This is a genomic window from Comamonas endophytica (assembly GCF_023634805.2).
GTDB lineage: Bacteria > Pseudomonadota > Gammaproteobacteria > Burkholderiales > Burkholderiaceae_C > Comamonas > Comamonas endophytica.
This window is the reverse complement of record NZ_CP106882.1, coordinates 450057-507727: the sequence shown is the minus strand read 5'-3', so window position 1 is coordinate 507727 and position 57671 is coordinate 450057. Positions and strand designations below refer to the sequence as shown.

General features: G+C 65.8%; 49 protein-coding genes (2 of these 49 cut by a window edge). 18 read left to right on the top strand and 31 right to left on the bottom strand.

Annotated elements, in window-relative coordinates; translation table 11 throughout:
* The 4 genes from M9799_RS19280 to M9799_RS19265 all read left to right on the top strand — a co-directional run.
* Positions 1-158, top strand: partial view of a Bug family tripartite tricarboxylate transporter substrate binding protein gene (locus M9799_RS19280; protein ID WP_231043623.1) — the 3' end only. 832 nt of this gene lie to the left of the window's left edge; only the last 158 of its 990 coding nucleotides appear in the window; its start codon lies off the left edge, out of view; it ends in the stop codon at positions 156-158.
* A gap of 23 nt (positions 159-181) precedes the next feature.
* Positions 182-1807: a gamma-glutamyltransferase family protein gene (locus M9799_RS19275; RefSeq protein ID WP_231043624.1), complete on the top strand. Its 1626-nt coding sequence runs from the start codon at positions 182-184 to the stop codon at positions 1805-1807.
* A gap of 451 nt (positions 1808-2258) precedes the next feature.
* Complete coding sequence (locus M9799_RS19270; RefSeq protein WP_422692692.1) at positions 2259-5345, top strand: hybrid sensor histidine kinase/response regulator; 3087 nt, start codon at positions 2259-2261, stop codon at positions 5343-5345.
* Positions 5346-5426: 81 nt separating this feature from the next.
* Positions 5427-6353, top strand: a complete 927-nt coding sequence (locus M9799_RS19265; protein WP_231043625.1) for a LysR family transcriptional regulator — start codon at positions 5427-5429, stop codon at positions 6351-6353.
* Positions 6354-6362: 9 nt separating this feature from the next.
* On the opposite strand, the gene M9799_RS19260 is transcribed toward M9799_RS19265, so the two are convergent.
* The 3 genes from M9799_RS19260 to M9799_RS19250 are packed head-to-tail and all read right to left on the bottom strand — an operon-like array spanning position 6363 to position 9207.
* Positions 6363-7349, bottom strand: coding sequence for a D-2-hydroxyacid dehydrogenase (locus tag M9799_RS19260; protein WP_231043626.1), 987 nt, complete (start codon positions 7347-7349; stop codon positions 6363-6365).
* 15 nt (positions 7350-7364) lie between these two features.
* Positions 7365-8375 (bottom strand): Bug family tripartite tricarboxylate transporter substrate binding protein, encoded by a 1011-nt coding sequence (locus tag M9799_RS19255; protein ID WP_231043627.1) that lies wholly within the window; start codon positions 8373-8375, stop codon positions 7365-7367.
* A gap of 37 nt (positions 8376-8412) precedes the next feature.
* Positions 8413-9207 carry a class II aldolase/adducin family protein gene (locus M9799_RS19250; RefSeq protein WP_231043628.1) on the bottom strand — a complete coding sequence of 265 codons (795 nt, stop codon included), beginning with the start codon at positions 9205-9207 and terminating at the stop codon, positions 8413-8415.
* Between the two features lie 595 nt (positions 9208-9802).
* On the opposite strand from M9799_RS19250, the gene M9799_RS19245 reads away from it, so the two are divergent.
* From M9799_RS19245 to M9799_RS19235, 3 genes are all read left to right on the top strand, one after another.
* Positions 9803-12232 (top strand): phosphatidylinositol 4-kinase, encoded by a 2430-nt coding sequence (locus tag M9799_RS19245; RefSeq protein ID WP_231043629.1) that lies wholly within the window; start codon positions 9803-9805, stop codon positions 12230-12232.
* Positions 12233-12319: 87 nt separating this feature from the next.
* A complete protein-coding gene (locus M9799_RS19240; RefSeq protein WP_231043630.1) occupies positions 12320-12895 on the top strand; it encodes a hypothetical protein in 576 nt (191 codons plus the stop codon).
* The gene (locus M9799_RS19235; RefSeq protein ID WP_231043631.1) at positions 12892-13386 is read left to right on the top strand and encodes a type III secretion system chaperone; all 495 of its coding nucleotides are present in this window, start codon (positions 12892-12894) and stop codon (positions 13384-13386) included. The genes M9799_RS19240 and M9799_RS19235 overlap by 4 nt, the downstream gene beginning before the upstream one ends.
* A gap of 9 nt (positions 13387-13395) precedes the next feature.
* Here the strand turns inward: M9799_RS19235 and M9799_RS19230 are convergent, their stop codons facing one another.
* The 4 genes from M9799_RS19230 to M9799_RS19215 form a co-directional block, all read right to left on the bottom strand.
* Positions 13396-14064, bottom strand: a complete 669-nt coding sequence (locus tag M9799_RS19230) for a L,D-transpeptidase (protein ID WP_318530293.1) — start codon at positions 14062-14064, stop codon at positions 13396-13398.
* 162 nt (positions 14065-14226) lie between these two features.
* Entirely contained in the window at positions 14227-14787 is a 561-nt protein-coding gene (locus M9799_RS19225; RefSeq protein WP_231043633.1) for a hypothetical protein, read from the bottom strand.
* Positions 14788-14838: 51 nt separating this feature from the next.
* Positions 14839-15219 (bottom strand): hypothetical protein, encoded by a 381-nt coding sequence (locus tag M9799_RS19220; protein WP_231043634.1) that lies wholly within the window; start codon positions 15217-15219, stop codon positions 14839-14841.
* A 215-nt stretch (positions 15220-15434) separates the two neighbouring features.
* Positions 15435-16730, bottom strand: a complete 1296-nt coding sequence (locus M9799_RS19215; protein ID WP_231043635.1) for a D-amino acid dehydrogenase — start codon at positions 16728-16730, stop codon at positions 15435-15437.
* Positions 16731-16857: 127 nt separating this feature from the next.
* On the opposite strand from M9799_RS19215, the gene M9799_RS19210 reads away from it, so the two are divergent.
* Positions 16858-17325 carry a winged helix-turn-helix transcriptional regulator gene (locus tag M9799_RS19210; protein WP_231043636.1) on the top strand — a complete coding sequence of 156 codons (468 nt, stop codon included), beginning with the start codon at positions 16858-16860 and terminating at the stop codon, positions 17323-17325.
* 67 nt (positions 17326-17392) lie between these two features.
* Here M9799_RS19210 and M9799_RS19205 read toward each other — a convergent pair whose 3' ends face one another.
* The 4 genes from M9799_RS19205 to ydiJ form a co-directional block, all read right to left on the bottom strand.
* Positions 17393-19393 carry a hybrid sensor histidine kinase/response regulator gene (locus M9799_RS19205; RefSeq protein WP_231043637.1) on the bottom strand — a complete coding sequence of 667 codons (2001 nt, stop codon included), beginning with the start codon at positions 19391-19393 and terminating at the stop codon, positions 17393-17395.
* Positions 19394-19587: 194 nt separating this feature from the next.
* The gene (locus tag M9799_RS19200) at positions 19588-20904 is read right to left on the bottom strand and encodes a sulfatase family protein (RefSeq protein WP_231043638.1); all 1317 of its coding nucleotides are present in this window, start codon (positions 20902-20904) and stop codon (positions 19588-19590) included.
* 20 nt (positions 20905-20924) lie between these two features.
* Entirely contained in the window at positions 20925-21935 is a 1011-nt protein-coding gene (locus tag M9799_RS19195; protein ID WP_231043639.1) for a tripartite tricarboxylate transporter substrate-binding protein, read from the bottom strand.
* A 124-nt stretch (positions 21936-22059) separates the two neighbouring features.
* Positions 22060-25140: a D-2-hydroxyglutarate dehydrogenase YdiJ gene (gene ydiJ / locus M9799_RS19190; RefSeq protein WP_231043640.1), complete on the bottom strand. Its 3081-nt coding sequence runs from the start codon at positions 25138-25140 to the stop codon at positions 22060-22062.
* A 119-nt stretch (positions 25141-25259) separates the two neighbouring features.
* Here ydiJ and M9799_RS19185 point away from each other — a divergent pair, with 119 nt between their 5' ends.
* Positions 25260-26150, top strand: a complete 891-nt coding sequence (locus tag M9799_RS19185) for a LysR substrate-binding domain-containing protein (protein ID WP_231043641.1) — start codon at positions 25260-25262, stop codon at positions 26148-26150.
* Positions 26151-26161: 11 nt separating this feature from the next.
* Here M9799_RS19185 and M9799_RS19180 read toward each other — a convergent pair whose 3' ends face one another.
* From M9799_RS19180 to M9799_RS19155, 6 genes are all read right to left on the bottom strand, one after another.
* Entirely contained in the window at positions 26162-27028 is an 867-nt protein-coding gene (locus M9799_RS19180) for an SMP-30/gluconolactonase/LRE family protein (protein WP_231043642.1), read from the bottom strand.
* A 56-nt stretch (positions 27029-27084) separates the two neighbouring features.
* A complete protein-coding gene (locus tag M9799_RS19175) occupies positions 27085-28056 on the bottom strand; it encodes a tripartite tricarboxylate transporter substrate-binding protein (RefSeq protein WP_231043643.1) in 972 nt (323 codons plus the stop codon).
* Between the two features lie 105 nt (positions 28057-28161).
* Positions 28162-29151, bottom strand: a complete 990-nt coding sequence (locus M9799_RS19170; protein WP_231043644.1) for a Bug family tripartite tricarboxylate transporter substrate binding protein — start codon at positions 29149-29151, stop codon at positions 28162-28164.
* Complete coding sequence (locus tag M9799_RS19165; protein WP_231043645.1) at positions 29148-29846, bottom strand: cysteine hydrolase family protein; 699 nt, start codon at positions 29844-29846, stop codon at positions 29148-29150. The genes M9799_RS19170 and M9799_RS19165 overlap by 4 nt, the downstream gene beginning before the upstream one ends.
* A complete protein-coding gene (locus tag M9799_RS19160; RefSeq protein ID WP_231043646.1) occupies positions 29843-30532 on the bottom strand; it encodes an isochorismatase family protein in 690 nt (229 codons plus the stop codon). The genes M9799_RS19165 and M9799_RS19160 overlap by 4 nt, the downstream gene beginning before the upstream one ends.
* A gap of 19 nt (positions 30533-30551) precedes the next feature.
* A complete protein-coding gene (locus M9799_RS19155) occupies positions 30552-31511 on the bottom strand; it encodes a tripartite tricarboxylate transporter substrate binding protein (RefSeq protein WP_231043647.1) in 960 nt (319 codons plus the stop codon).
* Positions 31512-31738: 227 nt separating this feature from the next.
* Between M9799_RS19155 and M9799_RS19150 the strand changes: the two genes are divergently transcribed.
* Positions 31739-32635 (top strand): isocitrate lyase/PEP mutase family protein, encoded by an 897-nt coding sequence (locus M9799_RS19150; RefSeq protein WP_231043648.1) that lies wholly within the window; start codon positions 31739-31741, stop codon positions 32633-32635.
* A 23-nt stretch (positions 32636-32658) separates the two neighbouring features.
* On the opposite strand, the gene M9799_RS19145 is transcribed toward M9799_RS19150, so the two are convergent.
* From M9799_RS19145 to M9799_RS19125, 5 genes are all read right to left on the bottom strand, one after another.
* Positions 32659-33546: a LysR family transcriptional regulator gene (locus tag M9799_RS19145; protein WP_231043649.1), complete on the bottom strand. Its 888-nt coding sequence runs from the start codon at positions 33544-33546 to the stop codon at positions 32659-32661.
* Between the two features lie 13 nt (positions 33547-33559).
* Complete coding sequence (gene bla / locus M9799_RS19140) at positions 33560-34420, bottom strand: class A beta-lactamase (RefSeq protein WP_231043650.1); 861 nt, start codon at positions 34418-34420, stop codon at positions 33560-33562.
* 51 nt (positions 34421-34471) lie between these two features.
* On the bottom strand, positions 34472-35428 hold the full coding sequence (locus tag M9799_RS19135) for a Bug family tripartite tricarboxylate transporter substrate binding protein (protein ID WP_377009148.1): 957 nt from the start codon (positions 35426-35428) through the stop codon (positions 34472-34474).
* A 113-nt stretch (positions 35429-35541) separates the two neighbouring features.
* Positions 35542-37200: an FMN-binding glutamate synthase family protein gene (locus M9799_RS19130; protein WP_231043651.1), complete on the bottom strand. Its 1659-nt coding sequence runs from the start codon at positions 37198-37200 to the stop codon at positions 35542-35544.
* Positions 37201-37288: 88 nt separating this feature from the next.
* Positions 37289-38671: an aminotransferase-like domain-containing protein gene (locus M9799_RS19125; RefSeq protein ID WP_231043931.1), complete on the bottom strand. Its 1383-nt coding sequence runs from the start codon at positions 38669-38671 to the stop codon at positions 37289-37291.
* Between the two features lie 174 nt (positions 38672-38845).
* On the opposite strand from M9799_RS19125, the gene M9799_RS19120 reads away from it, so the two are divergent.
* The 4 genes from M9799_RS19120 to M9799_RS19105 all read left to right on the top strand — a co-directional run bounded on the left by M9799_RS19120 (position 38846) and on the right by M9799_RS19105 (position 41017).
* On the top strand, positions 38846-39079 hold the full coding sequence (locus tag M9799_RS19120) for a hypothetical protein (RefSeq protein WP_231043932.1): 234 nt from the start codon (positions 38846-38848) through the stop codon (positions 39077-39079).
* 61 nt (positions 39080-39140) lie between these two features.
* Complete coding sequence (locus M9799_RS19115; protein WP_231043652.1) at positions 39141-39968, top strand: 2-keto-4-pentenoate hydratase; 828 nt, start codon at positions 39141-39143, stop codon at positions 39966-39968.
* A gap of 116 nt (positions 39969-40084) precedes the next feature.
* Positions 40085-40711 carry a class I SAM-dependent methyltransferase gene (locus M9799_RS19110; RefSeq protein ID WP_231043653.1) on the top strand — a complete coding sequence of 209 codons (627 nt, stop codon included), beginning with the start codon at positions 40085-40087 and terminating at the stop codon, positions 40709-40711.
* A gap of 141 nt (positions 40712-40852) precedes the next feature.
* Positions 40853-41017: a hypothetical protein gene (locus tag M9799_RS19105; protein WP_231043654.1), complete on the top strand. Its 165-nt coding sequence runs from the start codon at positions 40853-40855 to the stop codon at positions 41015-41017.
* Between the two features lie 170 nt (positions 41018-41187).
* Here the strand turns inward: M9799_RS19105 and M9799_RS19100 are convergent, their stop codons facing one another.
* From M9799_RS19100 to M9799_RS19090, 3 genes are all read right to left on the bottom strand, one after another.
* Positions 41188-42477, bottom strand: a complete 1290-nt coding sequence (locus M9799_RS19100; RefSeq protein ID WP_231043655.1) for an arsenic transporter — start codon at positions 42475-42477, stop codon at positions 41188-41190.
* 161 nt (positions 42478-42638) lie between these two features.
* Complete coding sequence (locus M9799_RS19095) at positions 42639-43283, bottom strand: DUF2141 domain-containing protein (RefSeq protein ID WP_231043656.1); 645 nt, start codon at positions 43281-43283, stop codon at positions 42639-42641.
* Positions 43284-43384: 101 nt separating this feature from the next.
* On the bottom strand, positions 43385-43876 hold the full coding sequence (locus tag M9799_RS19090) for a hypothetical protein (protein ID WP_231043657.1): 492 nt from the start codon (positions 43874-43876) through the stop codon (positions 43385-43387).
* A gap of 242 nt (positions 43877-44118) precedes the next feature.
* Between M9799_RS19090 and M9799_RS19085 the strand changes: the two genes are divergently transcribed.
* On the top strand, positions 44119-45654 hold the full coding sequence (locus M9799_RS19085; protein WP_231043658.1) for a methyl-accepting chemotaxis protein: 1536 nt from the start codon (positions 44119-44121) through the stop codon (positions 45652-45654).
* 59 nt (positions 45655-45713) lie between these two features.
* Here M9799_RS19085 and M9799_RS19080 read toward each other — a convergent pair whose 3' ends face one another.
* Positions 45714-46655 (bottom strand): MerR family transcriptional regulator, encoded by a 942-nt coding sequence (locus tag M9799_RS19080; RefSeq protein WP_231043659.1) that lies wholly within the window; start codon positions 46653-46655, stop codon positions 45714-45716.
* Positions 46656-46958: 303 nt separating this feature from the next.
* Here M9799_RS19080 and M9799_RS19075 point away from each other — a divergent pair, with 303 nt between their 5' ends.
* The 3 genes from M9799_RS19075 (at position 46959) to M9799_RS19060 (ending at position 50254) form a co-directional block, all read left to right on the top strand.
* Positions 46959-48611 carry a methyl-accepting chemotaxis protein gene (locus M9799_RS19075; RefSeq protein WP_422689075.1) on the top strand — a complete coding sequence of 551 codons (1653 nt, stop codon included), beginning with the start codon at positions 46959-46961 and terminating at the stop codon, positions 48609-48611.
* A 272-nt stretch (positions 48612-48883) separates the two neighbouring features.
* Positions 48884-49360, top strand: a complete 477-nt coding sequence (locus M9799_RS19070) for a hypothetical protein (protein ID WP_231043661.1) — start codon at positions 48884-48886, stop codon at positions 49358-49360.
* A 495-nt stretch (positions 49361-49855) separates the two neighbouring features.
* Positions 49856-50254: a BLUF domain-containing protein gene (locus tag M9799_RS19060; protein ID WP_231043662.1), complete on the top strand. Its 399-nt coding sequence runs from the start codon at positions 49856-49858 to the stop codon at positions 50252-50254.
* 455 nt (positions 50255-50709) lie between these two features.
* Here the strand turns inward: M9799_RS19060 and M9799_RS19055 are convergent, their stop codons facing one another.
* From M9799_RS19055 to M9799_RS19035, 5 genes are all read right to left on the bottom strand, one after another.
* Positions 50710-51930, bottom strand: coding sequence for an acetyltransferase domain-containing protein (locus tag M9799_RS19055; RefSeq protein ID WP_255662626.1), 1221 nt, complete (start codon positions 51928-51930; stop codon positions 50710-50712).
* A gap of 111 nt (positions 51931-52041) precedes the next feature.
* Positions 52042-54180: a TonB-dependent siderophore receptor gene (locus M9799_RS19050; protein WP_231043663.1), complete on the bottom strand. Its 2139-nt coding sequence runs from the start codon at positions 54178-54180 to the stop codon at positions 52042-52044.
* Between the two features lie 182 nt (positions 54181-54362).
* On the bottom strand, positions 54363-54776 hold the full coding sequence (locus tag M9799_RS19045; protein ID WP_231043664.1) for a Fur family transcriptional regulator: 414 nt from the start codon (positions 54774-54776) through the stop codon (positions 54363-54365).
* Between the two features lie 217 nt (positions 54777-54993).
* Entirely contained in the window at positions 54994-55941 is a 948-nt protein-coding gene (locus M9799_RS19040) for an AEC family transporter (RefSeq protein ID WP_377009026.1), read from the bottom strand.
* Between the two features lie 479 nt (positions 55942-56420).
* Positions 56421-57671, bottom strand: the 3' portion of a protein-coding gene (locus tag M9799_RS19035; RefSeq protein ID WP_231043666.1) for a S9 family peptidase. The gene runs 804 nt beyond the window's last position; 1251 of the gene's 2055 nt are visible here — the last part of the coding sequence; the start codon falls outside the window, past its right edge; its stop codon occupies positions 56421-56423.

The following is a 57671-nucleotide window of genomic DNA, read 5'->3' as shown; positions in this document are numbered from 1 at the left end:
TGCGCAAGATCATTGCCCGCCCCGATGTGCAGGCGCAGTTCGAGGTCCAGGGGCTGACCCCGGTCAGCAGCGACCCCAAGGCGTTCAAGGCGCAGATCGACCGTGAGCTCACGCGCTGGACCCGTGACGTGAAGACCCTGGGCATCACCGCCGACTGAAGCCCCGAGGGTCAGGAATTTCCATGAACAACGCAGCTTTCACCCCCGGCAATCCGTACAGCTCCGTGCGCGTTCCGGTCTTCGCACGCAATGGCGTGTCGACCTCCCACCCCCTGGGCGCGCAAGCCGGCTTGCGCATGCTTTGGGCCGGCGGCAATGCCGTCGACGCGGCCATCGCCGCGGCCGCCGTCATGACCATCGTCGAGCCCGTCAGCAACGGCCTGGGCTCGGACGCCTTCTGCATCCTGTGGGATGGCGCGCAGCTGCACGGCCTCAATGCCTCGGGCCGCGCGCCCCAGGGCTGGACGCCGGAGTATTTCGAAAAGCGCTACGGCCGCCAGTCCAAGCCGCCACGCCGCGGCGTGGACTCCATCACCGTGCCCGGCGCCGTCAGCGCCTGGGTGGCATTGCACGAGCGCTTCGGCAAGCTGCCCTTTGCCAGCCTGATGGAGCCCGCGGCCGAGATCGCCGAGCGCGGCTATCTGGTGCCGCCCGTGGTGCAGCAGAAATGGGCCGCGGGCGCGCCCGAGCTGCAGGCGCAGCCCGGATTCGCCCAGAGCTTCCTGCCCGCGGGCCGGCCGCCGGCCGTCGGCGAGCTGTTCCGCTTTCCCGCCGCCGCGCGCGCGCTGCGCGCCATCGGCGCCACCAAAGGCAAGGCTTTCTACGAGGGCGAGATCGCCGCGGCCGTCACTTCCTTCGTGCAGCAGCATGGCGGCTGCCTGAGCATGCAAGACATGGCGCAGCACAAAGCCGAGTGGGTCACGCCCATCGCCAAGGACTACCGCGGCTACACCCTGCACGAGATTCCGCCCGGCGGCCAGGGCATCGCGGCGCAGATCGCGCTGGGCATCCTGTCGAATTTCGACCTGGCCAGCCTTCCCGTGGACGGTGTGGAGTCCCAGCATCTGCAGATCGAGGCCATGAAGCTGGCCTTTGCCGATGTCGACCGCTATGTGGCCGATGCCGGCATGGAAGTGACGGCCGAGCAGATGCTCGACGATGCCTACCTGGCATCGCGCGCCAAGCTCATCGATCCGCAGCGCGCGCAGGACTTCAAGGCCGGCAATCCGGTGCAGGGCGGCACCATCTACCTCACGGCCGTCGATGAAAGCGGCATGATGGTCAGCTTCATCCAGAGCAACTTCGCCGGCTTCGGCTCGGGCGTGGTGGAGCCTACATTCGGCATCAGCCTGCAGAACCGCGGCTACGGCTTCGGCGCCGACCCGGACGCCCCCAACCGCGCGAACCTGGTGGGCCCGGGCAAGCGGCCGTTCCACACCATCATCCCTGCCTTCCTGACCAAGGACGGCCAGCCGGTGATGAGCTTCGGCGTGATGGGCGGCAACATGCAGCCCCAGGGCCACATGCAGACGCTGGTGCGCATGCTGGACTACAAGCAGTCGCCCCAGGCCGCCTGCGATGCGCCGCGCTGGCGCTACAACGCGGGGCTGGCGCTGAATGTCGAATCCGGCATGGATCCGGCCACCGTCGCCGGCCTGCAGGCGCTGGGCCACCAGCTCGAGGTCATCGACGATCCCTACCAGGACTTCGGCGCCGGCCAGTTCATCTGGCGCATGGGCGATCCCGCCGCCGAGGGCTACCAGTTCGCCAGCGACCCGCGCCGCGACGGCCTGGCCGCGGGCTTCTAGCCGCGGGTTTGCGCTCCGCCCCGGGCATTTCAACCTGGTCGCAACGACCTGCGCCGGGGTGGAGCGCAAGACAGCCAGGCCCGCACGGGCAAGGAGTGTTTCCTGTAGCGCGCAGGAATGCCCCTCGGACATGGCAAGCGCCAGGATGATCGCCGCGCCAACCCGGCAGGCGGCTCCCAGATCAGTTGCCAAAAGCTATCAGCAGGACCGTTCCTACAGCCCCCAACCTCCTAGATTGACTAAACTAGGCGGCTCGACGGATCCTCGCGGCCAAAGATGGCCGGCTCTTCGGGCGTTCCGATAATTCAACTTTCAACAGTATTGTTGCGATCATTTTTTGCTCCGGTACGGGCAAGAGTTGCGCGACCCCAATAACTTGTGCATAAGCACTGAAGGCATCACCGTGGACGATCAGGGAGCACTCGAGCGTATCTTCGTAGGTGACAGCGATATGGCCCGGCATATGCGCGCCCACGACTGGACATCCACCAGCCTGGGCGACCCGCTGCAATGGCCTCAGCCGCTCAAGCTGGCGGTCCGCATCCTGTTGACCTCGAAGTTCGAAATGTGGATCGGGTGGGGCCCGGACATTGCCTTCCTCTACAACGACGCCTACCGGCCAACGCTGGGCAGCAAGCACGAATACGCGCTGGGAATGCCGATCCGCGAGCTGTACGCGGAGATCTGGCCGGACATCGAGCCGCGTCTTCGCCGGGTGTATGAGGATGGTGAAGCCACATGGGATCGTGCCCTGATGCTCATCCTGCACCGGCATGGTTATCCCGAAGAGACCTATCACACCTTTTCGTACAGTCCGTTGGTCGGAGACATGGATGCAGTGGAGGGCATCTTCTGTGCCGTCAGCGAAGAGACGGAGCGGGTCATCAGTGTCCGAAGGCTGGAGACACTGGAGTCTCTTGCCAGCGCGCTGGCGACCACGGACAGTTTCGACGTCTTCTATCAAGCCATTGCCAATGAAGCCAGGAAGGCCAACAAGAGCATTCCGTTCAGTGCCTTGTACAAATTCGACGCGGATGGAAAAGCACTGCCCATCTATGAAGATCTGGGCGGCATCGCGGACATCGAGCGATGGAAGCTGGACGCGGCCTGTAAATCCCCGCAACCTCTGATAGTCGATATCGATCCCAGTGAAAATCTGCCCAAAGGCGGATGGGACATCGGGCCCAAGCAAGCCGCGGTGCTCTGCATGAATGCCGCCGGCAGTGAATATCCCGTTGGCGCCTTCGTCGTGGGCCTGAATCCCTATAGACCCTTCGATGACGACTATCAAAGTTTCCTGAAATTGTTTGTCGGGCAGATTGCCGCACGCTGGACCACCATCGAAGGCTTCGAGACCGCCAGGCTGCGGACACAGGCCTTGAACGAAGCCTTGGCTCTGAGGCAGGAAGCTGCCGACAACCTGGCGAAGGTGAATGAAAGCCTGTCGAGGGAAGTGCTGCTGCGCACGGCGCAGCGCGACAGGTTGCATGCCATGTTCAAGCAGGCGCCCAGCTTCATGGCCCTGTTGTCCGGGCCAGAGCATGTCTTCGAGCTTGCCAACGATGCCTATCAGAGTCTCATCGGCACCCGGGACATCATCGGGCGCTCGGTGCGTGAAGTGCTGCCCGATGTCACGGGACAGGGATATTTCGAGATTCTGGACAACGTCTACAAGACGGGCGAGGCTTTCAAGGGCGAGGCGATGTCCATTCGCCTCAACAGAGGCGATAAGACGGAGCAGAGGTTCCTGCATCTGATCTACCAGCCGATCTTCATCGATGGAAAGGTCGAAGGCATTTTTGTCGATGGCTACGACGTGACGCATCAAAAGAATGCCGAGGACGCGCTGCGCCAGATCAATGTCACCCTCGAGGCCCATGTCAAGGAGAGAACGGCCGAGCTGGAGCTGGCCCTCGAGCGCCTGCGGCAGGAGGCTGAGGAACGCTCCCTCGCGGAACGTGCGCTGCAGCGCGCGCAGAAGATGGAGGCGCTCGGCGCGCTGACGGGCGGGGTGGCGCATGACTTCAACAACTCGCTGCAGGTCATCAGCGCCAATCTGCAGATTCTCGGGCTGATGCTCAAGGCCAATCCCGAAGCCCTCAAGCGCGTGAACGGCGCCATGGGCGGCGTCACGCGTGGCGCCAAGCTCGCATCCCAACTGCTGTCGTTCGGCCGGCGCCAGCCGCTCGAGCCCAAGGTGGTCAATGTCGGCAAGTTCATCCGCGGCCTGGAAGACATGCTGAACCGCGCCCTGGGGGAGAGCATCGAGCTCGAGATCGTCATCTCGGCGGGGCTCTGGAACACCATGGCGGATCCCAGCCAGGTGGAGAACGCGGTGCTCAATCTCGCCATCAACGCCCGCGACGCGATGGACGGCAGAGGCAAGTTGACGATCGAGGCCGGCAACGCCCTGCTGGACTTCCAGTATTGCGAGCAGCATGAAGATCTGAAGCCGGGCCAATATGTGGTCATCGCCGTGACCGATACCGGCACTGGCATGGCGCCCGAAGTGCTGGAGCGGGCCTTCGAGCCGTTCTTCAGCACCAAACCCGAGGGCAAGGGCACCGGGCTGGGGCTTTCCATGGTCTACGGCTTCGTCAAGCAGTCGGGCGGCCATGCCGCCGTCTACAGCGAAGTGGGCGAGGGCACCACGGTCAAGCTGTACCTTCCGCGCTCGAATCAGGAGGAGGATCCCGCCCCCATCAACTGGTCGAGCGGCCCGGTCCAGGGCGGCACCGAGACCGTGCTGGTCGTCGAAGACGACGAGGACGTGCGCGAGACGGCAGTGGCCACCCTGGTGGGCCTGGGCTACCGCGTGCTGCGTGCCAAGGACGCAGACAGCGCCCTCACCGTGGTGGACAGCGGGGTCCATATCGATGTGCTGTTCACCGACGTGATGATGCCGGGCAAGCTCAGAAGCCGCGAGCTGGCGCGCAGGGCCAAGCAGCGCCTGCCTTCGCTTGCCGTGCTGTTCACCTCGGGCTATACCGAGAACTCCATCGTGCATGGCGGCCGGCTGGACGAGGGCGTGGAACTGCTGTCCAAGCCCTACACCCGCGAAGCGCTGGCACGCAGGATCCGCCATGTCATCGGCAACGAGGCGCAGCGCCGCCAGGCCATCGAGGACATCGTTCAGAGCGCGGACGATGCCGCGCCCGCCCGCCTCAAGCTGCTGGTGGTGGAAAACGACGAGCTCATCCGGACTGCGACCGCCGAACAATTGCGCCTGTCGGGGCATGAGGTGAGCGAGGCGGCCGATGCCAAGGAAGCCTTCACTGCGCTGGGAATGCAGGCCGGTTTCGACGCGCTGGTGCTGGACATCGGCCTGCCCGACATGAACGGCGTCGAGCTGGCGCACCGGGCCCTGGCGCTGCATCCGCATCTGGGCATCGTGTTCGCCAGCGGGGCTTCGCCCTCACCGGAGCTGGGCGTGCCAAGCACCGCGCGCTATGTGGTCAAGCCCTACTCCACGGCGCAATTGCTGGCCGAATGCGCCATGGCCATCAGGCTGCGCCAGGCCACGAGAAGCGCGCTTTGAGGTGAAAGCTGCGGCATCGGCCACCATTGCGTGGATGGGCGGCCGGCACCTGCTGCCCGCTGCAACACCAGGAGCTCCGCCGTGGAAATCAGGCAATTGCGCTACTTCATCAAGATCTGCGAGCTCGGCAGCATGGGCCGTGCCGCGAGCGAGCTCGACGTCGTCACCTCGGCGCTGAGCCAGCAGATAAGCCGTCTTGAAAGCGAGCTGTCGACGCGGCTGCTGCAGCGCTCGCCCGCGGGGGTCATCCCCACCGAGGCTGGCATGGCGTTCATGCACCATGCACTGCTGGCGCTGCGCAACCTGGACAACGCCGCGCAGGCGGCCAAGCAGGCGCGGCTTTCGGGGCAGGTGAGCGTGGGATTCGCTCCGACCACGGCCTCGGTGCTCGGGCTGCCCTTCCAGAAAGTCATGCGCGAGCGCTACCCCGACATCCGCCTGCACCTGGTCGAAGCGCTGTCGGGCAATCTTGCCGGCATGCTCAATGCGCGGCGCATCGACCTGGGCATCATCTTCAAGGCCGATGCGCACCGGCACTGGCACACCTCGCCGCTGCTCGAGGAAAAGCTGTTTCTCGTGGCCTCTCCCGCCATGAAGGGATTGGTCGGCAGAAACCGGGTATTCCTGTCCGAGCTGGCCGATGTGCCGCTGGTGCTACCCAGCGCCACGCATGGCCTGCGCGCGCTGGTGGATGCGGGCTTCATGCGCGCGGGCGTTATTCCCCACATCGCGCTGGAAGTCGACGGCCTGGCGCTGTTGATGGACACCGTCATGGAGGGGCAGGCGGCTTCGATACAGCCCGGCGCGGCAACCACGCGCCATGCCGATGCCGGGCTGCTGCATATGGAGATCGCCGATGACGGCATGGGCCGCCAGAACCTGCTGGCCAGCCTGTCCGACGAGGACCTGTCGCCGGCCGCGCTGGCCGCGCGCGTGGTCATCGCCGAAGTCGTGCGCGCGACGGTGTGCGAAGGCCGCTGGAAGGGCGCGCTGCTGGCCGAGGCCTGAGCGCGCGCTTCAGGCGGCGCGGGCCAATCGCGCCAGCGTCTGGCCCTGCGCGTAGCGGCGCAGATTGTCGAGGAAGATCTTCACCACGCGCTCGGCGTTGCCCGCGGAAAAGCCCGCGCTGTGCGGCGTTGCCAGCACCTGCGGCATGGCCCACAGCGCCGACTCGGGGGCCAGCGGCTCGTGCGTGAAAACGTCGAGGTAGGCACCGCTCAGATGCCCGCTCTCGAGGGCAGCGATGAGCGCATCTTCATCGAGCACCGCGCCACGCGCGACATTGATCACGCCAGCGCCCCGTGGCAGGGCACGCAGTGCCGCGCCGTCGATCAGCTGCTCGGTACGGGACGTCAGCGGGCAGGCCAGCACCAGCCAGTCGGTGCGCGGCAGCATGCGGGCGATATCCTCGTAGGCACAGGAGGCAAAACCCTGGTCGGTGGGCGCGTCGCTGCTGCGGACCACCTGGATGTGCAGGCCGACGGCCGTCAGGATGCGGCCTATGGCCTGGCCGATCTCGCCCCAGCCGACGATGGTGGCGGTCTGGCCGTCGATGTCGGGCGGCAGGGGCCTGCGGATCAGCGGCGACCATTCGCCGCGGCGCTGGGCGGCGATCAGCTCCGGAAACCGGCGCCCGAGCGCCAGCAGGCCCGCGACCGCGGTCTGCGCCACGACCTCGGCGTTGCTGCCCGCCGACGTGCTCAGCATGACGCCCCTTTGCTGGAGCTGGACATAGATCGCGCGGTCGATACCCGCCGAGTGCACCTGCACCCACCTGAGGCGGCGCGACGCCGCCATGGCGTCGTAGAAGCGCTGGGTCTCGGGAAAGACTTCATGCTTGGTCGACAAGCCGGTGACGTCACGCGAGACAAAGGCGATTTCCGCGTCCAGCGCCGCGTCTTCATCGGGAGTGACGAGCGTGTGCGGGCACCCGGCCAGTGCGTGGGCGATCGCGCCGCCATGGGAGGCGCGCGCTGCCTCGGAGACCAGAATGCAAAGAGGCATCATGCGCAGCCTTTCTCAATCGACGGAAGCGCCCGAGTCCTTGACGATCTTCTGCCACTTGACGAACTCGCGCTGGGTCATGCGGGCGAATTGCTCCGGCGAGCCGCCGACGGGGTCGGCACCTTCGCGCACCATCTGGTCGTTGAGCTGGGGCAGGATGGCGTTGACCTCCTTATTGAGCAACTGCACGATTTCAGGGGAGATGCCCTTGGGCGCGAAGAAGCCGAACCAGGAGCCGGCCTCGAAGCCCGGGATGCGGCTGGCCACCGCCGGCACCTTGGGCAGGGCGCGCGAGGGCTGCGAGCTCGACACGGCAAGCGCCTTGAGCTTGCCCGCGTGGATCTGCGAGACCACCGAGGGAATGGTCGCGAACATGAACTGCAGCCGGCCCGCGAGCAGGTCGTTGAGCGCGTTCGCGCCCTTGTACGGGATGTGCAGTGCGTCGACGCCCAGGTTCTGCATCAGCATGAAGCTCGACAGATGCGACGAGGTTCCCACACCCGTGGAGCCGTAGTTGAAGTTGGCCGGGCGCGTTTTCGCATAGGCAAGGAACTCGTCGAAGCTGTTGGCCGGCACCGAAGGGTGCACCACGAGCACGTTCGGCACATCGGCAATCTGCACAATGGGCACCAGATCCTTCAGCGGGTCGTAGGCCAGCTTCTTGTAGAGCGACTGGTTGACCGAGATCGGCCCCACCGAGTTCACGATCAGTGTGTAGCCGTCGGGCGCGGCGCGCACCACGGATTCGGTGCCGATATTGCCGCCGCCGCCCGGGCGGTTCTCGATCACGAACGGCTGGCCCAGCTTCTCCGAGAGCTTTTGCGACACGCTGCGGGCCAGCAGGTCGGTGGTTCCGCCCGCGGTGAACGCCACGATGACCTTGACCGGCTTGGCGGGATAGGCCGCGGTCTGCGCCTGCGCCGCGAGCGGCAGGGCCAGCGCCAGCGCCAGGCCGGTGCAAAGGACGCGGCGCAGTTCACGCCGGGGAGGGCAGGCACCAAGCGTGCGGCTGGATGTGAAATTCATGCTTTTGTCTCCTGGTTGTAATTCTTTGCGCCGCGCGTCAGAGGCGGTAGCTGGGGTCCATGCGGTCGAGCTTGCGCAGCAGCGCGGGCCATTCCATCAGCCCGTAGGGACGGCGCGTTCCGGGCTGGTAGTTGTTCCAGGTCTCCTCGAGAACGGCGGGCGCGACGGCGGCAAACGGCGTATTGCAGGCCATGGCCGCGAGCTGCGCGCGGCAGGCCAGCTCGAGCCGGTGCATCCAGTTGAAGGCTTCGCCCACCGAGCGGCCCACGGTCATCGCGCCGTGGTTGCGCAGGATCAGGGCCTCGCCCTGGCCCAGGTCGCGGATGATCGACTCCTGCTCGTCGAGATTGAGCACCACGCCCTGGTAGTCGTGGTAGCCGATCTTCAGGAAGCGCATCGCGGTCTGCGTGAGCGGCAGCAGGCCGCAGGCCAGCGAGGAGACCGCCATCGAGGCCCAGCTGTGGGTGTGGATCACGCAGTCGACTTCGGGACGCGCGCCATGCACGGCGCTGTGGATCACATAGCCGGCCTTGTTGACGCCGTAGTTCAGCGCGCCGAAATCGGGCTTGGACAGCACGTTGCCGTCGTGGTCCACCTTGATCAGGCTCGAGGCCGTGATCTCCTCGTACATCATCCCGTAGGCGTTGATCAGGAAGGCACCGTCCTCACCGGGAACGCGTGCCGAGATATGGTTGGCCATCATGTCGGCCATGCCGTAGTGCTCTATCAGCCGGTAGCAGGCTGCAAGGTCGACACGCGCCTGCCATTCGGCAGCGGAGCATTGGTCGCGCATCGAGGGGATGTGCAAGGGGCTGGCTTCGGGGGATGTCATGGGGTCTCCTGTCGTTTTCGTCGCCTCGCGGAGGCTGTACGGGCTCACGTGGGGACGATTGTCGGCAGGGGGCGGGTGCGCTGAAAGGCGGTCGGCTACACCCCCTCTTCACATTGCGTGAAGAGCTTTGCCTGTTCTCTTGGGAGGAGTGACCGCCTGGTGGATTCTGTAGCCGCGACGCTGGGCCTGGACCGACAGTCCAGGCGCAGTGCACGAACCTTGCCAAGCTTCTCTTATTGCCTTGGCCAATAAGTTGTAACAACTACGAACTTTTCATCCTATTTTGTTGCATAACCCAGGCGGCCGGAAAGCATCGGCCTTGGAGTTGTCATATCGCCGATCAGCATGGCCCAGCCCGGCGCGAGTTCCATGGCGAGCACGATGATTGCTCGCATTACAAAAGGCTGAGAGTCTCTTGCGGGAAAACTTGCAGTGAGCCCCGATGCGGGAACGTGAACATTTCATTCCTTGATTGCCAACACGAAGGCCACATCGGTTGGGCGATTTGCAACGTCAAGAGCGATATCCGTGAACCTCGGAAGCATCTTGGTCACAAAGTGAAGAACATTGGACAAGCGCTGAGCAAGGAATTGTTATGACAGCAATCGATATGCGCCCATCCGGTGGAAGCGCTCTTGCAAGCTCATTAATTGCTCACACGACAAAAGGTTCCGAGTCTTCCGAGGAAGGATCTTCGGAGAATTCCGGAACAATGGTGATGAACTCCGGAACAGTTGTAGCGAGATCTGTCGAGGGATCATCTGTAGCAAGCTTTGCCCCGGGGACGGCTATCATGGGCTCTGCTTTGGGTACAGCCATGCAAGGGTCGGGAGCGCCCCGCGCGCAATTCGATTTCATGCAGGCGATCAATTTCACGGAGTTCCGTTCCGTCCCGGCACCCACATTGGAGCAGCGCGAGGCTTGGCCTGCGGATCCATCTCCCGTGCTGGTGCGGCAAGCCCGCTACGGTGCCCTTCCCTCCGCCGCCGCTCTCCCTTCGCCCAACAAACTGACCACCCCTGAAGCAACCTTCCGCGAGGTCATTCGAGGCCTTCCCACGGTCGATCAGTTCACCCGCGTCGTTCCACTCAAAACCCCCACCTTTCTTGAGTCTGTCAAGCGTCTTTTCGGTCTCGACAAAGCAGCGACCGAATACGGAAAAGTTCTCACAGCGCTTGGGAGGTACCACGACTCCTGCAACCAGACCACCGGTGGGAATGGCGTCGCGACGAAGTTCTGGCTGGATGAATTGGCCAAGACGGTGGACGACTATGGCAAGAGCGGCGCCCAGGGTTCTCTTGACGGAAAAATGATTAACGAGCTGCGCCAGCAGATTGATGGCGAAAGCAATACGTTGAAAAGTCTGCAGGCTCAGCTGAAAGATGGCCCCGGACTGCCCAAAGGAGCCAACTTCTCGCATGCGCTGGCCTTCATCCGTGACGGGATATCCCTGCAAGACATGGTGCGTCTGATAGACAAGGGCCTGGAGCTGGATCAAATACCCGAAGCGCAGGCCCTATTGGAGAGTGAAGAGCGTTCCATTCCCCAGCGCAACTACATAAATATTCTCGTGGAGCTGGATCACTATCAGGACGCCTTTGCCGCCCACACCCTCCAGGAAAGCGAACGAACCCCTACTGCCCAGACGATTGAGGATGCAGCGAAATTGCTGGAGAAGCTGCAGACCACCACGGAAAAATATTTACAGGTAGGCACTTCCGGCGATCCACACACCCAGGCCATCAAGGACCTGCGCGATCAACTTTCCCTCGAGCACCGGGTGCTGTCAGACCTGGTTTCCGAACTGAAAATGGGCACTGCCCTGCCTGAAGGGGCTGATCTGTCCCGTGCAGTGGCCTTCGCACGTGAGGGCATCAGCCTCAAGGACATGGATCGCTTCATGGCCAGCGGCATGTCGCCCGCAGAGGCACGAAAGCAGCTGGACACCGAAAAGAGCGATCGCGTGAGGAGCCAATTATCCAATCTGGCTCCTGAGCAAAAACAAGCCCTTCTTGATAGCTTCAGCACAGATGAAATCGTCTTGCTGGAAACGAGCGGGTTGGGGATTGAGGGCGGCCATGCATACCGGGTGCTGGATCTCCCCATCACCTCCCAGACCATCGTGCATGCCGATGAACAGGAGGTGGGCTCCATGCTGCCTTTGGGTGCAGGCGCTTGCAACGAAGTTTATTCAGCGCGATACAGCACGCCTGCGGGTATCGTCCAAGGTGTTTTCAAGCCCCTGAGAAACAAAGAATCAGCTGGGTTGACCATGAAGTTAGGTATCGATAGTCAGCTCGCGAAGATCGGCAACCGCAATCTGTGCACACAGGATGTGGCGCGCGCGTTGGATTTCGATGTGGTGGGGCACTGCCAGATCGGCTACCGCCAGGAGCCAGGAAAGCCGTTGGAGCTGGGGCTGATCATGGCACGCGCTGCAGGCAAACCTGCAGCTGATACTCCCCTCGAAGTTTTCCATCTGCCCCAAGTGCGGCGCAATATCACGCAGTTGAACCTGCTCGATGCCGTGTGCGGGCAAGGAGACAGGCATTACAACAACTATTTCATCGATGAGTCCACAGGCAAGGTTACAGGCATCGACAATGACCTGTGCTTCGGCCAGGCCACCATGGACGGCAATCACATCGCCCAAGGCGCAAACGCAAAAAGGGATACTGGTTTCCGTGGCACGAAGATGCCCGAACTGATCGATACCAACATGGCGAAGGCTATTCGCAGCCTCACGCCTGAAAGGCTGGCCGCAATATTGGGCGACAAGCTGAGCTCGGCAGAAATGGAAGCGGCCAAAAAGCGTTTGCTTTCTGTGCAAAAACACGTGGATGGTCTGCAGGAGAGGGGGCAAATCGTCACGCCCGAGGAGTTTGATGCCCGTGATGAAATAGGCAAGCTTCAGAATGCTGACAACAGCTACGTGGGCCGCGATGCGGAGAACGCAAGCTGGCTGTTGAAGGTGAGAGAGAGGTCAAGCCTGCTGCCTACCAGTGAAATGTCCGTGGAGACATGAGCCAGCTTCACCAGGCCGAGAACAGCGATCTGGTCCGCGACGCGGCGCCCGCAGCCTGGCTTTTTTCCTCTAATACATACATATTCCATGAACATCGAGCTGCTTCAAGCCGAAGCGTTCCTACGTACCGTAGGCCTCAGTCTTCCGGCACTGCCTGCGGAGTTGGCCGACAGGATACGCGAGCGCGCTCCCGGCATCTATTGCACCCGTGAAATCGCCGCCTCTCCCTATGAGGTGGAGGCGTATCTGGCAGAACTGCTGAGCCCCGCGAATTCGGGCGATTACGCCCTGTTGGCCATAGATGGCCATGGCATCCAGAGCTGGGCATTCCACTATTACCTGGTGAGCGGGCCGCTGGCACTGTTCGTGCAGTTGCCTTGGGGCGGCCTCTATACCGACGTGGACACGGCCCGCCCCGAGATCGACAGCGTGCTGGCCTGGACCCGGACATTGCTGCCGCGTCTGGCAGAGTTGAAACAACAGGGCCGCCTGACGCCAGAGCAGAGGCTGCTGGTGGTATACACCCGCTTCTCCAGGTCCGGCTGGGCCTGGATCGAGCGGCCCGAAGCCGCAATGGAAGATATCCGTTGGCAACCGCCTGCGCAGATGTTTGGCCGCATCGACGCGGAATTGTCCCACTTGAGCGAGAAACAGCACACATGAACAACATACCCGAACAGGTGCAGGCACTGGTACGTGCATTGGGTCAACGGATGGGGTTGCGCCAATTTCAATTGGATGCAGAAGGGAGCTGCGCACTGGAACTGGACCGGCGCATCGTCGTCAATCTGCAATACCGGGAAACCGAAAACGAACTCTGGCTGTACTCGGACCTGGGGCCGGTGCCGCAGCGCAGCCTGGCTTTTTACGAGAAGCTGCTGCGAGCCAATCTCTTCTGGCAGCAAACTTCAGGCGCAACCCTGAGCCTCTCCGGAGATCAGCTCCCGCGTGCAGTGCTGGCCCGTCCCTTGCCCTGGACGCTTCTGGAGGACACCAGCTTTGGCGCGGCTGTGGAAGCCTTTGTACACACCACGGAGGAGTGGCAGAAACAGCTCGAACAAGCTGCCCTGACCAATGCAGACGTCGGCACAGCGGCTGAAGGCAGCGCATTCACGGCCGGCAGCCTGGAACTGCTGCTGCAAGCGCGGGCCTGATACTGTTTGTCAACGTGCACGGGCAGTGCCAAAGCCGAAGAACGACGCAGCCGGCTGCGTTTCAGGCAGCACGTAGATCACCCCCGGTTTCTTTCCCCACACCGGCGCGATGTTGCGGTTGTAGAACTGCTCCGGCACGTTCACGCAGCCATAGGAAATGCGGTTGTCGGCCGCCGTGGCGCTGGCCAGGCGCTGCAGCCTGCGGTCGGCGGCGTTGGCCGTACGGACGCGGTGCATCGAAACGGCTGCGTCATAGTCGATCCAGACGATGTCTTCGCCCTTGAGATTGTTCCCTGGCTCGGACAGGAAGCGCCCGGCCGGGGTGGTGCGCTCGTGCGCCGCGATGGCGGACATCGGGCGCTCGCCGATGCCCGGCACCGAGTGGTCGCCGCGCGCCAGGCCCAGCAGTACGGGCGAAGACGCCTGTAGCGTGCCCGCCGCGTCGAACACATGCACCCGCGCGGCGCGCTTGTCGACCAGCAGATAGGGCAGACGCCGGTTGTCTTGCGTGGCGTGGATCCATTGCGCCACCTGCAGTGCTTCGCCACTCAGCCCGGCGGGTGCCGCGGCGCTGTTTGTCCCGCCTGCGTTGGCATGTGCCGGCGTGCCAAGGCACAGCGACAAGGCCAGGGCGGCGCAGGCCCCCAGGTGCGCAAGAAGTTGCAGGCAAGCGGGCACTGCGGCTACGCCAGGCATCCGCGGCGTCGACGGATACGACAATGAAAACGGCATTGCGAAAGGACTTGAAGGACAAATGGGACGGCCAAACGCCGAACGGCCATTTCCGCGGAAATGGCCGTTCGGGATGGTCCGAGGCGATCGGCGCCGGACTAGGCAAGCTTAGCGGTAGACATGCTCACCGCGGTTTTGCTTCCACTCGTTTTCCAGGTAGGTGGCATCTTCGTCGTTCTTGGCGCGCATGCCCATCAGGATGCCGCCTTCGTTGATACCCTGTTCGTAGTGCTTCACGCGCTCTTCCGGAATGTTCCAGCCGATCAGCGCGCCGATCAGGCCGCCGCCGGCAGCGCCGGCACCGGCGCCGGCCAGGGCTGCAGCCAGCGGGCCGGCAACCACCAGGCCCACGCCAGGCAGTGCCAGCGAGGTGCCGACAGCCGCGACGGCCGCCACGATCGCGCCCAGCGTGCCGCCAATGGCGCCGCCGATACCGGCGCCTTCGGCTGCCTTGTTGCCCAGTTCGGTCTGGGTGCCGGCGGCCGCGTCGTTGGCGAAGTGGCGGTTGCGGGTTTCGTCCGACATCACCAGGTTCACGTCATCGCGCGAGTAACCGCGGGCCGAGGCCGCGTTGTAGGCCGCTTCTGCGCTTTCGCGGTCGCGGAACAGGCCCGTGACAAGGGTGCCGTTGTTGGTGGTGGTAGTGCCGGTCGTCGCGTTGTAGTTCATGAAATTTCCTTTTCAATCAATGGTGGGAGGGTCGGATGAAAGCGCTCAGGCTCAGTTGCGGTCCGCGCGGGGAGCGCGGCGCTGGCCAGTGGTGCCCGTGGACATGGCGTTGGTGTTGTTGTCCATGGTGGTGCCGGTGCCGGTCGAGCCCGTGGTGGCAGTGCCGGAGGTGTTGGCGTTGTTCTGCACCCGGTTGGCGGCGTCGCGGGCCCGGTCGGCAGCCGAGGGCTCGGTGCGCACCAGCGTGCCGGTGTCGGAGCGCTGGACGGCCTTCTGGTTGGCTTCGTTCGCCGTCTGGGGCGTCACGCCGACGGAAGCCGGCGTCTGGTTGGAGTTGACGGTGCTGTTGTTGGTGGTCTGCGCAAAAGCACCCGTGGCAGCCAATGCCAAAGCCGCGCCCAGTGAAAGTGTCTTGATGGAATTCTTAAGCATGGTTTTCTCCTATGCCGGGTTGGGAAACGGAGGAAAGCTATCTGCGTATCCGGCAGATGCCTGAATCTTGGAATACCGTGAGGTACTACAGACTGCCCTTCGATGGGATCCTCAGTGTGGACCCGGCTTGAACCCGGGGGGAAGAAACAACCGCCCGTGTGCTTGTAGGCGATTGCCCCATGCAATGGTCCCGGTGTGCATCCGGCCGGGCCGGGTCATGCCGCCATGGGGGCGGGTGCAAACGGCAGGCGGCGGCCCGAAGCGGCATAGCGGTCCATGCCCAGGCCTGCGGTATCGATTTCGGGCCGCTGCCCGGTGACCAGGTCGGCCACGATGCGGCCGCAGCCGCAGGCCATGGTCCAGCCCAGCGTTCCATGGCCGGTATTCAGGAACAGGTTGGCATAGCGGGTCGCGCCGACGATCGGCGTGCCGTCGGGCGTCATCGGGCGCAGGCCCGCCCAGAACGTGGCCCGCTGCAGGTCGCCGCCCGGGAACAGATCGCCGACCACCATCTCGAGCGTGGCCCGGCGCCGCGGATCGAGCCGCATGTCGAAGCCCGCCAGCTCGGCCATTCCGCCCACGCGGATGCGGTCATCGAAGCGCGTGATCGCGATCTTGTAGGTTTCATCCAGCACCGTGGATTCGGGCGCCCGCGCGGCGTCCACCAGCGGGAGGGTGAGCGAGTAGCCCTTGACCGGATAGACCGGAAGCTCGAGCGCAAGCGGCAGCAGCAGGCCGCGCGAGAAGCTGCCGAGCGCCATGACGTAGGCGTGCGCCCGCAGGAGCTGGCCGCCGGCAAGGATGCCCTGGACACGGCCGGCGTGCGCCTCGATGCCTTCGATGTCCTGGCCGAACAGGAACTTCACCCCCAGGCCGCGTGCCAGGCGGGCCAGCTCCGTCGCGAACCGCTGGCAGTCGCCGGTTTCGTCCCCAGGCAGGTGCAGGCCGCCGCTGAGCCGGTCCTGTGCGAAAGCCAGCGCGGGCTCCACACGCGGCAGTGACTGCCGGTCCAGCAATTCGTATGCGACGCCGCACTCCTCGAGAACCGCGATGTCCCGTTGCGCCGCATCGATCTGCGCCTGGCTGCGAAACAGCTGCAGCGTGCCTCCCGTGCGCTGCTCGTATTGGATGCCGGTCTCGCCGCGCAGGGCGCGCAGGCAGTCGCGGCTGTAGCCGGCGATGCGCATCATGCGCTCCTTGTTCACCGCGTAGCGCTGCGGGGTGCAGTTGCGCAGCATCTGCGCGATCCACCTCAACTGCCACAGGCTGCCATCGGGGCGCAGCGCAAGCGGCGCGTGCTTGCGGGCCAACCATCGAAGCGCCTTGAGCGGAATGCCTGGCGCGGCCCAGGGCGTCGAGTAGCCCGGCGAGATCTGGCCGGCATTGGCGAAGCTGGTTTCCAGCGCCGGACCGGGCTGGCGGTCGATGACCGTGACCTCGGCGCCGGCCCGGGCCAGGTAATACGCGGTGGCGGTTCCGACGATGCCGCTGCCTGCAACAATGACTTTCATGGACCATCCGGCGGTTGGCGGGGGATAAGGAATTTTAGAAAGGCATGTGCAGGTGTTTTCGCTGTTATTGCTATGATACGCAGTGTAATTCACTGTTTTTCATCTGCTTTTCCAGGTTCCACAGTCAATGTTCCAGGCCGACCGGATCGATCTCGCCATCCTCGATGTCCTGCAGCGCCAGGGGCGCATTTCCATGACCGATCTGGCGGAGAAGGTGGGGCTGTCGGCATCCCCGTGCACCGAGCGGGTGAAGAGAATGGAGCGCGAGGGCGTCATCGAGGGCTACCACGCGCGCCTGTCGCCCGAGGCGCTGGGCAGGACCCTGCTGGTGTTCGTGGAAATCAAGCTGTCCGAGAAGTCCGCCGATGTCTTCGACAAGGTGAAGAGGGAGCTGGCGCAGATGCCCGAGGTGATGGAAGCCCACCTGGTCTCCGGCGACTATGACTACCTGGTCAAGTTCAGGCTGCGTGGCATGGGCGAGTACCGGCACCTGCTTGGAAACATCCTCAAGAGGCTGCCGGTCGCGGCAGCGTCGCGCAGCGTGGTGGTCATGGAGGAGGTGAAGGAATCGCTGCATCTGCCCCTGGACCGCTGATCCGGGGCGCGGCAAGGGGCAGGGACAGCGCGCGGCGGTGCGGGACCTCCGTTTCGCCCTGGTGGAATCACAGCGCTGTCTTGGCCTTGTGCCGCTCCGCCAGCAGTTGCGACAGCAAGCCAAGCGAGATGGGCTTTGCCAGATGGGCATCGAAACCCGCGGCAATGGCCTTCTGCACGTCGGACGCCGAACCGTAGCCCGTGACGGCCACGATCCTGGAATGCGCGCCTTCCGGGAGGGCCCGCATTCTGCGCACGAGCTCATAACCGTCCATTGCCGGCAAGCCGATATCCACGAGCGCGACCTCCGGCGGCTCCTGCCCGAACAGATCGAGGGCTTGCGCCGGATGATGCGCAATGCGCACCCTGCATCCTTGTGCGTTGAACCACTCGCCCAGCAGTGTCGCAGCGTCCTGGTTGTCGTCCACGATGAGGATGCTGCAGGGGGCCGATTGCCTGTCGATGGCCTGCGGGCCGGCAAGGGCCGTCGGCGCCACCGCTTCGGCGGCCAGGGGCAGGCGCAGCACCATTTCGGCGCCCAGTCCCAAGCCCTCGCTGCACGCCTGCACGGATCCGCCATGCTGGTGCACCAGGTTCCTGACGATCGCCAGCCCCAGGCCCAGGCCGCCCTGGGCCCGGTCGAGCGCCTGGTGGCTCTGCGAGAACATCTCGAAGATCTTCGGCAGGAAATCCGCCGCAATGCCTATGCCGTTGTCCCGGATACGGATCACGGCCTGCCCGGCCTCCTGGCGCACCACGGCGCGTACCCGGCCTCCGGGCTCGGTGTATTTCGCCGCATTCGACAGCAGGTTGGTCAGGACCTGGGTCATGCGCGCGATGTCGGCGTCGATCTCCACATCCGCGGACACGTCGATGTCCAGATGGTGCCGGCGCTGCTCGAAAAGGGGCTGCGACATCTCCGCGGCGCGCTGCAGCAAGGGCTCCACCAACGTGCGTACCTTCGTCAGTTCCACCTTGCCCGTGCTGATGCGCGCGACATCCATCAGGTCGTCCACCAGCCGCACCAGGTGCTCGGTCTGGCGGCGCAGGATCTGCAGATGCTTGTCGGGACCGGCCGAGCGCAGCTCCAGCAGCGTGATCACCGTGACGATGGGCGCCAGCGGATTGCGCAGTTCATGGCCCAGCATCGCCAGGAACTGGTCCTTCACCAGGCTGGCTTGCTCGGCCTGCGCACGCGCTGCACGCTCGCGCAGCAGCAGTTCCTTGAGCGCGCTGACGTCGCGGATCGTGCCGATGGCCCGGTAGGCCACGCCGGCGGCGTCGCGCAGGAAGTAGGCATGCTCCCGGACGTGGATATCCTGCCCGCTGAAACCCGGCAGCCGGTAGGGTGCATTCCACGAAGATGCCTGGCTGCGCAGGGCCGCATCGAAGGAGCTGACTACGCGGTCCGCATCTTCGGGATGGATCCGCGCATGGCGCCAGTCCACCCGCTTCGACATGCGCGGCTGCGTGCCGAGGACATGATCCAGCTTGCCGCCCCACCACATCTCTCCCGACGCCACATCCAGGTCCCAAAAGGAATCATTCGTGGTTTCGGAAAGCAGCTGCAGACGCTCCTGGTCGCGGCGCGCGCCGGCATGCTGCCATGCCGCCTGCAGCGAAGTGCCGGAAATGGCGGCGATGGCCTCCAGGCTGCGCAGCGTCTCGGCATTGCCGCGCAGGGCGGCTTCGTCCACAACCAGGCTGCCCGTGGGCGCGCCATCGCGATCGCACATCGGGACGGCACAAAGGACCTGGCCATCCGGACACAGGGCCATGAACAGGGCTTCGGTATCCGGCGCCCGCTGCAGGTACAGGGTCCGCGGCGCGAGTGACAGCTGCCGATGCACGGCAGACAGTGCCGGCCGCACGGCCGCTGCGGCGGGCGCGCCGGATGCGGCGGGACATGCCAGCAGCGCATGTTCCCACTGCCAGTCCGGGGAAAGATGCGCGGCAAAGACCGGGCCGGTGCAAACCGCGGCAGCAGCGTCGCGTGCCAGAGTCAACAGCTGTGCCGGCGTGGAAACCGCGACCGCCTCGCGTGCGAACGCAACGAGATCGAAAGTCACAGGCTGCGGCGGCTCACGAGGCCGTGGTGCGAGGTTTCGCGCTCAGATGCAGGGGCGGGGAGCAGTGGGGTTTTCAAATTGCGCATCATCGGCTTTCGGAATGCGGCAACACCCGCCATGCATTGTAAGCGGGTGTGAGTTTTGTGGCCCTGCGGCCGTCCATGCCGGGCCGGCCGGCATGGCGGCTCCCGCCTTCAGCGCTGCGGCATGTCCTTCACCGAATAGCCGAGACTGATCGTCGCATCCGCCGCAATGGCCGGCATCGTGGCATTCCATTTTTCCCAGGCGGCGCGCATCCGCGCCAGCCGCTCGGGCTCGCGCCTGGCCAGATTGGCGCGCTCGCGCTCGTCCGCCGGGATGTTGAACAGGTACTCGTTGCCATCGACGCGCAGGTATTTCCAGTCGCCCTCGCGCAGGGCCTGCTGCCCGCGGTGGTTCATGCGCCAGTACAGCGGGCGCCCGAAGGCCTGGCCCGGCTCGCGCAGCACCGGCATCAGCGACACGCCATCGAGCGGGTAGCCGGGGGCAGGCGCCACGCCCGCGGCGTCGAGGATAGTGGCGGACCAGTCCATGGTCATGCACTGCTGGCGGCTCTCGCCGCCCGGCGCGATGACGGCCGGCCAGTGGGCGATCCACGGCACGCGGATGCCGCCTTCCGTCAGGTCCATCTTGCCGCCGACCAGGGGCCAGCTGTCGGAGAAGCGCTCGCCGCCGTTGTCGCTGGTGAAGACGACCAGCGTGTTCTGGTCCAGGCCGTGTTCCTCCAGCGCCGCCATCACCCGGCCGATGCCCTCGTCCATGTGGTGGATCATGCGGCGGTACACATGGATGTTGCCGCCCGAGAGGTCGAACAGATTGTCCTTCACCGTCGGTGCCCTGCCGGCGTCGTCGCGCGTCTCCCAGGGCCAGTGCGGCGCGGTGTAGTGCAGGCTCAGGAAGAAGGGCGCCTGCTGCCGCGCCATGCGTCCGACGTAGTCCACCGCGCGCTGCGACAGCAGGTCGGTGAGGTAGCCCTCGGACTTCGCGCTTTCCTCGCCGGTCCACAGGTCATGGCTGCCGCGCGAGTCGCAGTGGGTGAAATAGTCCACCCCGCCCGAGAGCGGGCCGAAGAACTCCTCGTAGCCCGAGCGCAGCGGGCCGAAATGCGGCGGATATCCCAGGTGCCATTTGCCGATCAGCGCCGTGCGGTAGCCCCCGTCCCTGAGCAGCGAGGGCAGGGTCGGGTGCTCGGGCGGCAGGCCCAGCGTGGTGCTGCCGCGGCTGTCGCTGCGGATCGGCTCCTCGGCCGCGCCGCGCAGGCGGTACTGGTAGCGGCCGGTGATCATGGCGAAGCGCGTGGGCGAACACACGGGGGAGTTCGAGTAGCCCTGAGTCAGTCTCAGGCCGTTGGCCGCCATGCGGTCCAGAACCGGCGACACCGGGCCGAAATCCGCATCCCGGCCGCCATAGCAGCCCAGGTCGGCATAGCCGAGGTCGTCGGCCACGATGAAGATGATATTGGGTCGGGTCATGGGTTCTCGCTCCCGTCGCTTCAGGGCTGATAGCCCGATTGCTGCACCACGGGCGCCCATTGCGCGCGGTAGGCCTTGAGCATCTGCGCCGTCTGCGCCTGCGTGCTCACGACGGGAACCATCATCGCGTCCTTGAAGCGCGCCGCCGTTTCCGGCTCCTGCATCACCGCGTGGATCTCGCGCGCCAGGCGCTCCACCTTCTCCCTGGGCATGGAAGCCGGTGCGAAGAAGGTGTTCCAGCCGGTGGCGGCCAGATCGAGCCCGGCTTCCTTGAAGGTGGGAATGCCGGGCGCAAAGGGCGAGCGCTGCGCGCCCGAGATCGCCAGGATGCGCAGCTTGCCCGCCTCGTGCTGCGCCACCACCGTGTCCAGCGTGTCGACCGCCACCGGCACCTGATTGCCCAACAGGTCGTTGAGCAGCGGCGCCGAGCCGCGGTAGCCCACCACCTGGGCCGGCACGCCGGCCTTCTCGCCAGCCATCAGGGCGAAGAAATGCGGCAGGCTGCCGGTGGCCGGCACGCCGAAATTGGCCTGCTGCGGATGGGCTTTCATCCAGGCCAGCAACTGGCCCAGGTCGCGTGCCGGCATGGTGGGCGAGACGGCCAGCGCGAAGTCATAGGAATTGACATGCGAGACCGGCACGAAATCGCGCTCGGCGTCATAGCCGTTGTCCTTGAAGACCAGCGGCGCCACCACCATCACCGCGGGATTGGCCAGCATCAGCACGTTCTGGCTGGCAGGCGTGGCCCTGGCCTGCTGGGCCGCGAGCCGCCCGCCCGCGCCCGACTTGTTCTCCACGATCACCGGCACGCCCAGGCGCGCGGCCAGCCTGTCGCCGACGATGCGCGCTGCGCGGTCGGTGGCGCCGCCGGGCGCGTAGCCCACCAGGATGCGCAATGGACCGTCGAGCGGCTGCGAAGGCGGGGCTGCGCAGGCCAGGCCGGCGCCGAAACCCGCCAGGGCGATGGCGCCGGCAAGTACGGCCGCGAGGCGCCGGCGCGCAGAAGGTGTCGAGGGGTGGGTCTTGGGCATGGCGTGTGTCTCCTTGTTTTGCTCGGCTGGCGCTGCCGGCGGGGCCGGCGTCCGCTAGGGTGATCCGGGACTATAGCCCCGATCCGGGCACTGGCGGCGCAGCAGCGTCGACCCGAAGCCGGCATCAGCCCAACGGGAGTGTTTGCGCTGCAGGCGCCGGTCCGCCATGCCCGCGCAGCTGCTCCAGCAGCACCTGCAGCGGATGGCGCAACTGCCGTGCGGAAACACGCTGGACCTGGCTGCGGCAGGAGTAGCCCGTGGCCAGCGCTTCGCCCTGTTCAGCCGGCGCCTCGATCTTTGCTGCCCAGGATTGGGCGTAGATCTTCCTGGAGGTCTCTGCGTTGCGCAGCTCGTGGCCGTAGGTGCCCGACATCCCGCAGCATCCCGCCGCCTCCACCTTCAATGCCAGCCCCTGGCGTGCGAAAAGCGCGCTCCATTGGCTGGCGCTGTCCGGCGCGTTGGTGCGTTCGGTGCAATGGGGCAGCAGCCGGTATTGCGCCCCGGCCGCGCCGGCTGCGGTTTCGGGCAGCACGTTCAGCAGCCATTCCTGGGGCAGCTGCACCTGCGGCACCTCGCCCATGCCTTCGACCTTGCGGTATTCCTGGCGGTAGGTCAGCGTCATTGCCGGATCCAGGCCCACCAGCGCCACGCCCGAACGCGCCAGCGCCGCCAGTTCGCCCGCGTTGCGCAGCGCGGCCTTCGCAAAGGCGCCCAGGAAGCCCTGGACCTGCAGCGCCTTGCCGTTGGGGCGCAGCGGCGCCAGCCACACCTGGTAGCCCAGGCGCGATGCCAGCTCGATCAGGGCCGCCAGCGGCTCGGGGTCGAAATAGCGCGTGAAGGTGTCCTGCACCAGAACCACGCTGCGCGTGCGTCCTTCCTCATCCAGGCGCGCCAGGGCCTGCGCATCCGCGGGCTTGACATTCCAGCGCGCCAGCACGCCCTTGAGGTCGAACTGGCTGAGCAGCGGACTGTCCACCATGCCGAGCTGCCGCTCCAGGAAGCTGCGCACCCAGCCGGCTTTCATGAGCGCGTTGTAGACCGAGGGCGCCCTGGCCATCCAGGGGATGGTGGCTTCCAGCGAGCCGACCAGGTGGTCGCGCACCGGGCGCAGGTAGCGCTGGTGGTACAGCGCGAGGAAGCGCGAGCGGAAATCGGGCACGTTCACCTTGACCGGGCACTGGCCGGCGCAGGATTTGCAGGCCAGGCAGCCCGCCATGGCGGCGTAGACCTCGTGCGAGAAGTCCGGCACGCCGCGCGCGGCCGCGCGGCTGTTGCGCCAGCGTGCCACGAAACCCGAAAGCCGAGGCTGCCTCGCGGCCGCGGCCTGGAGCACGTCCACGCCGGCGGCCTGCTGCAGCCGCAGCCACTCGCGCAGCAGCGAGGCGCGGCCCTTGGGCGAATGCACGCGGTCGCGCGTGGCCTTCCAGGAAGGGCACATGGCGTCGTCGGGGTCGAAGTTGTAGCACGCGCCATTGCCGTTGCAGTGCATGGCGGCGCCGAAGCTCTTCCACACGCGCTCGTCGATCTGGCGGTCGAGTTCGCCACGGGTGGGGACCCCGTCGACCTTCAGCAGCAGGGTTCTGTGTTCCGGCGGGGTGGCGATCTTGCCCGGATTGAACTGGTTGTGCGGGTCGAAAGCCGCTTTGAGCTGTTGCAGCGCGGGGTAGAGTTCGCCAAAGAAGGCCGGCGCATATTCCGAGCGCACGCCCTTGCCGTGCTCGCCCCAAAGCAGGCCGCCGTGGCGCTGGGTCAGCGCGGCGACGGCATCGGAGATCGGCCGGATCAGCGCCGCCTGGCGTGGATCCTTCATGTCCAGCAGCGGGCGCACGTGCAGCACGCCGGCGTCGACATGGCCGAACATGCCGTAGGCAAGCCCATGGCCGTCGAGCAGCGCCCGGAACTCGGCAATGAAGTCGGCAAGGTTCTCCGGCGGCACGGCGGTGTCCTCGACAAAGGGCTGGGGGCGCGCTTCTCCCTGCACATTGCCGAGCAATCCCACCGCCCGCTTGCGCATGGCGTAGACGCGCTTGACGGCCTCGCCGCCGACGGCCAGCGTGTGGCCCAGGCGCTGGACGCTGGTGTCGCTGCGCAGGTGGGCCACGAATTCCTCCACCTTCAGGTCGACCGCGGCCTCGTCGTCGCCGCTGAACTCGATCAGATTGATCCCGAGCGCCGGACGCGCCGTGTCGCCGGGGAAGTATTGCGCCACGCTGCTCCAGACGAAGTCCTGCATCGCCAGCTGCAGCACCCTGGAGTCGACGGTTTCAATGGACAGCGGCCGCAGCGCCAGCAGGGCGCGGGCATCGCGCAGCGCGTCCATGAAGGCCGCGTACTGCACATTGACCAGCACGCTGTACTTCGGTATCGGCAGCACGTTGAGCCTGGCCTCCACCACGAAGCCGAGCGACCCCTCGGCGCCGCACAGCACGCTGTTGAGGTTGAAGCGTCCGTCCGGCTGGCGCAGGTGGGCCAGGTCGTAGCCGGTCAGGCAGCGGTTGAGCGGGGGAAACTTCTGCGCGATGAGATCGGCTTTTTCCTCGGCAATGCGGCGCGCCGTGCGGTAGACCTGGCCGGCACGCCCCGGGGCGGCGCAGGCGATATCGAGCTCCGCCGGCTCCAGCGCCTTGCTGTGCAGCCGCTTGCCGCCCAGCAGCACGAAATCCAGCGCCAGCACGTGGTCGCGCGTCTTGCCGTAGGTGCAGCTGCCCTGGCCGCTGGCATCCGTGTTGACCATGCCGCCGATCGTCGCGCGGTTCGAGGTTGACAGCTCGGGCGCGAAGAACAGGCCATGCGGCTTCAGGGCCGCGTTCAGCTGGTCCTTCACGACGCCCGCCTGCACGCGCACCCAGCGTTCCCCGGCGTTGATCTCGAGGATCCGGTTCATGTGCCGCGACAGATCCATCACGATGCCGGTGGCGAGCGACTGGCCGTTCGTGCCGGTGCCGCCGCCGCGTGGCGTCAGCGTGACATCGCGGTAGCGGGAATCGGCCAGCAGGGAGGCGGCCAGCTGCACATCCCGGCTGTCGGCGGGAAACACCGCCGCCTGGGGCAGGCGCTGGTAGATGGAGTTGTCGGTCGACAGCACCGTACGGATGGCATGGTCGGTGCCGATTTCGCCCTGGAACCCGGCTGCCTTCAGCGCCGCGAGAAAGTCGCCGTGGTCGGTAGCGGGGGCCTGGGCCGGGTGGGGAAGATGGGCAATCATGGAGTCTTCAAAAAGCTTTCTTGCGGCAAATGCATCGGTTGGCGCCGGCAAAAGGAGTTTCCTTTGGATAAAGTCATGCGACAAACGGAAAATTCCGTGGGAATAGCTGCATAGAACTCATGAATTACCGCCGCCTCACCCCTTCCATGTCGCTGCTGCTGGTTTTCGAGGCCGCGGCGCGGCACGAGAGCTACACCCGCGCCGCGCAGGAGCTGTCGCTCAGCCAGAGCGCCGTGAGCCGGCAGGTGCAGACGCTGGAGCAGCAGCTGGGCATCGGCCTGTTCCGGCGCGAAGGCCGCACGGTGAAGCTCACCGAAGCGGGCCGCAGGTATGCGGCGGAGCTGGCGGCCGCGCTGGGAAGGATCCGGGCGGCCACGCTGCAGGCCATGTCATACCAAAGCGGCGGTGGCGTTCTGCGGCTGGCAACGCTGCCGACCTTTGGCTCCAAGTGGCTGCTGCCCCGGCTGCAGGGCTTCTACGAAGAGCATCCGGGCACGACGGTCCACATCCATTCGCGCATCGGGCACATCGATTTCAATGCCGAGGAGATCGACGCCGCCATCACCGTCGGGGCCGGGGACTGGCCGGGTTTGACCGCGCACCGCCTGCACAATGAATTCCTGATCGCCATCGCCAGCCCCGAGGCAGCGCAAGGGCTGAAAGCCCCAGGCACGGACTGGATGCAGACCCAGCTTCTTCTGACGGTGGCATCCAACCAGAACGGCTGGGCGCAGTGGTTCTCGCATTACGGCCTGGACCATCGCGCGATGAAAGCCGGCCCGAGCTTCGAGCTCACTTCGCATCTGGTCCAGGCGGTGCGCGCAGGCATTGGCGTGGGCCTGGTTCCGCGCGCCCTGGTCGACGACGAGCTGGCGCATGCGCAGCTGGTCGAGATCTGCGAGCCGATCGAAAGCGAGCGCTCGTACTACCTGGTCTACCCGCCGCGCAACGAGACGCTGCCCACGCTGCAGGCATTCGGCCGCTGGCTCGCGCGGCAGGCCGGCCGCTGAGGCGGCGGCCTTCACTCCGCGTGCGAGAAGAGAGCGCCTGCTTCCGTGTCCAAGGTCATCTGGAGAATGCTGCCGGTCTCCGACTCGGTGGCGATCAGGCGTCTGGAGCCGGGCTCGAAGGCGACGTTGGTCACCACTCCGCCGATCGCATTGCGGATGAAGCGCACGACCTCGCCATGCCGGTCCATCACGAAGATGCCGCCCAGGCTGGCGTGGGCCATGGCGATCCCGCCAGCCGCATCCAGGGCGATGCCGTCCGGGCCGCTCGCGCCGTAGAAGGTCTGGAAGGCATGCACCTTGGAGGCGCTGCCGTCGGGCATCAGCGGCCCGCGCCAGAGCTGATTCGCGCGTGTCACCGCCACGTGGATGGCCCGCGCCTGATGGTCGATGGCCAGTCCGTTCGGGCTGGGAATGCCCGGGATCAGGCAGTCGAGGCCGCCATCGGTGCGCAGGCGATAGACCTTGCCGGTGGGGTCCTGCAGCCCGCTCTGGCCCTGGTCGGTGAAGTAGCAGTTGCCTTCGAGGTCGAACGTCAGGTCATTGATGCCGCGAAACGACTCGGAGTTGCGGTGGCCCAGGATCGTCTCGATGCTGCCGCTGGCCGGGTCGAGCCGGAGCAGGCCGCGCCGGTAGTCGGCGATCCACAAGCTGCCGTCCCGGTGGAATGCCGAGCCATTCGGCCAGCCGTCGTACTCGGCCACCAGCGTCCACCCTCCGGCCGCGTCGATGCGCAAGATACGGCCGTGCGGGATGTCCGTTACATAGAGGTTGCCCGCACGGTCGAAAGACGGGCCCTCGAGGAAGTTGCCGAGCAGGGCCCCGCCGCGGTTGGCATCGGCCCAGTCCGTGCGGCGCGGCTTGCAGAAGGAGGCGGGCATTTGCGTCCATACCTCGCTGCACGAGATCCGCGGCGGCCCGTTGAGGCTCCACATGTTCAGCTGTCCTGCTTGAAGCCCAGGCTCTTGACGATGCCGCCCCAGAACGCTGACTCGGCCCGGATCTGCTGCGCCAGCTCGGCGCCGCTGCCGACACGGACTTCGATGCCCGCCACCGCCAGCGTTTCTGCGACCGCCGGGGAACGCATCGCCTCGGCCATGCTTCTGTACAGGAGCTCGACCGTCTCCTGCGCGGTCCCCCTGGGCAGGTACAGCCCCATGCTTTCGTCGAACGCGAGCTCCTTGTAGCCTGCCTCGCTCAGCGTCGGCACGTCGGGGAGGAAGCGGCTGCGCTGGCTGCCGGTGGTGGCCAGGATCCGGATCTTCTGCGCGAAGGGAATCACCGTGGGGACCGAGCCGACATACGCGGGCAGGTTTGCGCCCACCAGATCGGTCATTGCGGCGCCCGCATTCGAGTAGCCCACATGCTCGAGCTTCACGCCCGCGAGCTGGCCCAGCCGGACGCCCGCGAAATGGATCTTGGTGCCGGTGGCGCCCGAGCCGAACGAAGCACTGCGCGGGTTCGCCTTGCACCACGCGAGGTACTTGGGCAGATCATCGACCTCCCTGGGCACGCTCGGCCCGACCGCCAGCGCAAAGTCGTTCTTGGTGCAGCTGCCCACGGGGATCAGGTCCGAGAACGGATCGAACGCCACCTTGCTGAAAGTGTGCGGCACGACCGAGAAGGTCGAGATCGGCGAGACCAGCAGCGTCGTGCCATCGGCGCGCCCCGCCTTGGTGGCCAGCACGGCCAACTGCCCGCTGGCGCCCGTCTTGTTCTCGACCACCAGGCTGTTGGCATAGGCCGGCCGCATGCGTTCGGCCAGTTGCCGGCCCAGGGTATCCACGGCGGTGCCCGCGGGGTATCCGGCGTAGATCCTTGCCTGATCCACCCTGGCCCACGCATTGAGCGCAATGCCGCTCGACCCCAGGCCGGCGGCCAAGGCTTTTAACAAGTGACGACGATTCATGCAGACTCCGATGGGGTGAGGTTCAGGCAACTGTGGAAGGGCCGGCACTGGCGCTTGCTGGCGCCTTCGCTGCCGGCTCCCGGTGGACGGTGCTTGGCGCCGCGCTCAGCGTGCAGACTTCTCGCGTACCCTCTTGACCAGCGGCTCGTAGCTCGCCAGTTCCGTGGCAATAGTCTTGGCGAACTGCTCGGGGCTGTTGGTCGGCACCGGCGCCATGCCGGCGCTGGCAAGCTGCGCCGCGAAGCCCGGGCTCTTGGCCAGCCCGTCCAGCGAGGCGGCAAGGCGCTCGACCACGGCATCAGGCGTCTTGGCGGGCACCAGCATGCCGACCCACGAATCCAGGCTGAAATCCTTCATTCCCAGCTCGGCGAAGGTCGGGACATCGCGCAGCTCGCCATGCCGCGCCGGCGAGGCGATGGCCAGCGCGCGCAGCTTGCCGGCCTTGATATGCGGCATGACCGAGCCCAGCGAGGCGAACGAGAGGTCCACATGGCCGGCAATCAGGTCGACCATCGCGGGCGCGGCCCCTTTGTAGGGCACCGGCGTGATCTGGGTGCCGGTCTGGTTGCTGAACAGTTCGGTCGCCAGCAGCGGCGTGGAGCCGGGGGCCGCCGAGCTGTACCGGTTCGGGTGCTTCCTGAGCTCGTCCAGGAATTCGGCAAAGTTCCTTGCCGGGAAGCTGTTTCCCACCACCAGGATGGTGGGCATGGCGGCGACCATCCGCACGGCGCGGAAGTCCTTGACGCTGTCGACCTTGAGGTCGTCGGTCATCAAGGGATTGAGCGTCATGTTGATGCCGGCTGCCAGCAAGGTGGCGCCGTCGGGTTTGGCACGCCCGGCTTCATTGGTGGCGATGTTTCCCGCCGCCCCCACCTTGTTCTCGACCACGAAGGGCTGGCCCAGGTCGCCGGCCAGGTGCTTGGCCATCAGGCGGGCCACCAGATCGATGGGCCCGCCGGGGGCGAAGCCGACGACGACGCGTACCGGAGCGCTGGGATAGGCACCCTGCGCCTGCGCCACGGTGCCTGTGAACAGGGTGAGGCCTGCGACCACTGCGATCGCTGTTTGCCGAAGGACTGTGCGGAGGGTCTTCATGGCTGGCTGGCTTTCTGGGAAGAGGAGGGGGAAGCGTTGCCGGAGCCGGCGTGGCGCCAGACCTCGAGCACCTGCGCGGAGTGCGCCACGGGATAGCGCGCGCGCATGAACTCGAGAGAGTTGTCGTGCAGCCTGGGAATGGGCCCCGAGATCAGGTCCTCGACGGGGACCACGTAGTAGTCGTGGTAGGAGCCGCCGCGCACCGTGGACTCGACGCATCCCTCGGTCGTGGTGCCGATCACCACCAGCGTCTTCACCCCCTGGTTGCGTAGTACCGCATCGAGCATCGTGCGCACGAAGCCGTCGGGGCGCAGTTTCTCGACCACCGCATCGCGCGGGCCGGGCACAAGGCCGTCGACGAACTCGGCGCCCCAGGTGCCGGGCAGGGTGTACTCGGGCGATTTGCCGTCGCGGCACTTGAGGCGCATCCACGCGGGCGATTCGCTGCGCCCGCCCGGCAGGGTGATCTGCCGCAGGAAGACCGTGAACACGCCCAGCGCCTGCGCCTCGCGCACGAAGTCGACCCATGCGGGCACCATCTGCTCCATCGGGCCGATGGCCTTGCCGAAGCGCGCGAAGTGCCCGTCACGGTGGCAGAAGTCGTTCTGGATATCGATCACCACCAGCGCGGTGTGCGCCGGGTCGGCCATCTCCCCGAGCGTGTCGAAGACCTCGAGGCCATGCATCAGCTTCATACGCTCTCCCGGCGGCCGAAGCGCGCGCGCAGTTCCTGCGTCACGTAATCCAGGGACTCCACGTCCGAGAACTTCATGTCGAGGTCGAACATGTTGGCCTTGTGCGCCTGCGGGCTGCGGTCGCCGCAGGCCTCCTCGACCAGCACAACGCGGAAGTTGTGCGAGAAGGCGTCCACGGCGCTGGCGCGCACGCAGCCCGAGCTGGACACGCCGATCATCACGACGGTGTCGATGCCTTCGTAGCGCAGGAAGTCCGCCAGCATGGTGCCGAAGAAACCCGAAGGCTTGTTCTTCATCACCACGCGGTCCTGGGCACGCGGGGCGTAGCGCTCGGGCCATTCGTCGGCGCGCGGATCCGCCACGTACTGCTTGTCGTCGGGACGATGCAGCTTGAGATTCCAGGCGCCGCGGTAGGCCGGCAGCGAACGGTCGTCGCGCCGCGTGTAGTAGATCGGCAGGTCGAGCTCGCGGAAGGTGTCGGTGATGTCCGTGATCGCCTGCACGACCGCCGGCATCTCGGCGCCGCAGAACGAATAGGAGGGGTCCACGAACATGTGCGTGGTGTCGATGTTGACCAGCGCCGGGCGCGCGCCGATGCCGATGCGCTTGGCAAAGCCGCCCTTGCGGTAGGTTTGCAGTTCCTCGTCGGGCACGAAACCGCGCCACTTCTCAATCTTGTCGTTCATTGCTGGGTCCTTCGTGGAGTTAATCGGGCTGGATGTTTCCCTTCTGCACAACTTCCGCCCACTTGAGGGTTTCGCTGTCCAGCAGGGCCTTGAACTGTTGCGGCGTGCCCCCGGCAGGAAAGCTCGCCATGTCCTGGATGCGCTTGCGCATGCCGGGCTCCTGCAGGATGTCGTTGACCGTGCGGTTGAGCACCCGCACCACCTCCGCAGGCGTGCCCGCGGGAGCGAAGAGCCCGTTCCACGATTCCACGATGAAGTCCGGCATGCCCGCTTCCTGCATGGTCGGGACATCGGGAATCTCCGGCAGCCGCTTTGCCGACGCCACCGCCAGCGGCCGCAGGCTGCCGCCTTGCATGCTGGGTATGGCCGACAGCGCGGTGAGGAACGCCACCTGCACATGGCCGGCGATGACATCGGTCATGGCCGGTGCCGCGCCTTTGTAGGCGACATGCAGCAGATCGATGCCCTCGCGCTGCTTCAGCAGCTCGGCGGCCAGATGGGGCGAGCTGCCGGTGCCGTTCGATGCATAAGACATGCCAGGCTTCGCCTTGGCCAGGGCCACGAGCTCCTTGAGCGACTTCGCGGGCACCGAGGGGTTCACGACCAGCACGCTGGGAGAGGACTGGAACTGCACGACAGGAATGAAAGCCTTGCGCGCGTCGTGCTGCATGTTCTTCAGCAGGCTGCCGTTGATGGCATTGGCAATGCTGCCCAGCATCAGCGTATAGCCGTCGGGCGCTGCCTTCGCCACGGCCTCCGAAGCGATGTTGCCGTTCGCGCCGGGCTGGTTCTTCACCACGAAAGGCTGTTTCAGCGCGACCTGCATCTGGTTTGCCACCAGGCGGGTGATGACGTCGCTGGCTCCGCCCGGCGGGAAGCCGACCACGATGGTGACCGGTTTTTCGGGATAGGCCGCATGGGCCCAGCCGGCGGCGCCGAACAGAACAACGCCCGCAAGACACGCAAAGACTCTTTTCATCCGAACTCTCCATCAGCAGGGAAGGGCGTCACAGATTTCTGGCGCAAGCCGCATTTGTGACGGTGGCATGACAGGAATCCTAGGTGCGGCATGGCGCCGCGCATAGCGAGTTCTTGCAAACCAGGAAGTGAGAAAAACTGTGGAAGGACTGCACTGTCATGGTGATAAAAACAGCTGTCTGACGCCCCTTTGCGGGGCTTGCCGAACCACTGAAAGAAGGATTTGCCATGAAGCCTGCCTTGCCGCTTTCGCTTGCCTACCCGTCAAACCGCAATGCCCGTTTTCGTGAACTGCTCAAGGGCGAGCAACTGGTCTCAGCGCCAGGCGCCTTCGAATGCCTGACCGCACGCCTGGTCGAGAAGGCGGGTTTTCCCGCGGTCTACGTGACCGGCTCGGGGGTCTCCATCTCGCGCCTGGGCGCGCCCGATGTGGCCGTGATCTCCTTTGCCGAGCAACTGGACCAGGTGCACCGCATCGCCGACGTCGTGGACATTCCCGTCATCGCCGATGCCGACACCGGCTACGGTGGTCCCCTCAACGTGATGCGCACGGTGCGCGAGTTTGAAAAAGCCGGGGTCAGCGCGATCCAGATCGAGGACCAGGACTGGCCCAAGAAATGCGGCCACGAACCCGGCCGCCGCGTGGTGGAGACCCAGGTCATGGTGGACCGCATCCGTGCGGCCGTCGACACCCGGCACGACGCCAACTTCGCCATCGTGGCGCGCACCGATGCGCGCACCAACCTGGGGATCGACGCGGCGCTGGAGCGTGCCTGCGCCTATGCCGAGGCGGGCGCGGACGTGATCTTCGTGGAGTCGCCGGAATCGAAGGAGGAGATGCAGCGCATCACCCGCACGCTGCCGGTGCCAACTTTGGCCAACCTGGTGGAGGGCGGAAGGACGCCGATCCTGGACCGCGACACACTGCTGGCGCTGGGCTACCGCGTCGCCATCTATCCCAACTCGCTGACGCGCCTGATCGGCCGCATGGGCCAGCGCATGCTGCAGTCGCTGCAGGAAACCGGGACGACGGCATCGATGTCCGGCGACATGCTCGATCACCGGGAACTGTGGGACCTGTTCGACTACGACGCCTGGACCAGCGCGGAGAACCGTTACCGCTGAGCCCAGCCGGGGCAGCTCGGGTGCTAGGCCAGGCCGCTCTCGCGCAGCGCGGCCGCATGGCGGAATGCCTCCAGCGTCACCGCCAGCGCACGCTTGTCCTCGTCCGCCTTGCGGGTCACGTAGGAAATGTGCAGCGAACTGGCATTGGTCGCGAGCTTCAATTCCCGCACGGGAAAGCCAATGGTCAGCCGGCGATCCGGGCAGAACATCATCGACACTCCCAGCCCTGCCGACACCATGGCCAGCAGTGCCTGGGTCGACTGCAGCTCGATGATGTTCTTCGGCTGGATGCGCTGCTTGGCAATGTACTTGGCGACCGCTATGCCCAGGTTGGTGTTGCGGTCGAAGTGGATGAAGTCGTGGTTTTGAAAAAGCGCCGCGGCGGTCGTCTCGGTTGAATTCGGCGGCGCCACCATGACCAGGGGCTCGCGCAGCAGCGAGTGCCAGACGAGGCGCTTGCTCTGTGCATCCGTCGGCTGCCCCACCACCACCGCGTCGAGCGCTCCCTCCTTGAGCGCATGCAGCAGCGCCGCACTCTTGTCCCGCACCGGGCGCAGGCGCAAGCCCGGATAGCGCTGGCGCAGATAGCGCATCGCCTCGGGCAACAGCAATGACTGCATGCTTTCGATGACGCCGATCGACAAGGTGCCGTCGATCACCAGCGACGAGCGTTTGCGCAGGGCTTCCAGGCCGTCGATGGTGTGATTGATCAGGCCCACCACCTCGTGCGCGAAGGGGGTCGGCACGACATGGGCGCCGCTGCGGTCGAACAGCAGCTGGCCGAAATGTTCCTCCAGCCTCTTCATCTGCAGGCTGACGGCGCTGGGCGACAGGTTGCAATCGGCGGCGGCCGCGGCAAAGCTGCCGCGGCGGATCACGGCGTTGAGGGTGGAGAAAAACGTCAGGTTCACCGGAAATGCGGCATCAGCCGGCGCGCTGCAGCGCCACCTTGCGGGCGACTTCGACCATTGCCCGTTCCGCCGTGGCGGTATCGGGCGTATCGGTGACGAAGGCGGCAATCACGATGGGCGCGCGCTCCGGGGGCATGGCGATCGCGACATCGATGGTCGAGAACCAGGGCCCGTTGAAGGTGCCGGTCTTGTCGCCTGCCTGCCAGTTCGACGGCAAGCCCGCCCGCAGGCGCTTGGCCCCGGTCGGGCTGGCGATCAGCCAGGCTCTCAAGCGCTCGCGCGAGGCGGGCGCCAATGCATCCGCGAAGGCAAACCTGCGGTAGCTGGCGCACATCGCGCGCGGCGTCGTGGTGTTGCGCCGGTCACCGAAGCGCGCGAGATTCAGTCCGGGCTCGTTGTCCGAAAGATCGAACTCCGGATCGCCCTGGCTGCGCATCCAGGCGGTCAACGCCTGCGGGCCTCCCGTCAGCTTCAGCAACAGGTTGGTGGCCGTGTTGTCGCTCAGCTCCACGGCAGCGGCGCACAGTGCCTGCACCGTCATGAAACCCCTGCCTGCATGCTCGCGCGCGACAGGCGCATAGGACAGCAGGTCGGCTTGACCATAGGCCACGGGATCCTCGAGCCGCAGCGCACCCTGGTCCGCCTGCCAGAGCACGAAAGCCGCGAGCGGTGCCTTGAAGCTCGAGCAGAAGGGAAAGCGCTCATCCTGGCGCCACCCGAAGTGCCGGCCCGAAGCGGTATCGACGATGGAGACGCCCAGCTTGCCGCCGCAGCGTTTTTCCATGCCCTGGAAATCGAAGGCATCCGCTGCATGGGATGGAAGGCTCAGGGCGGCAGCGGAGAGCAGGAGCATGCGCCGGTGGATGGAAGGCATGGAGAAAATTTTCACAGAGATGATAGCTGGAGACCTGGCTGCGGATATGCGTCAGTCGATACGTGCGCCCGAAGCATCCACCACCTTCTGCCAGTGTGCCAGTTCCGCAGGCAAACCGGCGGCAAAGCTGGCCGGGGTGGAATCCACGGGCTCCGCGCCGAGGGCCTTCAGGCGCTCCTTCATCGCCGGGGTGCCCAACACCTGGGCAATGGCGGCATAGACCTTGTCGACGATGGGCCGCGGTGTGCCGGCTGGCGCCAGCAGGCCGTACCAGGACGTCACCGCCAGTTCCTTGAGCACGGGGATCTCCGGAGCCAGGGGCGTGGGCTTGTCCGCGGCCACGCCCAGCACCCGCAGCTTGCCGCTGCTCACGAAGGGCATCACGCCGGGAAAGCTGCCGAAGGTCACCGGCAACTGGCCCGCGACCACATCGGTGGCAGCGGCGGCCGCGCCCTTGTACGGGACATGCAGCAGGTTGACGCCACGCTGCTTCTTCAGCATCTCGCCCAGCAGATGGTTCAGCGTGCCATTGCCTGCCGAGGCGTACTCCACCTGGCCGGGGTGGGCCTTGGCATAGGCCACCAATTCGTCCAGCGTCCTGGCCGGGAATTTCGGGTTCACCACCAGCAGATAAGGGGCCACGGCCAGCTGCATCACGGGCGTGAAGTCCTTGACGGGGTCGAAGGGAATCTTCGAGTAGAGCGCCGGATTGATGGTGTGGGCGCTTTGCGCCGTCACCAGGAAGGTGTATCCGTCGGGCGCGCTGCGTGCCACCTGGCTGGTGCCCACATTGCCGTTGGCGCCCGGGCGGTTTTCCACGATCACCGGCTGGCCCAGCGTGGTGCCCAGGCCTTGCGCCACGGCGCGTGCAATCACGTCGTTGGCTCCGCCGGGGTTTTGCGGCACGACAAACACAATCGGTTTGGCGGGCCAGCCGCCTACGGCCTGCGCCATGGCCGGGCCGCTGCCCAGCCCGCTGCACAGGGCGCCCGCCGCGGCGCAGGCCATCAAGGTGCGTCGATGCATCATGGGATCAGTCTCCTTTGCTTGTAGTTATGCAAGTATTGCCCAGGATGGCCCCTGTCGTTGCCATCCGGCCGCCATCGGGGCGGCCAACGGCTTCATGCGGGCTCGAGGGCGTCTGCAGGACGGCGCGGGTCCGCCTCGGCGCCTTCGCTGTGGGGCTCGAAGCTGTCGGCACGCGCCAGCTGCCACATGCGCGCATAGAACTCGCCCTCGACTTCCCCCGTCAGCAGCTCTCCGGGCTTGAGGAACACATGCAGCTGCGAGAACAGCTTGACTTCGGTCGCCGACATGCGCCGCACCAGATGCTTGGCCTTCAGCTGCGAGGGATGCTCGAGGCCCGCGGCGGCCAGCATCTCGGCCAGCGCCCTGAGGGTGTTGCGGTGGAAGTTGAACACCCGCGCCGCCTTGTCCGGCACCACCAGCGCGCGCTGGCGCAGCAGGTCCTGGGTCGCCACGCCCGTCGGGCATTTGTTGGTATGGCAGCTTTGCGACTGTATGCAGCCGATGGCGAACATGAAGCCGCGCGCGGAATTGCACCAGTCGGCGCCGATGGCCAGCACGCTGGCGATGTCGAAGGCGCTGACGATCTTGCCGCTGGCGCCGAGCTTGATCTTGTCGCGCAGGTTCAGCCCGACCAGCGTGTTGTGCACGAACAGCAGGCCTTCGCGCATGGGCACGCCGATGTGGTCGGTGAATTCGACCGGCGCGGCGCCCGTGCCGCCTTCCTTGCCATCCACGACGATGAAGTCCGGGTAGATGCCGGTCTCCAGCATGGCCTTGGCGATGCCCATGAACTCCCAGGGATGGCCCAGGCAGAACTTGAAGCCCACCGGCTTGCCTCCGGACAGGGTCCTCAACCGGTCGATGAACCGCACCATCTCCAGCGGGGTGGAAAATGCGCTGTGGCTCGAGGGCGAGACGCAATCCTGGCCCATCGGGATGCCGCGGGTCTCTGCGATCTCGACGGTGATCTTGTGCTTGGGCAGGATGCCGCCATGGCCGGGCTTGGCACCCTGGCTCATCTTGATCTCGATCATGCGCACCTGCGGCGAGCGCGCCTGCTCGGCAAAGCGCTCGGGGTCGAATTGTCCATCCGCGGTGCGGCAGCCGAAGTAGCCGCTGCCCAGCTCCCAGATCAGGTCGCCGCCATGCTCGCGATGGTAGGGGCTGATGCTGCCTTCGCCCGTGTCATGGGCGAAATTGCCTTGCCTGGCGCCCTGGTTGAGGGCCCGGATGGCGTTGGCGCTGAGCGAGCCGAAGCTCATAGCCGAGATATTGAACACCGAGGCCGAGTAGGGCTGCGTGCACTGCGGGCCGCCGATGGTGACGCGAAAGCTGTCCGGGTCGCTCAGAGGCGCTGGGCGCATGGAGTGGCTGATGAACTCGAAGCCCGACTGGTAGACATCGACCAGCGTGCCGAAGGGCTTGTCGGAGGTCTCGTTCTTCGCCCGCGAATAGACCAGCGAGCGCTGGGCGCGCGAGAAGGGCAGGGCGTCGCTGTCGGACTCGAGCAGGTACTGGCGGATCTCCGGCCGCACGCCTTCGAACAGGTAGCGGATGTTGCCCAGGATGGGGTAGTTGCGCCGCACGGCATGGGTGCGCTGCAGCAGATCGAACAGGCCCAGCAGGCTCAACAGGCTGGTGATCAGCGTGAGGGGCCAGATAGCGCTGGAAGCGAGAAAGGGCAGGCTGGCAAGGCTGAATACCACGCACCCGGCAAAAAAAGCGTAGCGGCTCAGAAGGGACAGGCTCACGTCATCTCCTTGGGTTTTTTGGACGGCAGGGGCGCGGCAGCAAACCCCTGTGCGACCGCATCGGGAGAACTGCTGGAGGATGCACAGGTTAAACCACCGCGGCGCCGAACGGCTCGGGCCGCCGCGCCAGCAGATGGGACAGCCGTTGCAGACCCGCCTGCAGGCGTGCGCGGTCCTTGATGCTGCCCAGGGAGATCCGGATGGCATTCACCGATGCGCTGCCGTTGGCGAACGCCTGCGCCGGCGTGACGGCTATGCCCTCGCTGCCGGCTGCGCGCGCGAGCTGCGAGGAATTCCAGTACCCCGGCAACTCGAGCCATGCATGCAGGCCGTCGCCAGCGCCGCTGTAGCGCCCCGCCAGGATATCCCGGGCCATGCGGTGGCGCAGGCGCGCCTCCTTGCGCACGCCCTCCATCAAAGCGCCGGCCGAGCCATCGAAGATCCACTGCGTGGCCAGTGCGGCCGTCAAGGGCGCGGCCATCAGCGCAAACGATCGCAGCGCGGCCAGGAAACGTTCGCGTTCGTGCGGCTCGCGCATCAGCACGAAGGCGACACGCAGGCCGGGCGTCAGGCATTTCGACAGCGTCGAGATGTAATACACGCGTTCCGGCGCCAGCGTGGCAATGGGTGGGGGCGGGGCCTCGGCAAGCAGCCAGTAGGGATCGTCCTCGACGATGCGTGCATTGCAGCGTTGCGCGACGCCGGCGAGCTCCTTGCGCCGGCGTTCTCCGATGGTGACCGCGGTCGGGTTCTGCAATGTCGGATTGAGGTAGACGAGCCCGGGCTGGTGCTGGCGGCAGGCTTGCTCGAGCGCCTCGGGCACCATCCCGTGCGCGTCCGCTTCCACCGCAACGCTGCGCCGGCCGAACTGGGCCGCTGCGGCAAGCAGGCCGGGATAGGTGGCAGGCTCCGCCAGGATCACGTCGCCAGGCTCCGTCAATGCAAGGATCAACGCGGCAATCGCCGCCTGCGCACCCGGACAGACGACCACCTCCCGATGATCCAGGGCGCCAAACATCGGCTCGAGCCATCTGGCTCCCGCCTTGCGGTCGGAGTCGCTGCCCCCGCCCAGGTGGTAGGTCATCAGCAGGTGGGCATCTGCCCGCATCAATACCTGGGACACTCCCTGTTTCAACAGATCGTCGAAATCCACGCCGTCGGGCGGCGGCGGCGTGTTCATGCCCAGGTCGAGGACCGAGGTCAATTCGACCTTGGGCGCCGCGACATAGGTGCCGCGGGCGCCGCGGCCCTCCAGCAGGTGGCGGCGTCGGGCCTCATCGTAGGCGCGCGTGATGGTCGTCAGGTCGAGGTCCAGCTGCGCTGCCAGCTGGCGCTGCGCAGGCAGTCGGTCCCCCGGCCGCAGCGATCCGTTCGCCACCGCCGCCTGCAACGCATCCGCGATCTGCAGGAAGCGTGGTCCGCCCCGCACGGACAATCGCGACAGCCAGGTAGGCAAATGCTCATCTTGCATGGTTTTCGACCGCAGTTTTTGGGCTTGATGTATGGAAATTGCTTTTAAGTAGTATGTCCCCGAACCGGCAGCAGCACCATCCATGCATGGCAGCCGCTTACGTTTCGCCGCTCTCGTGCAGGGTCGTGCTCCTCACGATGGACAATGTCAAGTCACAGGTTGGAAATTCTCGAAATGATCGATTGGGTCCCGGTAATCTTCGTCGCCTTCAAGGTGCTCATTCTGGCCACATGCATGTTCTTTGCCGTCAAGTGGCATTACGACCAAGGCAACAAAGGAGCGGACCGGCGCACGGTGCTGCGCGCGGGGGGCAAGGTGGCTGGCATCTTCATGCTGGCGATCCTGGGCCTGGGGCTCGCCACCTTCGGGCTTGCCAGCATGCTCGGCATGGACCTGCGCTTGCCGTGATGGATCCCGCCGGGGCTTCCAGGCATCGGATACCCTCGGTCATCCACAGCAAAGGCCCGCCATGAATTCTTCTTCCGCCCTTCCATCGCCCGCGGATTGGCAGCAGCCGTCCCGGCTTCTGCGCCACAGCGACGAAGCCAGCTACTGGCCCGGCCCGACGGATCTGAGCCTGGCGGCAGCCTATCAACGGCAGCTCGAAGTGCGCGCCCTGCGCGTCGCCCGCGGCGAGCAGCCGCGCGGCTTCAAGATCGGCTTCACCAACCGGGGCATCTGGAGCCGCTACCAGGTGTTCGCGCCGATCTGGGGAAGCATCTATGACAGCACGCTGGTTTTTTGCGCGGGCGAGGGCACGCTTGACCTGGGGGGGACGATGGAGCCGCGCATCGAGCCCGAAGCGGTCGTCTGCCTGCGCTCGGCGCCGCCTCAGGACCTGAGCATCCAGGCCCTGTTCGAGAGCATCGAATGGGTGGCGCCGGGCATCGAGATCGTGCAGTCCCATCAGCCCGACTGGCGCTTTGCCAGCGCCAGCGATCCGGTGGCGGATGGCGGGCTGCATGCGCGTCTTCTGGTCGGACCACGGATTCCGGTGCGGGCGCTGGCGGCCGACGGGGCGGCGCTCGAGAAGCTTCTGTCCGAAGCGCAGGTGGAGCTGGTGAAGGACGGGCGCGGCATCGACAGCGGCACAGGCGCTGCCGTGCTCGATGGCCCGCTGCACGCGCTGCTGCATTTCGTCCGCGAACTGCGCAGCTGTCCCGGCGCGCCCGCCTTGCAGGCCGGCGATGTCGTGACCACGGGGACCTGGACGGATGCCTGGCCGGTGGCGGCAGGAGAGAGCTGGGAGGCGCGCTTTTCCTCGCCGCTGTCGCGCCTTGCGGTGCGGTTTCGCTAGCGGAGCGTGCCCGCGCATCGCGTCCCGGGCGCATCCGCTCACGGGATGCCATGAAGGCAGGGCCTGCCTGGCGGGGCATATGGCTTGCGCTACCGCTTCCTGTGCAATGATGCGGCATGACCGAGAGCTCCGAAGACCTGCGGCAAATCGCCGCGCGCACCCTGGCGCACTATGAGCACAACGCCCAAAGCTTCTGGGAAGGCACGCGCGACCACGACGTCAGCCAGAACGTCGCGGCGCTGCTCAGGCACATCGCCGTGCCACCGCCCTTCGACCTGCTGGATTTCGGCTGCGGCCCGGGGCGCGACCTGCGCACCTTCAAGGCGCTGGGCCACCGGCCCATGGGCCTGGAGGGCGCGCACAACCTGGCGGCGATGGCACGTGCCCACAGCGGCTGCGAGGTACTGGAGCAGAGCTTTCTGCAGCTTGACCTGCCCGCGCAGCGCTTCGACGGCGTGTTTGCCAATGCCGTGCTGTTCCATGTGCCCAGCCAGGTGCTGCCTCGGGTGCTGCGGCAGCTGCACGCCTGCCTGCGGCCGGCCGGCGTGCTGTTCAGCTCGAACCCGCGCGGCAATGGCCAGGAGGGCTGGAACGGCGAGCGCTATGGCGCGTTCCACGACTGGCCGACCTGGCGCGCCTTCATGACGGCCGCCGGTTTCGAGGAACTGGAGCATTTCTACCGCCCAGCGGGCCTGCCTATGGAGCAGCAGCCCTGGCTGGCAAGCGCATGGCGCAGGCGCTGAACAGCGGCTTTTGAACCGCTCGGCGTCAACCCCGAGCCATGCGCGCAGGGCCTGCCGGATCACATCCTCGAGTCCTACATCGCCGGCGGGCAGGTTCCTCGAAATTGGAGTGGCTGAATCCGCAGCGCACAAGGAAGCCATATGCCTCAATCGACCAAAGACTCCAAGGGCGGCAAAGCCCATTCGACGAAGAGCACCCATTCGAAGTCCAGCGCCGGAGAGGATGCGGTGAAGAAGTCCGCAGACAAGGGCAACGGCTCGCCGACCGGCCCCCTGAGGCACGGAGAGAAAAAGACCACGCCGTAACGCAAGGGAACACCTGCAGACCGAGCTCCGAGAAGAAATCGGCGGCATGCCGGCCGATGCCGAGGTGGGAGAAGCCGACCACCATATAGACGGGGTTGTCCGTGAGATCCCATGTCTGCGCGACCGCAATCCTGCAAGCACGCAAGGCACTCCCTGGTTCCGTCCAGCGATCAGGCAAAGATGCTCAGGCGCAATGCCAGGGCCGCCAGCGTGGCAAGCAGGACCGGCACGGTAAGCACGGTGCCGACCTTGAAGTAGTAGCCCCAGCCAATGCGGGTGCCCTTCCTGGCCAGCACGTGCAGCCACAGCAGCGTGGCCAGGCTGCCGATGGGGGTGATCTTGGGCCCCAGGTCGCAGCCGATCACATTGGCATAGACCATGGCTTGCTTGACGATGCCGCTGGCGCTGGACGCGTCGATGGACAGGGCGCCCACCAGCACCGTGGGCAGGTTGTTCATCACCGACGACAGCAGCGCCGCAAGCACGCCGGTGCCGATGGCCGCACCCCACACGCCGCCTTGCGCAAAGCGGTCCAGCAGCGCGGCGAGGTGATCCGTCAGCCCCGCGTTGCGCAGGCCGTAGACCACCAGGTACATGCCCAGCGAGAACACCACGATCTGCCAGGGCGCGCCGCGCAGCACCTTGCGCGTGCTGATGACCGGCCCCCGCGCCGCCACGGCCAGCAGGAGGGCAGCCCCCGCCGCCGCCACGGCGCTGACCGGCACGCCCAGCGGCTCCAGCCCGAAGAAGCCGACGAGCAGCAGCACCAGCACCACCCAGCCCGCGCGGAAGGTGGCCCGGTCCCGGATGGCGTCGGCGGGCTTGCCGATCCGGCCAAGCGCATAGGCTGCGGGGATGTCGCGGCGGAAGAACAGCATCAGCATGGCCAGGCTTGCGAGCACCGATGCGATATTGACCGGCACCATCACTGAGGCATATTCGTCGAAGCCGATCTGGAAGAAGTCGGCCGACACGATATTGACCAGGTTGGACACGATCAGCGGCAGGCTGGCCGTATCGGCAATGAAGCCCGCGGCCATGACGAAGGCCAGGGTGGCGGCCGGCGAAAACCCCAGGGCCACGAGCATGGCCATGACGATGGGCGTGAGGATCAACGCGGCGCCGTCGTTGGCGAACACGGCCGACACCGCCGCTCCAAGCAGCACGATGAAGGCAAACAGCCTGGAGCCTTTGCCGCCGCCCCAGCGCGCGAAGTGCAGCGCGGCCCATTCGAAGAAGCCGGCCTCGTCGAGCAGCAGGCTGATGATGATCACGGCGACGAAGGTGGCCGTGGCATTCCACACGATGCCCCATACCACCGGAACATCGGCCAGGTGCACCACGCCCAGCAGCAGCGCGGCGATCGCGCCCAGCATGGCGCTCCAGCCGATGCCCAGGCCGCGCGGCTGCCAGATGACCAGCACCAGGGTGACAACAAAGATCAGGGCGGCAGTGGGCATCATGCTGGGGCGCGGTGGGTGGTTGGTATGGGCATCCAGCTCTCAGCAGGATTGGCATGGCATGTCATGCATGCCGCAGGCCGCGCCCCGGCAGCAGTTCTGCCCCGGGAATCCATGCACCCCGCTCATGCGCTCGAACACGGCGCGGTATCCCTGCGCGCCTAGCGCAGCTTGATGCTGATGGTCTTCGGCTCATGTTCGACCCGTACCGACGCCGCATCGAAACCCGGCGGGCCCATCAATCCCATGGCATTGTTGGAGAAGCCATAGCGCTCGGTGGGAATGCCGATGAAATTGGTGTCGAGTTCTCCGTTGGAGTTCTCGTCGGCAAAGGCCACGAACGCGTAGGTGCCGGTGGCAAGCGCTGGAAAAACCACGACGGTCTGATTGCCGGTCACATCGACGATCCTGGTGGCCAGCGGCTTGTTCGCCTTCATGGATTCGGCGCTGTCATAGAGCGCCACATACATGCGGCTCGGCACCGTGGGCACGTTGTCGATGTTCAGCTGCAGGTCTGCCGCGAACGCTGGCGCGATGCCGCCGCTGATGAGGGCCAGTGCCAACCCCCATCGGGCGGCCAGCCTGCCGCGCTTTTTCTCGCGGGAAATGGATGGTTCGGTGAATCCCTTGCCGTCCACACATCGCGATGTCGAATCTGGCGGAATGATCGGGGCTGGTTTTGCTGGTTCGATGCGCATACGTACCTTTGCTGGGTATCCATCTTCGTTGTAGTCGCTGCTGCCGCCGGCATGGGAATTCCTGCCCAGCCAGTGCACCGCCGCGTTATACACGGCTGCGGCCGGCATCGGCCGCATCGTGAGGGCGCGCAGGCTTCACCAGCCTGGCTGCTTCGAGGCGCTCGAACAAGACGCCATGAACGGCCGAAGCCAAGGCCCTTGCTGCGATGCTAGTCCTCGCGGACACGCGGGTAGCCTGCGTCTGCCCAGCGCTGCGCGGACGCACGGGTGAGGCTATGGTCCGGCCGGACTCCAATTCTGGCCAACTGGCTGCCGTCCGTCGCGGTGGCGGTGAGCGTGGCGGAGGGGTTTTCCTCATCGGGCTCGATATCGAGCGCCACCGTCACACGCAATCCGCGATGTTCGATCTCGATGGCCTTGTGCAACAGCGCCGCCTGGTGCTGCTCATTGCGGCGAATGACTTCACTGGCGGTCTTCACCAGCGTGTTGAAGGCCGACATATCCAGCGGCTTGGGGCTCTTCTTGTCGCGGCCCATGGTCCATGGGCCGACCAGAGCGGGTTCCGCCTGGCCGTCCTGGGTCATCGCCACGGCCCAGCCATCGTCGTCTTCGTTCTTGATGACGCGGGCTTCCCAGCCCTTGTGGTGCCAAAGGCGGTCTTCGAAGATGGAGACGTCTTCGTGCTCGGGTTCTGCTGACATGTCTGGACTTGTTTGAAGCTGGCAAGAACAGATTGTACTGTTTCTTTATACAGTCTCTCGTCAGGATAGGCCTGTCTCCAGGTGGGATGCTTGGGCTACAGCCCTGAACAGCTGATCCGCTGCCTTGGCCCCAGGCCCGGTTCCATGGCCTCGCCGAGTTTCGCCTGTTATGACGCCTACACGACACTTAACGCTGCAGTTTCACGGCCGCCGGCCGATAACAGCTTTTTCGAAGGCTTTGCATGAAACTACAGACCCGAATAGTGCTGCTATGCAGCGTCGCACTTCTGAGCATGGCGGTGCTTGCCGCCGTTTCGCTGTCAACCCTGCGCCAGTCCATGATGCAGGAGCGCACGGCCCAGCTCTCCAGGCTGGTCACCCTGGCCCATGCTGCCCTGGAGAACCTGCACAAGCAGGAGCAGAGCGGCAAGATGAGCCGTGCCGACGCCCAGGAAGAGGGCAAGCGCATCATCGGCAGCTTCATCAAGGGCGATCAGTATTTCTTCGTGCGTGGTTTCACCAATGACGTGAACTATGTGCATCCCAACCCCAAGCGGGTCGGCATCGTCGATGCCAAGGGCGGCAAGGAAGCCGGCGTGCGCTACCGCGCGGCGCTGGAGGGCAAGGCCATCGGCACCGTGGTGGCCAAGGGCACGCGGCCTGGCGCCAAGGAGGAGGTCGACAAGCTTTATGCCGTGGTCAAGTTCGCTCCGTGGGACTGGACCATCGGCTTTGGCGATTACATCGACGACATCGACGACGCCTTCTGGCACAACACCGCGATACTGCTGGCCATCGGCGGCATGCTGATGCTGGTGATTGCCGGCATGGCATGGAGCATGTTGCGCGCGGTGGTGCGGCAGCTGGGCGGGGAGCCGCAGTACGCAGCCGACATCGTGACGCGGATCGCAGGCGGCGACCTCACGGTGCAGGTGGCCACAGACCCCAAGGACCGCACCAGCCTGCTGTTCGCCATCCAGACCATGCGCGACAACCTGGCGCGCATGGTGGCCCAGGTGCGCGCCAGCACCGACACCATCACCACCGCCTCGGCCGAGATCGCCACCGGCAACCACAACCTGGCCAACCGCACCGAGGCCCAGGCCGGCGCCCTGCAGGAGACCGCCAGCGCCATGGAGGAGCTGACCTCGACCGTGCAGCAGAACGCGCAGAACGCCCAGCAGGTCAACCAGCTGGCGCTGTCGGCTTCGGGCATCGCCGTGAAGGGTGGCGCCGTGGTCGACCAGGTGGTGGACACCATGGGCTCGATCAACGCCTCGTCGCGCAAGATCGTCGACATCATCAGCGTCATCGACGGCATCGCCTTCCAGACCAACATCCTGGCGCTGAACGCCGCGGTGGAAGCGGCACGCGCCGGCGACCAGGGCCGCGGCTTCGCGGTGGTCGCCAGCGAAGTACGCAGCCTGGCCCAGCGCTCGGCCGCCGCCGCCAAGGAGATCAAGACACTGATCGACGACTCGGTGGCCAAGGTCGGCTCCGGCACCACCCTGGTCGAGCAGGCGGGCGTGACCATGCGCGAAGTCGTCACCAGCGTCCAGCGCGTGACCGAGATGGTGGGCGAGATCAGCGCGGCCAGCAGCGAGCAGGGCGCGGGCATCGCCCAGATCAACCAGTCGGTGGCCCACATGGACCAGGCCACTCAGCAGAACGCGGCGCTGGTCGAGGAATCGGTGGCCGCGGCGCAGTTGCTCAGCAACCAGGCGGTTGGACTGTCCACGGCCGTGAGCGTGTTCAAGCTGGAACAGGCGGGGGCGTAAGCGATCGGCTGGCCGGGACGCTGGTCGATCGCTTCGCTGGCAGACCGGCGCAGTGCGTTCTATCGGTGCGTCTCACGCCACCGCGCCACCAGCGCAGGTACATCCTGAAGCGCCTGCAAAGCGGTGATGCCCTCCCAGGTCCTTTGATGCAGGGCCTGGCAGGACCCGCCCACCCAGAGTGCGGTTTCGGCACGCAACTCGCTGCGTAGCGACCTGAGGCTGGTCTGAACGGTGGCCAGGCCTTGCAGGCTGCTGAAGCTCAGAGCCACTGCGTCGACCTGGTGCGCCTGCGCGGCGCGCACGATGTCGATGACCGGCGTTTGCGTGCCCAGGCTGACGCACTGGCAGCCTTCGAGCAGCAGCAGTGCCTCCACCATCAGAAGACCCAGGCCATGCAGCTCCTGGGGCAGCGTGGTGAGCAGTACTTTCGGCGGATGCAGCCGGGGAGACATGCTCAAAGGGGCAATGCAGCCCCGCAGCACGCTGCCGATCACCTCCGTATACAGGTGCTCTTCGAAGATCTCGAACCTGCCCTGCGCCCACGCATCACCCACGGCCGTCGTCAGCGGGGCGACCACTTCGGTCACGAACGGAGCCAGTCCCATGCGCATCTGGGCGTGGGTGAGGGCATATCTCAATCCCTGGTCGTCATGTGCCTCGATCGCATCGAGCAGCGGTATGAGATCGGGCCGGATTCCCTCGATTTGATCATTTGTCTTGGACAAAGATGGTATTTTGTCCAGCAATGTCTGCAGTTCGTCATCGTTGAGGCCCGCGACTTTACCCGGACGATGGCCCGCGTCCAGCAGACGTCGGATGAGCTTGAGACGCTGCACCTGCTCAAGCGGGTAGAGCCGGTCGTCGGCTGCGTCCCGCAGGGGCCGAGGAAAGCCATACCGTTTTTCCCAGACGCGCAATGTGTCTTTTGAAAGCCCGGTTTCACGCTCGACCGCCGTGATCGAAAGGCTGCCTTGGGAACCGGAGGCGAGGAGAGAAGTCATCGATGGAAGGTTGGGGTCAACGGGCTTGCAGCACTTTCAAAGTGAGGGATCACTGCTTGACAAGTTTTAAATTGTCTAAGACAAACATGTTTTTGTCTAGTACATTAGACCATCCTGCACGCGGATTCTCGCTGCAAAAACGCTCTCTTGACGCAAGGCCGTACGGTGAAGGTGGCAGTGGTTGGTTTCGGCATCCCGGGTCTTGCGTCAATTGGGCGTATGAAAAATGCGATGCGAGAGCGGGAAGGCCGCGCATGCATGGTGCCGCAGCGATCGCATGCCAGAGCCCTTTGAGGAACCCTTATGTTTTTTTCACGAATGACTGTCGCCGCCCGTCTGTACCTGGGCTTTGGCTTGATCTTGGCCTTGCTGGTGGTGGTCACCGGCGTGGCTGTGGTCAAGGTGGACCGTATCGATCGCGCCTTGCGTGCCAACTCGGAGATCTACTCGCAGGTGCAGCGCAATGCGATCAACTTTCGTGGATCGGCCCATGACCGCTCCATCGCGGTGCGCGATCTGGTGTTGAGCCCGACGCAACGCGAGCGTGACCAGGAAATGGCCACCATCGAGGCGCTGGCGGCCTTCTATGCCCGATCGGCCAAGTCGCTGGAGGCCTTGCTGGCACTGCCCGCAGTGAGCCCCGAGGTTCATCCCTTGTATGCCGATATCCAGAAAGCCGAAAGCCAGGCGGTGGCGACGACCAACGCCATCATCGCGCAAGTGCGTGCCGGGGATACGGGGGCAGTGAACACTCTCTGGAGCCAAGCCAAACCCCAGTACGTGCAATGGCTGGCGTCGATCAACCGCCTGATCGACCTGAAGGAAAAGCACATCCAGGCCGCCAACCAAGGCGCCATGGATGAGGCCAGCGGCTTCCTGCGCGTCATGTTCACGGCCTTGACGCTGGCGCTGATCATGAGTGCGGCCGTTGCCTGGAGCGTGGCGCGCAGTATCGTGCGCCAGCTGGGCGCGGAGCCGAAGGCCTTGGCCAATGTCGCGCGCCATGTCGCCGAAGGCGGCCTGCACCCCGTCGCAGGCGTGGCCCGCGCACAGCCAGACAGCGTGCTGTCATACCTGGGAGCGATGCAGGCGAGCCTGGCGAAGGTGGTGGACAACATGCGCCGTGCGTCGGATGCGGTCACGCAAGGCGCGGATGAGATTGCCGCGGGCAGCGCCGGGTTGCTGCAACGCACCGAGGAGCAGGCCAGCAACTTGCAGCAGGCCTCCGCCTCGATGGAGGAGATGACCGCATCGGTCAAGCACAACGCCGACACGGCCCGGCAAGCTGCCCGGCTTGCCGCATCGGCCAGCGATGCCGCACAAAGGGGCGGCGAGGTGGTGACGCAGGTCGTGCACACCATGGAGGACATCAGTGCGAGCAGCCAGCGCATCGCCAACATCATCGGGGTCATCGACTCCATCGCTTTTCAGACCAATATCCTGGCGCTGAATGCTGCCGTGGAGGCCGCGCGCGCCGGCGAAGAGGGCCGCGGCTTTGCGGTCGTGGCGAGCGAGGTGCGGGCGCTGGCGCAACGCAGCGCCGATGCCGCACGGGAAATCAAGGCGCTGATCGACACCAGCGTGGTCAAGGTGGAGCAGGGCACGCAGCTGGTCCATGATGCCGGCGCCACCATGACCGATATCGTCGCCCAGGCACAGCGCGTGGCAGGCTTGATTGCCGAGATCAGCAGCGCGACGGCCGAACAGACCCAGGGGATCGCACAGGTGGGGGGGGCCGTGGCGCACCTGGACCAGGCCACCCAGCAGAACGCGGCCATGGTGGAGCAAAGTGCCACTGCGGCCCATGCCTTGCGGCACCAGGCAGCGCAGTTGGCGGCAGCGGTGCGGGTGTTCCAGCTGGCGGATGCCGGCGCCGGCGCGCCGGACCGTGGCCAGCCGTTCCAGCGCTTCGCGCGAACGGAACCCATACCGGCGCTGTTGCCAGCCGCGCAGTGATTGGCGCACGCCGGGCGCAACTGGACCAGCGCCGCCATGCGCGCGACAAGCTGCGCGGCTGGGAGATGGATGGCAGAGCGCTGGGGGCTGCAACCGGCGGGGCGTGAACCGCCCCTGAACTCCAGCAGCGCCTTTCCCGGGCCGCTGAAGGCCATCGGCCAGCCGCCATCGCAGCGCTTCTGATCCAGTCCTACGCCCGGTTGCGCGTCACCGCCTGGACAAGCCACACTGCGTATTCGAGGATGGCGCTTCCGTTCGCAAATGGAACAATCATGAAAAACAGCGGTCTTCTTTACTCTGCCCTCATCGGCGCAATTGCCAGCGCACGCTCCATGACACCGATGGCCGCCTTGTCCGCGGCCCGGCTTCTGGGCCGTTCCACGCCGGGAACGCTCGCACTGCTCGATCGCCCGGTCTTCAGGTTCGGCGCCCTGCTGATGGGGGCCGGGGAACTGGCTGGCGACAAGATGAAGACCGCTCCTGACAGAACCGTGTTCCTGGGCCTCCTGGCCAGGGTGGCCAGCGCCGGCATCGCCGGCTCCGCCCTGGCGCCCCATGGCCGCGAGCGCGCCGGCGCGGTGGCTGCCATTGCGACAGCTGTTCCCCTGGCGTATGTCACCTTGGACGCAAGAAAAAGCGCCATGAAGCGCATTGGCCAAACGCGCAGTGGCCTGATCGAGGACGCGCTCATCATCGCTGGCGGTATCGCCGTCGTGGCCCTGGCTGTGGGCGCGAAAGGCCGACGATAGCCACACTGCGGGACGTCCGGAGGTGCCAGAGCGCGTGAAGTACCTGGCGCTCGGCGGTCTTGTTCGTGCACGTGTCGGACGGCGCAACGCTGATTTCCTCTGCGGCCTTGCCAGTCCTCATGGTGGCCGGCGCATGGCAAGGGCACAGCGCCTCCATGCTGGCTAACCTTAGGCTGGAAAGCGGCGCTGGCAGTTCTGGGGGACGCCACGACGGCGACGGTTGGACAGTGGTGTCTCGCCGTGGGCTCGAAGAGCCTCGGCCCCAGAGCACAGGCGGGGGAATATTGCTCTTTTCCGTGGTCAAGCCCTACAATGCAGCCAGGTCAACCTTTACCGACGGCTGGGTGTCTTTTTACGCTTTGCGCCGGTTCGGGCTAAACATGCTGCTGCGGGGTACCGCACCGGTTCTGCCAGGGATGTGCCCATCCCCAAGGCAGCAAGCACTTCGGGGTTTCCTCGGAGCTCGTGCACATACTTGCCTTCGATCGGTTGCCCTTGAACTCCAACCTTCACTGCATGATCTATCACAGCCGCCTGGCGCCCAATGCGCCGGTGAGCTGTGTTTCCGACATCATCAAAACTGCCCGTAGCTTCAACGCAATCCATGGGCTCACTGGCATCCTGATTTTCGATGGCCAGCATTTCCTGCAATACCTTGAGGGACCGCAGATGCCGCTGCAGGATCTCATGGTGCGCATTGCCCAGGATCCGCGGCATGTGAACTTCACCCTCCAGCACTATGGCAGCCTCGCCGGCGAGCGCGGATTCCGCAACTGGTCCATGGGCTATTCGGAGATCGAAGACGCTGATCCATTGGCCGAGCTGGGTGCAGTGACGGGCGAAGAGGCGCTGGCGCAGTTGCATAGGTTGGTGCCTATGCTCGACATTGCATAGCTTGCGACAAACGGATCAGCAGCGTTACCTGCTTGCGAAAGTGACACGCAGGCACAGCATGGAAACGCGCGGCGACTGAAGCGCCAGTGCCGGCAATGCAGAACTTGCTCTGGAACGGGCCGTGCCGCTGAAACCACGGCCGGCGCCAAGCCAGCCGGGCAAAGCATGAGGCAGGGCCGCAGACGGAAAGTTGCGTAGTGACCGAGGCAACGGCCCATAGGGGCTGATGGGACGGCAGGCGAGCCTGCGGCAGGTGCGCGCAGTTGGACAAGGCAGTACGAAGAGTCCGGGCCATGCCCAGCCGGGCAGTGGTCTGTGCACGGGCATGCGGCATTGCCTGGATGCTGCGCTGATTCACGCGATGGGAGAGAGCCTGCTTGCTTTCGCGCCGCTCGCCGCAGCGGTCCACCAGACAGTGTGCAAAGCCGCGGCCAGCGCCAGCGGCACCGTGCGGCTCATAGGTACTTGAGCCATGCCAGGTCCCTGCGCCGCGCCTTGAAGGCCGCGAACGCCTTGACTACCGGGTACAGCGCCACCGCCAGCACCAGCGTGCACAGCCACACGCCGCCCATGCCGCCGAAGCCGAAGTACTCGCCGTGGTTGTGGCCCCAGACCGCCTCGGCGCCGAGGTAGAGGAACTTGAGCAGGTACAGGTGCAGCACGTAGAAGAACATCGGCGCCGCGCCGAACACGGCCAGCGGCCGCAGCCAGGCCGCGCCGGGATGGCGGTCGAAGGCACGCAGCACCAACAGACCGATGCCCAGGGTGAGCGCGACAAACAGGAGCGAAGGCGGATACTTGGTGATGTTGACGAAGCCCATCAGCGTCTGCAGTCCCGTCTCGCCGCTCACCCAGGGCTTGTCGCCGTAGAAGTTCAGGGCGCGCAGCACGATGAAGCCGGCGACGAGGCCCAGGCCCCAGCCCAGCAGCCGGGGCTGGCGCTGCGCTGCATTCACGCCCGGCCCGAACCACGGCCCGGCGGCATAGCCGAGCGCGATCACGCCGATCCACGGCAGCAGCGGGTAGGAGGTGCGCAGCCGCAGCGATTCGGACACCTCGATCCAGCCGCGGTCATGCAACACGGCCCAGGGCACGTACATCGCATGGCCAGCCGGGAAGTGCAGCCCGTCGAGCAGGTTGTGGCCGGCCACCAGCACCACACCCAGAGCGATCAGCGCGCGGCGCGGCAGCCACAGCAGCGCGGCCAGCGCGATCATCGACAGGCCGATCACCCAGATCACCTGCAGGAACACCTTGGCCGGCGGGAACTGGAAGGTCCAGGCGAAGTTGACGACGGTGACCTCCAGCAGCACCAGGAAGAGCCCGCGCTTGAACAGGAAGGCCGATGAGGCGGCGCGGCCCGCATTGCCGTGGCGGCTGCCGTAGAGAAAGGCCGACAGGCCCGTGAGGAAGACGAACACCGGCGCGCACAGATGCGCCAGCAGGCGGCTGAAGAAAAGATCGGGCGGGGTATCGGCCACCACCATCGGATCGGGCACCTGGCGGTGCAGGAAGAAGGTCTCGCGCACATGGTCGAGCAGCATGAACACGATCACGAGGCCGCGCAGAGAATCGATCGCACCGAGGCGGGTGGAGGCGGCCTGTGCGGGTATTGCTGGTATGTTCACTGCGCTCGACGCATTGCCGGCGGTCGCCGCTGTGGGGATTGTTGTCATGGATTCCGCTATTTTGATAATTGTGTGGGGTGCATTGCGTTTTCCAATGCGAGGCGCCTGTCCGCACTCGGCCATCAGACTGGCCCGGCAGGCGTGTCGCTGTATCGCGGCCTAGAACTGCGAGCGCAGCGTCAGCATTGCACTGCGCGGCTCGCCATAGGTGTTGTATGAGTTCAGGCCGCCGACCCGGGCGTAGTAGTGGCGGTCGAAAGCATTGTTCAGCGCCAGCGCCACCGAGGTCTGCGGGCTGATCTGATAGCCCAGCTGCACGCTGGCGATGCCGTAGCCGCCGGCCTCGCGCGTGCCGGGCACGCCGGTGCCGATCACGGCGCTGGTGATCTGCACGCCGCCGCCCACCGACCAGGCTCCGCCGCCCAGGCGGTAATGCGCATAGCCCTTGAGGCTGTGGCGCGGCTCGAACAGCGTGAAGGCGGTGCCGGCCAGCGTCTGGTGCGCGAGATACCGCGTGTCCAGGCGCGCGTAGCCCAGCGACAGCTCGAGCTGCGCGAGCGGGCTGCCGCTGAGCTCGACCTCCCAGCCCTGGACCTGCACCTTGCCGGCCTGCACGAAGGAGCCCGGGTGGGCCGTGTCCGGCATCGATCGGTTCTCGTCGCGCGTGCGAAAGACCGCGGCCGACGCCAGCAGGCGCCCGTCCAGCAGGCTCCTCTTCACGCCCAACTCGATCTGCCGGCCCACGCGCGGCTGCAGCGTGCGCCCGGCCGCATCCTTGGCGGTCTGCGGCATGAAGATGTCGGAGTAGCTGCCGTAGGCTGTGGTGCCAGGGGCGAGCTGTACCACCAGCGCGGCATAGGGGCTGATCTCGCCGGTCTCGCGCGCGCCCTGGGTCCAGCCCGGCGTGACGACGCCCGGCACGGTGCTGCGCGAGCGCACCGAGAAATCGCTGGCGCGCGCGCCGGTGACCAATGTCAGCGCATCGCTCAGGCTCAGGCGCAGCTGGCCGTAGATGCCGCGCTGGCGCGTTTCATCGCTGTAGCCGCGCACATAGGGCGGGATATGCAGCTCGGGCACGGCATCGGGCTGGCGGATGGAGATGCCCGGCACCGTATCGTTGGGGCCGTAGTCGGTGTCGCTGGCCACCTTGCCGTAGTTCCAGCCCACGGTGGCTGCATGCGCGCGGCCCAGCAGGCGAAACGGCCCCGAGGCGTAGACATCGACGGTATCGCGCGCAGTCTGCGAATCCCAGCCGCGGCGCGCATAGGGCACCAGCCCGGTGGCGGCATTGACGCCCGCCGTGGGGTAGCTGTCGCGCAGGTCCGAATCCTGCAGCTGGCGGCTGTAGCGCGCGCGCAGCTTCCAGCCGTTGCTCCAGCGGTGCTCGGCCTCGGCCGCAAGCAGCGCCGCCGTGTTGTCCATGACGGCCCAGCCGGGATAGGGATTGGTGGAGCGCGGCGCGTCGATGAAGCGTCCGTCGGCATACGCCGGCAGCCCGGAGAAGGGGTTGGTCTTGTCGTCCTGGAAGGCGCCGTACAGCGACAGCGTGGTGGCCGGGCTCAGGTCATAGTCCAGCGCGCCGTAGGCCATGGCCCGGCGCCCGTGCGCCCGGTCGTAGTGGAAGTCGCGGTCGCTGCCGGACAGGACGATGCGGCTGCGCAGCGTCCTGTCCGCATTGAGCGCGCCGCCGACGCTGGCCTGCGCCTGGCGCTGCGACCAGGAGCCGACGGACACCGAGGCATCGCCGGCAAACTCGGACAGGCCCTGGCGGCGCACGAAGTTGACGCTTCCGCCGGGCTGGCCCGAGCCCTGGAAGAGTCCGCTGGGGCCACGCAGCACCTCGACCCGGTCGAACATTGCCAGGTCGAACTGCTGCGTCGCATTCAACCCGCCATAGCCGGGAATGCCATCCAGGCTCGGCTCCAGGAAATAGCCACGCGAGCGGATCTGCGAGGTCGCGCCGTCCCAGGGGGTGACGGTGACACCCGTCACCTGGCGCAATGCATCCTCGGCCGTCTGCAGGTTCTGGTCCTCGATGCGGGCGCGGGTGATCACGCTCACGGACTGCGGTATTTCCAGCAGGGGCGTCGCGTCCTTGCCGCCGACGGTCGCATGCGTTGCCGCATAGCCCGGCCGGCCCTCGGTGGTGACGGCGGGAATGGCGGCGCTGCGCACCTCCACCGTGGCCAGCGCAGGCGCTGGCGCGCTGCCGTCCTGGGCCAGGGCGTCCGCCGCCAGCAATGCCAATGCCGCCATCGGGAGACCCATCTTCTGCTGCCGCATCCATAAAGCGTTCATTGCGATCCAATAATGATATTGATTTATCAGTATCAGATTGTAGCCAGGCTTTGCGTCGGAAACCGGCGCAGCGTGCGCTTTCTCGCGCAAGCGCGCAAATCTGCACTATCGGATGAACTGCCTGGTTGGCAACTGCTGGCTGCCTGGTCCAGTGAAGGCGTGAGCTGGTGGGAAAGCGCCGGTCAGCCCGCCCCCCGCATGCATTGGGCGCAGGTGCCGTACAGCGTGAGCTCGTGGCGCGAGACCTTGTATCCCTTGGGAGCGAACTGGTCCAGATCGGGCGGGCAGCCCGGGATGACAAAGACCTGCTGGCAGCTGTTGCAGTGGAAGTGGTGGTGGTGCCCGCGGTGGGCGCTCTCGTAACGCGTTGACTCGCCGGGTAGCTCGACGGCCTTCACTTCGCCGGCATCGAGCAGGATCTTCAGGTTGCGGTAGACCGTGGCAATGCCCAGCGTCGGCAGGGCCGCCTGGGCGAGAGTGAGGATCTCCGGCGGCAGCAGCGGCTGCTGCGCCTGCTCGATGACATGCTGGACCGCATCGCGCTGGCGGCTGCTGCGGCGCTGCAGATCGCTCTGCGGTGAATCGACATTTTCCATGGGCCGATTGTCGCTGGTTGCGCGCGCACGGCCCTCGTGTTTTGAATCGGCCGGCACTTCCTGGACACTTTGAGCCGCCCGGAATGTCGCTGCTCGATCGCTACAGAAGAATGGGTTTTCCGCCACGGGGCCTCGGCTAAAGTGCCAATGGTTCAGCGATGTCTGCGCTTTGAGACAGTCGCTGTCGATCGACAATCGTCAGTCGCCCATACGCGGCCTACGGCGCAGGCACCAAGGCCAAGGCATAGGGCAGGCTCAGCACGCCCAGAAAAGTGGAAAGCGTGACCAGGCCCGCCACATAGGGCCCGTTGTAGCCCATCCGGGCCGCCAGCACATAGCAAGTCGATGCCGTGGGCAGCGCGGAAAACAGCAGCAGGATCAAGGCTTGCTGCGCTTGCAGGCCAAACACATGGATGGCCGCCAGCGCAAGCAGGGGCTGGATCAGGTGGCGGATGGCCAGCACGGCCGCGCTCAGGCGTTTTGCCTGTGCGAGCAAACCAAACTGCATGCCTGCGCCGGCCGACATCAATCCCAGCGCAATGGACGCGGCGCCGATGCGCGAGACCGGTGGTTCGAGCCACTCGGGCAGGCGAAAACCCAGCAAATTGGCCGCAAGGCCCAGGGCCGTCGCGACGATCAGCGGGTTGCGCACCAGCTGGCCGGCAAAGCTTTGCTGGCCCTCGCGCGCCATGGGCCAGACCGCGGCGATATTGAACAGGGGCACGCAAAAACCAATCAGCACCGAGATGAAAAACAGGCCCTGCGCGCCGGCAAGCCGGTCGGCCAGTGCCAGCCCGATGAAAGAGTTGAAGCGAAAGGCGATCTGCGCGCAGCTGGCATGGTCGCGAATCTGCACCTTGCCGCGCAGTCCGGGCCACCACGGCAGGCTATAGGCCAGCGCGATGCCTGCCAGCCCTGCGCTCACGCCAGCGGCAATCAGACTGGACGTGGCGGCCCAGTCCAGCGGGCTTTTGACGATCGAGTGAAACAGCAGCACCGGAAACAGCAGGTAGTACACCAGTGCCTCTGCGCCTTGCCAGACGGAGCGGTTGAGCGGAGTGAATCGGCACAGCAGATAGCCCAGCAGGATCAGCGAGAAGTCGGGGAAGAGGAGTTGAGCGTAGTTCACAGCCGCACAGATTAACCGCTTATGCCGACCTGTCACGCATCACTGCGCATGCGCGCGCGCAGCTCTCGGCCGACCATCGATCTCCTGTCTAGAACCCATGCGGCTGGAGTCATTCCCCGGAGCGAAACATCGCATCAATTGCAGGCCGGGCATGATGCTCTTGCAGGCCGCGGTGAAGGTGCAGCGCCCCCCGTCGAACAGCATGTGATGGTCCGGCGGCGCAATGAAAATTTTGCCCGCTTGCGGGATCGCCCCATCCGTGGGAGGCACTGCCGCGTTGGCGCCGCGTGCGCTCACAAACCTCCACAACCCACTGGGCTAGGATCCCACCTGTTGGATCAACAGAATCGGCACCGGGAAGTCGGTTGCTGCGAAGCAGCCAGCTTGAAGGTGGTATCCACCCCACCGGACGAAGCTCCGATAGCGATGATGCGAGGAGAGGCGTTACGTGTGAGATTTTCCATCCTTGAATTTGACCTCTCCGTCAGGGTTATGGTGAGCCGACCATCCTGTCCTCAAACGCTGCTGACCTTCGTCCGGCGCACGGCACTGGCGGCCGTGCCTTCTCCCGACAGCACATGCTGCGAGACCCAATTGACGATTCGCTGCGACGCGTCGGCACGGCATGCCGGCGCACCTTCGCCCAAAAAGCCGTGGCCCTCGTCGGGGTACAGCACCAGTTCGGTGGGCGAATCGCTGGCGCGCATGAAGCTCACAAACAGCTCTTCGGATTGGCACTTCGGGCAGCGTTCGTCCTCCTTGCCCTGCATGAACAGCGTGGGCGTGTTCGCTTTCTCGATGTGCTGCAGCGGCGACAGGCTGCGCGCCTTTTCGCGGTCGAAACGGGGCGCGGTGGCCATATAGAAAGGATCGGCGTAGTAGCCGCCGTCCGACGTGCCGTAGTGGGTCTCGATGTTGCCTACGGGCGCCATCACCACGGCCGCCTTGAAGAGGTCGGTGTGGCCGATGGTCCAGGCGGTGAGGTAGCCGCCGTACGACTTTCCGCAGACGGCCAGGCGCTCATCGCACACGCCGTCGGCCTGCAGCGAAGCAATGGCCGCCAGGTGCTGCGGCATGTCGAGCATGCCCCATAGTCCCGCGAGCCGGTGATTGAAGTCCTGTCCGAAGCTCGCGGAGCCAACGGCGTTGAGTGCGAGAATCGCCCAGCCTTGAGAGCACAGCACCTGCCAATGCACCGTGCTGTCAAAGTCCAGCAACGCATAGGCTGCGGGACCACCGTGTATGTCATTGAACAGGGGCGACGGGCCGGTGTTGTCTTTCGCACGGATGAGCCAGCCTTCGATCTCTTCAGTCTCGTCGCTGTCTCCCGGCACCTGGAAGGACACTGCATCGACCTGGATCGCCGTGCGCTCTTTCCACCAGGGGTTGAGGTCGCTGACCTGGTGCAGGCTGTTGTTGCAGTCCTGGCCACCGCACACATGCAGCTCGCATGGCTGCGCGGGGTGGTCGATGGCCATGGCGAAGTGCTTGGCCGTCCAGCCGAAAGCGCCGATCTGGTGGTCACCGCCCAGCAGCGTCTTGTGCTTCCCGTCCAGCGTCATGCGCGCGACCTCGTGGCGGCCACGGTGTGCACGCAAGAACACGAGGGTGTTGTCGTCCTTCCAGTGCACCGACATCGGGTCCGCCACCTCGACATCGCCGAGCTGCCGCGTCTTGCCGGTGGCGGTGTCGTACAGCCACAGCCAAGCCACGGCGTCGCCCGCCTGCACTGCCCCCGTGAACGCGATGTAGCGGCCCGAAGGCGA

Coding starts and splice junctions, on each gene's coding strand:
- M9799_RS19275 (WP_231043624.1), top strand. CDS start 182: ATGAACAACGCAGCTTTCACCCCCGGCAATCCGTACAGCTCCGTGCGC.
- M9799_RS19270 (WP_422692692.1), top strand. CDS start 2,259: ATGGCCCGGCATATGCGCGCCCACGACTGGACATCCACCAGCCTGGGC.
- M9799_RS19260 (WP_231043626.1), bottom strand. CDS start 7,349: ATGCCTCTTTGCATTCTGGTCTCCGAGGCAGCGCGCGCCTCCCATGGC.
- M9799_RS19255 (WP_231043627.1), bottom strand. CDS start 8,375: ATGAATTTCACATCCAGCCGCACGCTTGGTGCCTGCCCTCCCCGGCGT.
- M9799_RS19250 (WP_231043628.1), bottom strand. CDS start 9,207: ATGACATCCCCCGAAGCCAGCCCCTTGCACATCCCCTCGATGCGCGAC.
- M9799_RS19245 (WP_231043629.1), top strand. CDS start 9,803: ATGACAGCAATCGATATGCGCCCATCCGGTGGAAGCGCTCTTGCAAGC.
- M9799_RS19240 (WP_231043630.1), top strand. CDS start 12,320: ATGAACATCGAGCTGCTTCAAGCCGAAGCGTTCCTACGTACCGTAGGC.
- M9799_RS19235 (WP_231043631.1), top strand. CDS start 12,892: ATGAACAACATACCCGAACAGGTGCAGGCACTGGTACGTGCATTGGGT.
- M9799_RS19225 (WP_231043633.1), bottom strand. CDS start 14,787: ATGAACTACAACGCGACGACCGGCACTACCACCACCAACAACGGCACC.
- M9799_RS19220 (WP_231043634.1), bottom strand. CDS start 15,219: ATGCTTAAGAATTCCATCAAGACACTTTCACTGGGCGCGGCTTTGGCA.
- M9799_RS19215 (WP_231043635.1), bottom strand. CDS start 16,730: ATGAAAGTCATTGTTGCAGGCAGCGGCATCGTCGGAACCGCCACCGCG.
- M9799_RS19210 (WP_231043636.1), top strand. CDS start 16,858: ATGTTCCAGGCCGACCGGATCGATCTCGCCATCCTCGATGTCCTGCAG.
- M9799_RS19200 (WP_231043638.1), bottom strand. CDS start 20,904: ATGACCCGACCCAATATCATCTTCATCGTGGCCGACGACCTCGGCTAT.
- M9799_RS19195 (WP_231043639.1), bottom strand. CDS start 21,935: ATGCCCAAGACCCACCCCTCGACACCTTCTGCGCGCCGGCGCCTCGCG.
- ydiJ (WP_231043640.1), bottom strand. CDS start 25,140: ATGATTGCCCATCTTCCCCACCCGGCCCAGGCCCCCGCTACCGACCAC.
- M9799_RS19185 (WP_231043641.1), top strand. CDS start 25,260: ATGAATTACCGCCGCCTCACCCCTTCCATGTCGCTGCTGCTGGTTTTC.
- M9799_RS19180 (WP_231043642.1), bottom strand. CDS start 27,028: ATGCCCGCCTCCTTCTGCAAGCCGCGCCGCACGGACTGGGCCGATGCC.
- M9799_RS19175 (WP_231043643.1), bottom strand. CDS start 28,056: ATGAATCGTCGTCACTTGTTAAAAGCCTTGGCCGCCGGCCTGGGGTCG.
- M9799_RS19170 (WP_231043644.1), bottom strand. CDS start 29,151: ATGAAGACCCTCCGCACAGTCCTTCGGCAAACAGCGATCGCAGTGGTC.
- M9799_RS19165 (WP_231043645.1), bottom strand. CDS start 29,846: ATGAAGCTGATGCATGGCCTCGAGGTCTTCGACACGCTCGGGGAGATG.
- M9799_RS19160 (WP_231043646.1), bottom strand. CDS start 30,532: ATGAACGACAAGATTGAGAAGTGGCGCGGTTTCGTGCCCGACGAGGAA.
- M9799_RS19155 (WP_231043647.1), bottom strand. CDS start 31,511: ATGAAAAGAGTCTTTGCGTGTCTTGCGGGCGTTGTTCTGTTCGGCGCC.
- M9799_RS19150 (WP_231043648.1), top strand. CDS start 31,739: ATGAAGCCTGCCTTGCCGCTTTCGCTTGCCTACCCGTCAAACCGCAAT.
- bla (WP_231043650.1), bottom strand. CDS start 34,420: ATGCCTTCCATCCACCGGCGCATGCTCCTGCTCTCCGCTGCCGCCCTG.
- M9799_RS19135 (WP_377009148.1), bottom strand. CDS start 35,428: ATGGCCTGCGCCGCGGCGGGCGCCCTGTGCAGCGGGCTGGGCAGCGGC.
- M9799_RS19125 (WP_231043931.1), bottom strand. CDS start 38,671: ATGCAAGATGAGCATTTGCCTACCTGGCTGTCGCGATTGTCCGTGCGG.
- M9799_RS19120 (WP_231043932.1), top strand. CDS start 38,846: ATGATCGATTGGGTCCCGGTAATCTTCGTCGCCTTCAAGGTGCTCATT.
- M9799_RS19115 (WP_231043652.1), top strand. CDS start 39,141: ATGAATTCTTCTTCCGCCCTTCCATCGCCCGCGGATTGGCAGCAGCCG.
- M9799_RS19110 (WP_231043653.1), top strand. CDS start 40,085: ATGACCGAGAGCTCCGAAGACCTGCGGCAAATCGCCGCGCGCACCCTG.
- M9799_RS19105 (WP_231043654.1), top strand. CDS start 40,853: ATGCCTCAATCGACCAAAGACTCCAAGGGCGGCAAAGCCCATTCGACG.
- M9799_RS19100 (WP_231043655.1), bottom strand. CDS start 42,477: ATGCCCACTGCCGCCCTGATCTTTGTTGTCACCCTGGTGCTGGTCATC.
- M9799_RS19095 (WP_231043656.1), bottom strand. CDS start 43,283: ATGCCGGCCGCAGCCGTGTATAACGCGGCGGTGCACTGGCTGGGCAGG.
- M9799_RS19090 (WP_231043657.1), bottom strand. CDS start 43,876: ATGTCAGCAGAACCCGAGCACGAAGACGTCTCCATCTTCGAAGACCGC.
- M9799_RS19085 (WP_231043658.1), top strand. CDS start 44,119: ATGAAACTACAGACCCGAATAGTGCTGCTATGCAGCGTCGCACTTCTG.
- M9799_RS19080 (WP_231043659.1), bottom strand. CDS start 46,655: ATGACTTCTCTCCTCGCCTCCGGTTCCCAAGGCAGCCTTTCGATCACG.
- M9799_RS19075 (WP_422689075.1), top strand. CDS start 46,959: ATGTTTTTTTCACGAATGACTGTCGCCGCCCGTCTGTACCTGGGCTTT.
- M9799_RS19070 (WP_231043661.1), top strand. CDS start 48,884: ATGAAAAACAGCGGTCTTCTTTACTCTGCCCTCATCGGCGCAATTGCC.
- M9799_RS19055 (WP_255662626.1), bottom strand. CDS start 51,930: ATGACAACAATCCCCACAGCGGCGACCGCCGGCAATGCGTCGAGCGCA.
- M9799_RS19050 (WP_231043663.1), bottom strand. CDS start 54,180: ATGAACGCTTTATGGATGCGGCAGCAGAAGATGGGTCTCCCGATGGCG.
- M9799_RS19045 (WP_231043664.1), bottom strand. CDS start 54,776: ATGGAAAATGTCGATTCACCGCAGAGCGATCTGCAGCGCCGCAGCAGC.